Below are 49,521 nucleotides of genomic sequence, written 5' to 3' on the forward strand. Positions count from 1 at the left end.
GGTTGCAGTAATGCCTAACCAACATTCTTGATACCTCGACCGCTTTCCTGCGATCAGAGCGGACAAGTGTAGCTGCATATACTCGCCCGAAGATCGCATGAATTTCGAGAGCCAATTCCCAGAAGCGGGTGTCTTCAACTACGGCATCATAAACTTCAGCCAATTCTTCTTCTTTCGCAACGCTCAGATACCAAACAAAATTTCCTAACTCGTCGCGCAAATCATGAACGTCACCTTGTTCGTTTTGGCGATCAAACATCGCTTCGATCGATTTCAACAAAAGGTCAGTGTTTTTTCTTTTCATCACTAGCTCACGGGTTGGCTACACCGTTCCCATTGTCACCTGACACGCTGCCTAGGTCTACATAGAAATCGACCAACATAGCTGCCACCAAGCTACAAAACTTGGTGGCACGGCACGTCATCCGGTACATCAAGGACTGATCCTGTCGCTACGAGAAGCCGACATTGGCGAAGTTGCAGCGAAAGTCTGGAAAGTCCGCAATGCGGACTTTGGACCAAGACGTATCAAAGTGACTTCCGCGCCCGCAAGGCCGCTGAAATCGTGCCGTCGTCCAGGTAATCCAACTCGCCCCCCACAGGTACACCTTGGGCGAGCGAGGTGACCTTGATCCCACGTCCCTCAAGTTCATCTGCGATGTAATGCGCGGTGGTTTGGCCGTCGATTGTTGCATTCAGCGCGAGGATGACCTCGGTGATGTTTTCATCTTTTAGGCGGGTGGTCAGCTTGGGAATACCAAGGTCTTCCGGGCCAATCGCATCAAGGGCTGATAACGTCCCGCCCAATACATGATAGCGGCCTTTGAAAACCCGTGTGCGTTCCATTGCCCAGAGGTCGGCCACGTCTTCCACCACGCAAATTTCACCGGTGGCGCGTTTTTCAGAAGTGCAGATCTCACAACGTTCCGTGGTCCCAATATTACCGCAACTGATACATTCGCGCGCGGTTTCTGCGACCTGTTGCATTGCCCCGGACAAGGGTGTCAGAAGCAAGGCACGCTTTTTCACCAGATGCAGCACCGCACGCCTGGCAGAACGCGGACCAAGCCCAGGCAGTTTCGCCATAAGCTTGATCAGGTCTTCAATTTCGCGCGGTGCTTCTGACATTACATTCTTGGAATATCCAGGCCCGCAGGCAGGCCAAGGCTTTGCGTCAGCTCTTGCATTTCACGTTCAGAACGTTCTGATGCTTTGGCTTGCGCGTCTTTGATCGCAGCCAGGATCAAATCCTCAACAACTTCTTTTTCATCTGGGTTGAAGATGGACGGATCAATGTCCAAACCCGTCAATTCGCCCTTGGCTGTCGCGGTCGCTTTTACAAGGCCCGCGCCGCTTTCGCCAACCACGGTGAGGGTTGCCAAGCGTTCTTGCAACTCGCCCATCTTGGCTTGCATTTCCTGGGCTTTTTTCATCATTCCGGCCATGTCACCAAGACCACCAAGACCTTTAAGCATCGTATATTCCTTAGATTTCGGCCCGTTTAGGGCATTTGCGCGGTGGTATCGTGCCGCCGCGCATTGGGCAAGGGTCACTCGTCTTCAAACGGATCCCATTCGTCTTCCACTTCGGGCAGGGCTTCTGCCGCGACGGATTGCGCGAGCTCTTTCACAGTGCGGATTTTTGCAATCTTGGCACCTGGAAAGGTCGCGATCACAGCTTGATAAAGGGGGTGTGCCTCGGCTTCAGCTTTCAAAGCGTTGCTGGCGGCATTCTTCACCTCGTCGATGGTTTTGCCACCTCCATCAGACACAATGGAAACCGCCCAACGTGCGCCAGTGAATTGCTGTAACTTTTGCCCCAGAACCTGGGCCAGATCGTTTGGCGCGTCGTCTGTGGGTTGGAATTCAATGCGTCCGGGGCTGTAGCTGACGAGACGCACGAAACGTTCGACGTTCATCTGCAACACAGCATCCCGATGTGATCTGATCAATTCCACCACGTGAGAGAACTCTGGATAACGCGCGAGGGGGCTTTCCGTTTGCGGGGCCAGAGCCGTGACCGACCCGCCGCCACCCGAGGATGTCATCACCTGGGTGCTTGTTGAATGGGCGCTTGTCGTGTGGGCTGTGTTCCCAGCGGTTGATGCGCTGCCGCCCCCTGTAGGGGGTGGGCCGGATGGGGCAGGTGTGTTTTGTAACTTGCGGACAAGATCATCAGGCGTGGGCAGATCGGCGACATGGGTCATGCGGATCACGGCCATCTCGGCGGCCATCATTGCATTGGGCGCAGCTGCAACCTCTTCCAGTGATTTCAAAAGCATCTGCCACATGCGGGTCATGACGCGCATGGGCAGAGCCTCGGCCATGGTTTGACCGCGCATACGTTCGTCAGGGCCGACTGTTGGATCTTCGGCGGCTTCCGGGGTGATCTTGATCACAGAAACCCAATGGGTGATTTCCGCCAAGTCGCGCAGCACGGCCATCGGGTCTGCCCCATCAGCATATTGCGAAGACAGTTCGGTCAATGCGCCTGCTGCATCACCCTTCATGATCAGATCAAACAGATCCAACACACGCCCGCGATCCGCGAGGCCCAGCATGGCACGCACTTGTTCGGCGGTGGTTTCACCGGCTCCATGGGACAGGGCTTGGTCAAGCAAAGACATGGCGTCGCGCGCGGATCCTTCGGCTGCGCGGGTGATCAGTGCAAGCGCGTCATCACTGATTTTCCCGTCTTCTTTTGCCGCGATATCTTGAAGATGTGCGATCATCACCTCTGGTTCAATCCGACGCAGATCGAACCGCTGACAGCGAGACAGCACGGTAACCGGCACTTTGCGAATTTCGGTTGTCGCAAAGATGAATTTCACATGGGCGGGCGGTTCTTCAAGGGTCTTCAGCAGCGCGTTAAACGCACTGTTGGACAGCATGTGAACCTCATCGATGATGTAGATCTTATAACGCGCCGAGGCGGGTGCATAATGCACCGTATCCAACACGTTAGACCGGATGTCGTCAATCTTAGTCTGGCTTGCGCCATCCATTTCAATGACATCAACATGACGCCCTTCCATGATCGACACACAATGTTCACATTGACCGCAGGGCTCGGTTGTAGGCCCGCTGTTTCCGTCCAAGCCAATGCAGTTCATGCCCTTGGCGATGATCCGGGCGGTGGTGGTTTTACCAGTCCCGCGAATCCCTGTCATCATGAAGGCCTGCGCAATGCGGTCGGCTTCAAAGGCGTTTTTCAGGGTGCGCACCATGGCGTCCTGGCCTTTCAGGTCAGCAAAACTTGCCGGGCGGTACTTGCGCGCCAGTACCTGATAGCCGGTGTCTGTGGTCTCGGACATGTGCATTCCCTAGATCAAAATAATCAGCTTGCACAGACTACGTTGCCTGGTGCTTGGCGTCTAGTGACTGCACCCGATTTTATGGACCTATCCCTAGATTGATCATTGCGGGTGTTGGGGGGCCGTTTGTGTTTTTTCGACTTGGGGCGCCAAGATGCGTAGCGTCGCGATCGGATGTCGCAAATGGGATGGACGGACGCATTGCCACGCCCCTATCTGGGGCAATGAAAAACGAACCTACACGCACGCGACCAACGGAAAACATCCTTATGGGTGTGGCTTTGATGTTGGGGTTTTGCTTTACGGCACCCATGCTTGATGTGGCGGCGAAGCTTGCATCTGACAGCATCCCAGTAGGCCAGATTACGACGGCGCGTTTTGTTGTTCAATGTGTGTTGATGGCACCGTTCATTTGGATCATGAAATTGTCGTTGCACGTGCCGCGTGAATATTGGGGGGCATTGGTGTTACGCGCTGCGCTTTTGTTCTTTGCGACATTCTGTTTCATTGCGGCGATCCGTGTGATGCCTCTTGCCGATGCTTTGGCGATTGTTTTTGTCGAACCTTTTATCGTTTTGTTGGTCGGCAAGTTTTACCTTGGCGAAGATGTCGGCCCAAGACGCGTCGGGGCGGCTGTCGTTGGATTTGTCGGTGTTCTATTCGTGATCCAACCAAGCTTTGCGGTGTTTGGGGCGGTGGCGCTGTTCCCTTTGGGAACAGCCGTTGCCTTTGCATTCTACATTCTTGTGACCCGTGGATTGTCGCATAAGATTCATCCCGTCACCTTGCAATTCTATACCGGTTTGATCGCAAGTTTGATTTGTCTGCCTGTGATGATCTTTGGTCAGGGTTCTGGATCTGAACTGTTTGATCCGGTTTGGCCGACGGAGCTTGTTTGGGTCTGGCTGTTGGGCGTTGGGGTGTTTGCGACCATAAGTCATATGATGATGACCTATGCCTTGTCACTGGCCCCTTCAGCGACGCTTGCACCGATGCAATACTTGGAGCTTCCGGTGGCGACTGTGTTTGGGTATATGGTGTTCGGAGACTTCCCAAACGCGTTAAGCCAGATCGGGATTGGGATTATTATCAGCACTGGATTGTATATGATCCACCGTGAAAGAGTGACGGCCAAGCAGCTGGTTTCTGAGCGCGCAGCCCCACCAATTTAAGCTTCCAGGCCAACAAATATAATCTGATGCAGCTCTGGGCGCGGTATACCCATTGGGTTGCGTGGACTTTGTCCACGCCGTGGGGCGCGGCAGATCAGCGACGCTTTTTGTGCTTACCCTTGCGTGAGGCGGCTTCTTCGACCGAGCGACGTTGATCTCGGGTCGTGGCTTTGCCGCGAGAACGCGCGTCGTGCACGGTTTCTGTGTTTACCGCGTCTTCTTGCGCCAGTTTCTGCCAGCGATGCAAGCGGTCTGCGGTGAAATCACCTGCTTTGATCGCAGCCCCAATCGCACAACCGGGTTCCCCAGAATGCGCACAATTGCGAAATTTGCATTGGGTGGACAGGTCTTCCAAATCGGAAAACACGGCACTTAGCCCATCTTGGGCGTCCAGCAATTGCAATTCACGCATGCCCGGGGTGTCGATGATCCAACGCCCGTCTAACGCAGGGTACAGATTGCGGGTGGTGGTTGTGTGCCGCCCTTTCGCGTCGTCCTCACGGATGGCTGCCGTCAGTGGTCCGCCATCTTCGACACCGGTTAAGGCGTTAGTCAGGGTCGATTTTCCGACACCAGACGAGCCGAGCAAAGCGGCGGTTTCACCGATCTTCCAGTGATCCATCAACTGCGCAGCCGCGCTAGGATCTTTGGCATTCAGGGCAATCACAGCAAGGCCTGGCTGTAGTTCCAAGGCTTGTGCGACATAAGGCGCGGGGTCTTCCAAATCGGCCTTGGTCAGAACAACAACCGGCGTACAGCCTGCACCACAGGCCATCACAAGATAGCGTTCCAAACGGGCAGCGTTGAAGTCCGCATTGCAAGATGTAGTGATGAACAGCACGTCTACATTGGCGGCTATCAACTGACTGCGCGCATCATGTCCGGCCGCGCGGCGTGACAGCAGCGTTTTGCGATTTAGGACATGTTCGACGCGGTTATCAGATCGTGCCAAAACCCAATCACCAACAGCCAATTGCGACACGGGCATATCGGGGGGGGTGATCAGATCGACCGCGCCATCCACGCCAAGAGCCAAAACCACATCGCGGCGAACTTCGGATATACGCGCGGGGGTGAGGGTCTGGTCGAGTTCATTGAATTGTTCCGCAAAGAACGAGGACCAGCCGAGGCCAGTAAGAGAAGTAATATTAATCAGAGACATTGGTCTGCCTGTTTTATCAAAAACATGCCGCAACACGCACCGCTAATCGCGGGTCCGGGCGGCTGGTTTGCCGGCAGAAAATCGGTGCTGAAAACTTCAGACACACCCTGCCGGGAGCAAAGGTAATACAATCATCAAGTGCCCTCCTATGCGGGTGAAAATCAGGTGAGAGGCTGGACAACGACCCAAACGGGACTCGTTACGGCTGCTTCCTTCCGGATCTGACCGGGTTGGCGAGGCGTCCGCCCGCGCCAACCTCTCACCGCTGTATTTAGGGGATATGAATTTGAATGGCAAGCCCGCTTTGACATACGCATAAGCCCGCACGATGGCGGGCTTATGGATGATAATTATTGTGTTTGAGTTGGCATGAGGGCCAAGGTTGGCGACTTTATGCGCCGTAACGACCGACCTGATTTTCAATCAATTTGAGAGGTGCGCGTCGTTGTGATTTCGTGATGAGGGAGATCATATCATGTCCATTTGTATTTCGTTTGCTGTGACCAGTGAAACAAACTGAGCGCGAATTGAACATGTACTGAATTTGAAAGTTACGGGGAAATATGGTGATCAAATATCCAATCTACCTATATTTCCGCACTAATTATGAACTTGTCACGCAATATTAGTTCCGATTGTATCTAAATAGAGTTCAATTATCACAGATTGATTCGGATTTTCTTGAATTTGTATCAATTTTGAGCAATTGATGTAATTATAGAAGCCCCTGTTGGCCGATGGTGTGAGTGTATTTGACGTTAATAAACGTCAGGATTGGGAAGTATGGCAGGAAATTTGACTGGGACCTCAAGGGCAAACCCAACTGTGAGCGATATTCGAACGATTTTTCCGAATAATCTACGGAAGTTATGTGAACGTGCTGGGTCTGTGACGGGGATCGCCAATGAGTTGGGCATCAATCGCGCCCAATTCGTACGGTATATGAATGGGGAATCCAGCCCGCGCCCTGAAATACTTGAGAAGATTTGCCGTTATTTCGGTCTAGATGCACGTATTCTGCTGGAGCCGCTGGAGACTCTCAATCAGAACGAACCCAGGATTGAACGGGCCTTCGCTGAATCCAAAATGGATTTGGATGTGTTGATCAAGGACCCCGCAGGCTTGCCTGACGGATTTTACAAATATTGGAAGGTTCCGTTTACCTTCGGAGGGGCGATTTATGTGACATTGTCATATATCAAAACCGTCAATGGGGTTCGGCATATTAAGACAATCGATCACAGATATTTTTATCGCGATAAAGTTGTTGGCAAATATGCCTACCCCCTTAGAAGATGTGATGGTTTTTTGTTCTCGCACCCACATGGGCACAGCTTCCTGTTGACCTATGGTAAAAACAGGACAACGATTTTCGGGTATCTTGAACATTCCCATGGTTTCAACAGTCAGCTGTACGTCGGCTATACCGCGATCAGCAATCCCCAGAAACAGGGTGTGCGTCGGGTCAGTAATATTGTTTTCGAAAAGTTAGATATCAGTTGGTCAGAGGCCCTTGCTTTTGCGCGCAAGGAACCAAATTGGGCCATTGAGGATGTACACCCCAGCATCCGCGAATATCTCGAAAACGCGTGATCTCACCCCCTGCGAAGGATGCCTCGTGTTCAGGCTGCGTTTGGGCGCGTACCTGACGCGGGGGATGGTTGGGGCTGTGTGTGGATGTCAGATGGGGATCTCTGCAGTGGCTTCGATTTCGAGCAGGGCTTCATCTTCGACAAGGCCAGCTACGATGACCATGGTCATGGCGGGGAAGTTGCGTCCCAGCACCTTGCGATAGGTCTCGCCCACTTCACGTTGGCGCGCCAAATATTCCTTTTTGTCAACGACGTACCAGGTTAATCGGGTGATGTCAGACGCTGTTCCTCCGGCGGCCTCAACGACGTCCATGATGTTTTCCAAAGCCTGTTGCATCTGACCAATAAAGTCGTGGCTTTCGAAGGTTTGCTGTGCGGTCCATCCGATCTGTCCACCCACGTACAACGTGCCACTTGGGGTCAGGACCCCGTTTGCATAGCCCTTCGCCGGGGCCCATCCTGCGGGTTGAATAATTTTGTTGGTCATTGAGTGGTCTCCATTTCACGGTGAATACGCTTGCGCAGCGCATCCGGCCAAGGCTCTGATTTGCCCTGACTGTCTACATAAATAAGGGTTGCTTGAGCTGAAAAACGGGGCTCGTCGGCAGATTTTGCAGTCAAGTTAAGAGTAAGGCTGGCAGTGCCAACCTTTTGAACTTCAAGGGTAATCGTCAATTCATCACCCAGCCGCGAAGGTGCGGTGAAGCGTGTCTGGATCTGGCCTGTGGGCACGCCATTCTGAGGGTGAATATCTGCGAAAGAATGGCCAAGGCTTTCATCGAACCAAATTTCCACGGTGTCATTGATCATCTCAAAATATCGGGGATAGAAAACGATGCCAGCTGGGTCACAATGGCGGAATTTGATCTGCTGTTTGCGTATGAATGGCATGGTCAAACCCCAAGATATTTGTCGGTTAAATCGGTGGTCAGATCGGTCATTGATCCCATCCAGGCTGTGCTGCCTTTTTCCAAGATCACCGCACGATCAGCGACCTGCCGCAGTTCCCTGAGGGTTTTGTCGACCACCAAAATGGCCAAGCCGGTTTCAGTCTTAAGTCGATGAATTACAGCCCAGATTTCTTGACGCACAACGGGGGCAAGCCCTTCAGTTGCTTCGTCCAAAATCAGCAGACGCGGGTTTGTCATCAAGGCACGCCCAATGGCCAACATCTGTTGTTCCCCGCCGGAAAGCGTATTCGCCATTTGACTGCGGCGTTCCGTTAGACGTGGAAAAAACGCGCCTATGGTTTTGGTCGTCCAGTGGCCTGGGCGGGCCGTGGCGATTAGGTTTTCCTCGACCGTTAGATTGGGAAAACAACGCCGCCCCTCAGGCACAAGGCCAATTCCCAATTGCGCCGCCTTATGTGAGGGCAACTTGCCAAGGTCTTGGCCTGCAAATTCCAACACCCCGTCACGATGCTTTAACATCCGGCAGATTGTGCTGATGGTTGTGGTTTTACCCATGCCGTTGCGACCCATCAGGGCGAGAACTTCGCCTTCATTGATCGTAAAGTTGACGTCAAAAAGAGCTTGGGAGGCACCATAAAATGCGGTGAGGTTTTCAATCTTTAGCAATGTCATTACGTCTCCCCCTCATCACCCAGATAGGCTTCGCGCACCAAAGGGTTAGATCGAATGTCAGTTGGGGTACCAGAGGCGATGATACGACCGTAAACCAGAACAGATATTCGATCTGCCAGCGCAAAAACGGCATCCATATCATGTTCAACCAATAGGATCGGAGCTTCTTGTTTCAGGTCGCGCAGGAACCCGGTCAAACGTTCCGATCCGCCATGACCAAGACCCGCCATGGGTTCATCCATCAGAAAGGCTTTGGGCTTTTGTGTGAGGGCAACTGCGACTTCCAACTGGCGGCGCTCACCATGGGAAATCTCGCTGACGCGTTCGCCAGAACGATGGGCCAACCCAACTCGTTCTAGGGCAGATCTGGCGATCTCTAGCAGGGGCTTGTCCTTCATCACGGGATGCCAGAAACGCGATACGCGCCCATCAGATCCGAGGGCACCAAAAACAGTGTTTTGCAGCACTGTCATTTCCGGCGCGAGCTGGGAAATTTGAAACGTACGCCCAAGACCGAGGCGGGCCCGCGCGGGAGCCGCGAGGGATGTGATGTCTTGGCCTGCGAAATGAACCGACCCGCTGTCTGGCTTCAATCCACCTGCGATTTGATTGATCAATGTGGATTTTCCGGCCCCGTTCGGTCCGATCAGTGCGTGAATTTCACCCGATTTCAAGGACAGGGAAATATTGTCTGATGCTTTCAGCGCCCCGAAACTTTTTGAAATGGCGCGAACGTCGAGAATATCAGTCATGTGCGGCCTCGCGCTTTGTTAGAAGGCCAATCACTCCGCCGGGCGCAAACAGAACGACCATCAGCAACAGCAGGCCCAGGAAGATCTGCCAGTAATCTGAAACGCCGCCAAGGAAATGTTCCAACATGATATAGATCGCGGCGCCCACAAGCGGGGCAAACAAGCGCCCGGTGCCGCCAAGAATGACAAAAATCATAATCTCGCCCGAGGTGTGCCATGATAGCATCGTGGGGCTGACGAAACGGTTGAGATCAGCCGACACGGCTCCCGCGAGGCCACAGATCATTCCAGAGATTACAAAAGCAATTAGACGAATTTTATAGGGTGTTAACCCAACAGCCTGGGTGCGGGTTTCGTTCTGGCGGGTCGCTTGTAAGGCCATTCCAAAACGAGAATGTTCTAGACGCGAAGATAGAAAAATCACTGCGGTCAATATGGCGAAACACAGCGCAAAGAATTGTATCGGCACAAGCGTATTCAAGCCCGGGAAGTCGTTTCGTACATAGATAGATAACCCGTCTTCGCCGCCATACGCGGGCCAGGAGATTGCGAAGAAATAGATCATTTGCCCAAAAGCCAGGGTGATCATAATGAAATAGGCCCCATTGGTGCGCAGACTAAGGGCACCAATGGCAAGGGCGGCAATGCCTGACATGATAATCGCCAGGACCCAGATCACCGGCATGGATTTTGTGCCCTCAATCAGGAAAGGGGTTTCCATAATGGGCGCATAGCTTTGGGCGTGGCTTGCAAGAATGCCCATCGCATAGCCGCCAATTCCGAAAAACGCGGCGTGTCCAAGTGAAACCATTCCCCCCAGACCCAGCGCGATGTTCAGCCCGACACCGGCAAGGGCAAGCACGCAGATTTTGGTGGCCAGCGTGATTGTATAGATCTCGCCCATTTGCCAGGCAGCCAATGGCACGCCCAGAAACAACAGCCAAATTGCGGTGTTCAGATCTGTCTCTTTGATCATGATGCGCCTCCGAACAGGCCTTGGGGTTTGAAGATCAAAACCCCGGCCATGAGGATGTAGATCAACATGGATGCAAGCGATGATCCTATCGTGGTCGCGCTGGTGTTTTCCATGAAGGTTGCGAAAAACTGTGGCAGCAGGAACCGCCCTAATGTGTCGGTCATTCCGACAAGTATTGCACCGATCAAAGCGCCTTTCACCGATCCAATTCCGCCGATCACGATCACCACAAAAGCAAGGATCAAAACAGGTTCCCCCATGCCGATTTGCACCGATTGGATTGCGCCGACCAATGCGCCTGCCAGGCCTGCCAGGGCAGCCCCCAAGGCGAATACAATCGTATAGAGCCATGCGATATCAACGCCGAGGGCTGCAATCATTTCGCGATCGCTTTCGCCTGCTCGGATGCGGATACCAAGACGGGTCCGCGTGATGAGCAGGTAAAGCCCCAATGCCACCAGCAAACCCACGACAATGATCATCAGGCGGTAGGCCGGATATTGAATGCCAAGGGGCAAAGACACCGGGCCAGACAGCAAGTCCGGTACATCTAGGAACAATGGGAAAGACCCGAAAACCCAACGGGTGCCCTCGGAAAATATCAAGATCAGGGCGAAGGTTGCCAGAACTTGATCCAGGTGATCACGGGCGTATAGGCGACGAATGACAAGGGTTTCCACCAGAACACCTGCTGCGGCGGCCCCAGCAAGAGCCGCTCCCAGACCCAGCAAAAAAGACCCGGTGAAGGCGGCCACTGCAGCGCAGATAAAGCCACCAATCATATACAGTGACCCATGGGCAAGATTGATCAGCCCCATAACGCCAAACACGAGCGTCAGTCCGGCGGACATGAGAAAAAGCATCACCCCGAATTGCAGGCCGTTCAGCACCTGTTCGGCAAAAAGTGCCAGTGGCATGTTAGATTTCCTGTTCGCAGTCGTCATTATGTGGCCGGGCAACTGCGGTCGCCCGGCCTTGTGACTTTAGTTCAGTGAACAATCAGCCGCATAGGCATCGGCGTGGTTCTCTAGGCCCGTGCCAATGATACGGTTGGTGTAGACGTCACCTTCTTTGATGACTTCACGTACATAGATGTCTTGGATCGGGTGATGGTTGGACCCGAATTCAAAGTCACCACGTACAGATGCGAAATCGGCGGCCTCCAGGGCGGCCCGGAACGCATCCTGATCATCCACATCCGCCACATTCATAGCAGAGATAATCAGGTTCGCAGTGTCATAGCCTTGTGAGGCATACAGTGAAGGCAAACGTCCATACTCAGCCTGAAACGCTTCGACAAATGCGGCATTCGCAGCGTTATCGATGTCTTTGTTCCACTGACTGGTGTTCACCACACCAAGGGCCGCATCGCCAACTGCCTGCAAAATCCCCTGATCAAACGAGAAGGCCGGACCAACAACCGGAAGATCCACACCTGAAGCTGCATATTGCTTCAGAAATGCGATCCCCATGCCGCCGGGCAGGAAGAAATAGACACTATCTGCGCCAGAAGCGCGAATTTGTGCGATTTCAGCGGCATAATCCGTTTGGCCAAGCTGGGTGTAGATTTCGCCTGCAAGTTCGCCCTCATACATGCGTTTATACCCTGTCAAAGCATCCTGACCGGCGGGATAGTTTGGCGCGAGAATGAAGGAGTTCGCATATTCGGCGGAATTGGCGTAAGCGCCGGCAGCTTCATGCAGGTTGTCATTCTGCCACGCGACGTTGAAGTAATTCTCATGACAGCCACGACCCGCCAGCGCGGATGGGCCTGCATTGGGTGATAGGTAGAATTTCCCCTGCGCCGTGGCCGACGGCACAACGGCCATGGCAAGATTGGACCAGATGATGCCGGTCAGAATGTCCACGTCTTCGGATTGGATCATTTTATCGGCAAGTTGTACGGCGATGTCTGGTTTGCGTTGATCATCTTCGATCACCACTTCCAGATCGTCACGCCCGGCCATTTGGGTTGCCAACATAAATCCATCACGCACGTCAATTCCAAGACCGGCCCCCCCGCCGGACAATGTTGTGATCATGCCGACTTTCACGTCCGCGGTGGCCTGTGTCGCCATCAGTACGGCGGCGCTGGCCATCAGTGTTTTAAGTGCTTTCATCGTTTCCTCCCTTAGAATTACGCCCTCAGTTTGGGCTTTCATTCGTCTGTTGTCATCCGCTTTCTTTAAGCCTGAAGCGTTGTATTTTGCCTGTTTCTGTTTTGGGTAAGGCTGCAGTGAAGATCACAGAGCGTGGGTATTTGAACGGCGCGATCACCGCCTTCACATGATCCTGCAGTGCTTTGGTCATCGCATCACCTGCAACCGCATGTGCATTCAGCACAACATGGGCCTGAACGATGGATCCACGTGCGTCATCTGGCGCACCGATTACAGCGCATTCTGCCACATCCGGATGGGATAGAAGGGCTGCTTCCACCTCAGGCCCCGCGATATTATAACCGGATGAGATAATCATATCGTCATTGCGCGCGGCGAAATGCAGATAGCCATCTGCATCTTGCACAAAGCTATCGCCGGTTACGTTCCAACCCTTCAGCACATAACCCGACTGGCGGTCATCCGACATATATCGACACCCCGTTGGGCCACGAACCGCAAGCCGTCCAACCTCCCCCGTTGGGACGTCCTGCCCCGCGTCATCAATGACTTTCACCTCATAGCCCGTGACAGGTTTTCCCGTGCAAGCGGGACGATGATCATCAAAGCGGTTTGAGATAAAGATATGCAGCATTTCAGTCGCGCCAATACCGTCCAACATCGGTTTGCCGGTTTTGCGCATCCAGTCGTCATAGACGGGCTTGGGCAGGGTCTCCCCCGCTGAAACGGCGGCGCGCAGGCTGGATAGATCGGCGCCGTCCTCCATCGCGGCCAGCATCGCGCGATACGCGGTAGGGGCGGTGAAACAGACCGTTGCCTTATATTTCTCAATGATCTCAATCATGTTCGGGGGGCTGGCGTTTTCTAGCAATGTGGCTGCTGCGCCAAAGCGCAAAGGGAAAATCGCAAGCCCGCCAAGACCAAAAGTGAAGGCCAAAGGGGGGGACCCGATGAATATGTCAGACGGTTGCACATCCAAAACCTCACGTGCATATCCATCCGCGATGATCAATAAATCGCGGTGAAAATGCATGGTTGCCTTGGGATCACCCGTGGTGCCCGAGGTAAACCCCAGCAAGGCGACGTCGTCTTGGGACGTGGGGCAGGGGGTGAATTGCACCGGTTTTTCCAGCGCCAGCCGGTCAAGTTCGGCGTCATGATTTGAGGTGCCGTCAAAACCCGTAACCGCTTTCAGATAGGTGCTGTCTTTTGCGCAACCCGTCATTTCATCCATCAGGCGCGTGTCACATAGCGCATGGGTGATTTCTGCTTTGTCGACAATCTTCGCCAATTCCGTTGCGCGCAACATGGGCATGGTGTTGACAACCACCGCGCCGACCTTCGTCGCGGCCAGCCAGCAGGCCACCATCGCCGGATTATTGGCAGATCGGATCAAGACGCGATTGCCAGGCTTCACCCCCAAATCATCTTTCAGCGCATGGGCCAAACGGTTGGTCCAATCGGCAAGTTCCTTATAGGTGCGTCGCCGCCCGTTTCCGATCAAGGCAGTATGATCACCAAAGCCGCGTTCGACCATGGCGTCACATAATTCATGCCCGGCGTTCAGCTGATCCGGGTAGTCAAACCCATCCAGAAGGAACTCTGGCCAGTGATCCACGGGCGGCAGATTATCACGCGTGAAACTGTCCACATGCGCGCTTTCGCCTAACTTCGTCATTGCGTTTCCTCCCTTACAGTCTGCCTCCCAACAGCCCGTGTGTGTTCAGTCCTTCAGCGTCTCCCGCGCGATCACGACCCGCTGCACATCGCTTGCACCTTCGTAAATGCGCAAAGCTCTGATTTCGCGGTATAGCTTTTCAACCATCATGCCAGATCGCACACCGTCACCGCCGAACAATTGCACAGCGCTGTCGATCACTTTCTGTGCTTCTTCCGTTGAAAATAGCTTGGCCATTGCGGCTTCTCGCGTGATGCGCGGTGCGCCCATGTCCTTGGTCCAGGCCGCGCGGTAGATCAGTAAGGCGCTGGCGTCGATCTTTAAAGCCATATCCGCAATGTGGCCTTGAACCATCTGTAAATCAGCCAAAGCAGCCCCCTGCACATGGCGGGATTTGACCCGTGCTGTTGCCTCGTCAAGCGCGCGGCGGGCAAAGCCAAGGGCCGCGGCTGCGACGGTTGATCGGAACACATCCAGGACCGACATGGCAATTTTGAAACCCTGCCCTGGTTGTCCAATCATCGCGCTGGCGGGAATGCGGCAATCTGTAAAGCGAAGGGTCGCAAGTGGGTGTGGTGCGATGGTTTCTTGGCGTTCAGTAATTTCAAAACCCGGCAACCCTGCTGGCAGGATAAAGGCGGATAGGCCGCGTGCCCCTGGTGCTTCGCCTGTGCGTGCGAATAGGGTGTAAACATCTGCGATCCCACCGTTTGAGATCCAGGTTTTCTCGCCGTTTAGCACATATTCATCGCCGTCGCGCTGGGCGGTCATTGTGGAATTTGCCACATCAGACCCGGATTGTGGTTCGGTCAATGCAAAGGCGGAAATGGCCATGCCGTTGCGCGTCTTTGGCAACCACTCAGCCTTCTGCGCCTCTGTCCCAAACAGCGAAATCGCGCCTGTACCCAGCCCCTGCATCGCAAAGGAAAAATCTGCCAACCCGTCATGATAAGCCAGTGTTTCGCGGATCAAGCACAGGGTGCGGACATCAAGCTTGGCATTTGCGTCTGTGTGATTAACCGCGGAATGCGCCGCCCAACCGTCACGTCCCAATCGTGCCACAAGATCCTGACACAGTGCATCAGTGTTGGAATGGTCAAGGTCAGACAGCTCCTGCGTCGCCCAAGTCTGTAGATTTGCCGCCAGATCACGATGTCGGTCATCAAAGAATGGCCATGAAAGAAATGTTGTATCCGCCATTGCTTAATCCCCCTCAAATACAGGTTTTTCTTTGGCGACAAAAGCCTCGTAGGCGCGTTTGAAGTCTTCGGTCTGCATGCAGATGGCTTGTGCTTGTGCTTCGGCTTCTATGGCTTGGTCAATCGACATGGACCATTCTTGGTTCAGCATGGTTTTCGTCATCATATGGGCGAAGTTGGGCCCGGCTTTGATGCGATCTGCCATTGTTTTCGCTTCTGTTTCCAATGTGTCGCCTGAGACCAAACGGGAATAGAACCCCCATGCCTCGCCTTCCTGTGCTGACATGGATCGCCCGGTGTAAAGCAGATCTGCCGCGCGGGACTGTCCGATGATCCGGGGTAAGATCGCGCAAGCCCCCATATCACACCCTGCAAGTCCGACACGGGTGAACAGAAAGGCGGTTTTGGCTTCGGGGGTGGCGATGCGCATGTCGGACGCCATGGCGATAATGGCACCCGCGCCGACACAAATTCCATCCACTGCTGCAATCACGGGCTTGCCGCAATGCATGATCGCCTTGACCAGATCGCCGGTCATGCGGGTGAATTGCATCAGTTCTTTCATGTTCATGCGGGTCAGTGGCCCGATGATATCATGCACATCACCGCCCGATGAAAAGTTCCCACCGTTTGAGGCGAAGACCACGACATCCACATCATCAACATAATGCAAATCACGGAACCAATCGCGCAGCTCTGCATAGCTTTCGAAGGTCAGCGGGTTTTTGCGTTCAGGGCGATCCAACTGAACCGTTGCAACACGGTCTGCAATCGACAGTTTGAAATGGGTCACATCTGTGCGCGCGTTAGTCATATGTCTGATCCTCTACCGTCTGTAGTTGTGCGGAGAGGTAATCGGCATCTTCCGCTGCGAAGGCATTTAAAAGTTCGTCAATCCAGGCTTCATGTGCTTCAGCCAGTTTTGCAAAGTGGATTTTGCCGCCTTTGGTCAGGCGTACCTTGGTGGCGCGTCGGTCGCCCTTTACCGCAACTCGTTCCACCATGTCATCTTCGACCAGGCGTTCAATGATGCCCGTGACATTGCCATTTGACACTTTCAGCACGCCGGACAGTTCACTCATCCGTAGGCCTTCTTCATGACGCATCAACGCGGCCATGACGTCAAAGCGCGGCAAGGTAGAGCTGAACTCCACGCGCAAACGTTCGCGCAAGGTTGCTTCAATCCCTCGGCTGGTTTTCAGCAGGCGCAGCCAAAGGCGTAGGCGGGATTTTGAATCGGGTTCAGCGTTTACCATTGTGTCACCTTCATATTTCACCGCCAGAGACAGGCAGTGCCGCACCATTCACGCCGCGTGCACTGTCAGAACACAGCCAAAGCACCAGATCCGCGATTTCCTGGGGCGTGACGAAACGGTCTTGCGGGTTGGGCGCGCGCAGGGCTTTTTCGGCCTTGTCGCGATCCATCCCGGTTTTCTCCATGATGTTGGTGACGGATCGCTCCAACATCGGTGTTTCAATGAAACCTGGGCAAATTGCATTCACGGTGACGCCGGTTTTTGCAAGCTCTAACGCCAGTGCCCGGGTTAGCCCGACCACGCCGTGTTTTGCCGCGACATAGCCTGCGACATAAGGATAGCCTTTTAAGCCAGCTGTTGACGCGATTGAGATCATCCGCCCTTCGCCCGCGTTTTCCATATCCGCCAGGCTGGCTTGGAAACAGTTGAACACGCCGGTCAGGTTTACGTCCAACATGGCCTGAAATTCATCGGCGGTGGTTTTCTTAAACGGCTTGCTTTCGGCAGCACCGGCATTGGCAATGATGATATCAACCGCGCCATTCACGCCACGCGCATCACGAAAGGCGGCGTTCACGGATGCCGGGTCGGTCACATCGCATGTCACATAGCCAATGGCTTTATGTTGTTTGGCGACCTGTTTTAGGGGGGCTTCTGACCGCCCCATCACGGTCACCCGCGCACCCGCATGGGCAAGGGTTTCAGCGATTGCTGCACCGACACCTGTGCCGCCGCCAGTCACCACCGCATGTTTTCCGTTGAGGTCAGCCATTATACTTTTCCCAACATTTCAGCGTTGCGATCCGCCAGCCGCCAAGCCTGTTCACGGCCTGCGTCATAGGGGAGGGGCCAGGTCGCCGAACGATCCCCGATTTCAGCACCATTGTGCAGGGTCCAATAGGGATCAGCCAGATGTGGACGGCCAATAGCCACCAAATCCGCGCGCCCGGCCATCAGGATGGAATTGGCGTGATCAGCCTCGAAAATATTACCCACGGCCATGGTCGCAATGCCTGTGTCATTGCGGATGCGATCTGAGAACGGTGTTTGGAACATGCGGCCATAGACGGGCTTGGCATCCACGGTGGTTTGGCCCGCGGATACGTCAATGATGTCCGCACCTGCGGTGTGGAAAATATCCGCGATGTCGACGGCGTCGCGTGGGGTGACACCCGCATCCCCCACCCAGTCATTCGCAGAAATACGCACGGACATGGGTTTGCCTTCAGGCCAAACAGCGCGCATGGCTTGGAACACTTCAAGCGGGTAACGCATGCGGTTTTCCAAGCTGCCGCCATAGCCATCTGTGCGTTGGTTTGACACCGGCGAAATGAAGGAACTGATCAGATATCCATGTGCGGCATGCAGCTCGATCATGTCGAATCCCGCACGCTGGGCCATCTCGGTGGCGGCGACGAACTGATCGCGGACTTCATCCATTTCGGCTCGGGTGATCTCTCGCGGGGTGGCGTTATTCGCAGTCCAAGCAATGGGCGAGGCCGAAATTAGATCCCAGTTCCCACTTTCCAGCGGCTGATCCATGCCCTCCCAGCCGATGCGGGTTGATCCTTTGCGCCCGGAATGGCCGATCTGACAGCAGATCTTGGCGTCGGTTTCCGCGTGCACGAAATCCGTCAGGCGTTTCCAGCCCGTTTCATGTTCTGGCGCGTAGAGACCTGGGCAACCTGGCGTGATTCTGCCTGTGTTAGAGACACATGTCATCTCAGTGTAGATCAGCGCAGCACCGCCTTTGGCGCGCTCACCATAGTGGATCAAATGCCAATCGGCCGGTGTGCCATCCACAGCCTTATATTGTGCCATGGGTGAGACAACGATGCGGTTTTTCAGATCCATGCCGCGCAATTTATAGGGTGCAAACATCGGGGCGCGCACGGAGGTTTCTGGCCCGCCTGCCTGTGTCTGAAACCACTTCTCGGCACTTTCCAACCAGTCCGCGTCGCGTTCGCGCAGGTTTTCATGACTGATGCGTTGGCTACGTGTCAGTAGGGAATAATTGAACTGCACAGGGTCCAGATCAAGGTAGCGTTCCACTTGTTCAAACCATTCAAGCGAATTGCGCGCAGCGGATTGCAGGCGCAGCACATCAAGGCGACGCTCGCTTTGGTAGCGGGTGAAAGCGCCCTCAAGCGTGTCTTCGGTGTGAATGAACTCTGCCAAGGCAATAGCAGAATCAAACGCCAAACGAGACCCGGATCCGATTGAGAAATGCGCCGTGGCAGAGGCATCGCCCAGCAACACGACATTCTCATGATGCCATTTTTCGCAAAGCACACGCGGGAAATTCATCCAAACGGCTGATCCGCGCAGGTGATCGGCGTTGGACATCAGCTTATGTCCGTCTAGGTGATCTTTGAAGATCTCTTCACATTTCTCGATGATCTGTTCTTTGGACATGGCTTCAAAGCCGAATTTGTCCCAGGTTTCCTGCTGGCATTCTACGATGACTGTCGCGGTCTCATCGTCGAATTGATAAGCGTGCACCCAGACCCATCCATGTTTGGTTTTCTCGAATATAAAGGTAAAGGCGTCGTCGAATTTCTGATGGGTGCCCAGCCAGATGAATTTGCATTCGCGCACATCAATTTCGGGTTTGAAATGTTCCGCGTGGGCTTCGCGCACTTTGGAACCAAGACCGTCACAACCAACCACAACGTCATATTCGGCCTGGTAGTCTTGCACAGGTTTCGCTTCGGTCTCAAACATCAGGTTCACACCCAAATCACGGGCGCGATTTTGCAGAATCAAAAGCATCCGCATCCGGCCAACCCCGGCGAAGCCATGCCCGCCGGAAACGGTGCGCACGCCGTCATGCACAACTGCAATGTCATCCCACCACGAAAAGCTGTCGCGGATCATTTGCGCTGAAATAGGGTCGTTTTCCGAAAGGTTTCCCATCGCGTCATCGGACAGAACAACACCCCATCCGAATGTGTCATCGGCTTTGTTGCGCTCGATCACGGTGACCTGCGTCTCAGGTTGGCGTAGTTTCATAGAGATAGCAAAGTAAAGCCCCGCAGGACCTCCGCCCAGACATGCGATTTTCATATTTTCCCTCCCAGTCGGGCAGGTGTCCTAGCGCCTGTCCTGTGTTGAACTGTGCCACAGGTGAAATTTATTTCAAGTATAAAATATTTAAGGTGCAAATATTCAAGCGACGCGATTGTGATTTCTATGTGTGATAAGGCGGCAAATCACGTTGACAGCTTGTGTTACGGGGCCTAAAAGCCCTCTGTTCCCGGGCCGAATCTGTTTCGGGGATTCTTGGTGTTGGTGGCCCTCGCAAGGGGATGCCTGTCACCCGGTTTTCCGGGAGAAGGACAACGCCCTTCAACAAACCGCAGCGCAATCGCCATCGGGTGATCAGCGGGCATAGAAGGAGAACAGCCGTGACTAAACGTACTGCTGCCAAATACAAATTAGACCGTCGCATGGGCGAAAACATCTGGGGCCGTCCTAAGTCTCCCGTAAATCGTCGTGAATATGGCCCCGGCCAGCACGGTCAGCGCCGTAAAGGCAAACTTTCCGATTTCGGTATCCAGCTGCGCGCAAAGCAAAAGCTTAAAGGTTACTACGGCGACCTGACTGAGAAACAGTTCCGTCGCATTTATGGCGAAGCTGAGCGTGTTAAAGGCGATACAGGTGAAAACCTCATTGGTCTGCTCGAACGCCGTCTTGACGCTGTTGTTTACCGCGCGAAATTCGTTGCAACTGTTTTTGCTGCACGTCAATTCGTAAACCACGGCCACGTGACTGTGAACGGCAAGAAAGTGAACATTCCTTCTTACCGTGTTAAAGAAGGCGACGTGATCGCTGTTCGTGAGAAATCACGTCAGATCGCAGTTATTCTTGAAGCAACACAATTGGCTGAGCGCGATGTTCCTGATTACATCGAAGCTGACCACGCGAAATTGACTTCAACTTTTGTTCGCACTCCTGGTCTTGGCGATGTGCCATACCCAGTGATGATGGAACCAAACTTGGTTGTGGAATTCTACGCGAAAAACTAATTTTCGCCGAACCACTGAGGATTTTAAAGGTCGCCTTTCAGGCGGCCTTTTTTATTTGCTTGAACACTGGCGTCATGGCACCCTGAATAAACATCAGGGAGGATGTCATGAAGAAGTTGTCAGTGTGTGTAGGGATAATCAGTATGTTCATGGGGGCGGCGCAAGCCGAGGTCGCCGAAATAAACGGCAGTAATTTGTCATACACGGTCATAGGTGAAGGGCCTGCAGTGATGGTATTGCATGGTGGGCTGGGATTGGATCACACCTATCTGCGCCCATATTTTGATCAGCTTTCTGACGCACACACTGTTGTGTATTACGACCACCTTGGAAACGGAAAATCGGATCATCCCGAAGATTTTGCGGAACTGACCATGGATCGCTTGGTGTCTGATGCGGATGCGCTGCGCGAACATCTGGGGCTTGATGGTGTGGTGATGATTGGTCATTCCTATGGCGGATTTATTGCCCAAGCCTATGCGGCGCAACACCAGGATCACTTAAAGGGCTTGGCTTTGATCGACACGGCGCCGGCGCTGGATTACCACCCGCAGCTTGCCGGTACAGATCAGCAAATGGCCGCCCTTGGTGCATTGTTTTCCGGGCCAATGCCAGACAATGAAACATTTCGGGCGACTTGGGGGCAGGTGATCCAGATGTATTTCAAGAACTACGACTCTGAGCTGGGCGATGTTCTAGATGCCAACACGACCTATTCCTATGAAGCTTGGAATGCGGCGGGTCGAATGCTTGCCACATTCAACATGCTTGAGGCTTTGCCAAACCTTGAGGTGCCGGTTTGGGCTGTTGCCGGGGCTGCCGATGGTATCACGCCGCCAGCGGAAGGCGCTTTGCGTATCGCTGAACTTGTGCCGAATGCGACCTCATCGATCTATCATGACTCCGCGCATTATCCGTTTATCGAGCAGGAAGATGCATTTTTCGTAGAATTGCGAATTTGGATGGATGGGCTCTGACCCTGACTTTTGATGTGTCAAAATAAATACAATCAGGGCGTTGCGGCGCCCTTTTTCGTGAACAACCGGACTGTGACGCATTTGGCGATGGTCTTGTATTCGTCCAGCGGTTAAAACGGCGGCCAAATGTGCAAGCAAGGATGGGCTTTCCCGATGACAAACATCCGGCCAAAAGAAAGTGTGAAGAACATCGCACCTTACAAGGGCGGCGAGGCAAAAGTTGCTGGCGTCCGTGATGTGATCAAGCTTTCATCAAATGAAAACCCTTATGGGCCTTCAGAAAACGCGACCGAGGCGTGGCGCAAAGCTGGGTTCGAACTACATCGCTACCCTCCGTCGGATCATAAGACTTTGACACGTGCCTTAGCCGCGCAAGTCGGCCTTGAGGAAGAAGGAATCATCTGTGGCAATGGCTCAGATGAGATCATTTCTCTGCTGTGCCAAGCCTATGTTGGTGAGGGCGACGAAGTCATCCACACAGAACACGGTTTTGCAATGTATCGCATTTCCACCCTAGCCGCAGGCGGAACGCCGATTGAGGTGCGCGAACGAGAGCGCCTGACCGATGTCGAGGCGATCCTCGAGGCATGTAACGAGCGTACGAAATTGGTCTTCATTGCGAATCCGAATAACCCCACTGGCACGATGATTGGTGGCAACGAGATCTCGCGTCTTGCGGCTGGTTTGCCGGATCAATGCCTGTTGGTATTGGACGGAGCATATGCCGACTATGTTGAGCATTTTGATGGTGGTGCCGGACTTGTGGAAAGTCGGGATAACGTGGTGATGACGCGGACGTTTTCCAAACTTTATGGTCTGGGTGGTTTGCGCGTCGGTTGGGGTTATGCCCCTAAACCTGTCATCGATACATTGATGAAGATCCGCCCGCCCTTTAACCTCAGTCGTGTGCAATTGGAAACGGCTGAAGCCGCACTGCGAGATCAAGATCACATCACGAAATGTCGGTCTGAAAATGCACGCCTGCGGGCTTGGTTGGCTGAGGCATTGGCTGAACATGGGGTGTTGTCTGACACATCTTGTGCCAATTTCATTTTGGCGCGTTTCGCAAGCGAAGCTGAGGCGAACGCCTGCGACGCTGAATTGCGCAAAGAGGGTCTGATCGTGCGCAAAGTCGGCGGGTATAATCTGCCGAACTGTTTGCGGATCACTATTGGTGATGAAGGATCATGTCGGCGCGTCGCCCATGTGATTGGCCTTTTCAAAGAAGGGGATGCATCGGATCCCACAGTGAAAGCGGATGTGTCTGCATGAGCCAAATTTATGATCGTGTTGCATTAATCGGTCTTGGCCTGATTGCGTCTTCCATGTTTTGGGGGATGAAGCGTGCTGGACTGGCAGGCGAAGTCACCGGCTATGCGCGTTCTGAAACCACCCGTGATCGCGCGCGCGAAATTGGTCTGTGTGACGTGATCTGTGATACGATGGCTGAGGCCGTGAAGGACGCAGATTTGGTTGTGCTTTGTGTGCCAGTTGGTGCAATGGGTGTTGTTGCTTCAGAGATCGCCCCCCATCTGAAGGCAGGTGTTGTGGTTACCGATGTTGGCTCGGTCAAAGCCGCTGTTATTCGCGATGTCATGCCACATTTACCCGACACAGCATGTTTCATTCCTGGGCACCCGCTGGCCGGGACAGAACATTCCGGTCCTGATGCCGGATTTGCAGAACTTTACGACAATCGCTGGTGTTTGTTGATTTCGGATTGTTGCGACAACCCGGATGAAATTGCCCGCCTGACCCGATTTTGGGAAGGCTTGGGGGCCAATGTCGAACAGATGGACGCCGAACACCACGACCTTGTGTTGGGTGTCACCAGCCACGCACCGCATTTGATTGCCTATACGATGGTCGGGGTTGCAGATGATCTCCGGCGTGTGACTGACAGCGAAGTCATCAAATATTCTGCGGCGGGCTTTCGCGATTTCACCCGGATTGCGGCCTCTGATCCGACCATGTGGCGCGATGTCTTTCTGAACAACAAGGAAGCAACTCTTGAAATTTTGGGACGTTTCACTGAGGAACTTTTTGCGCTGCAACGGGCGATCCGCACCGGAGATGGCGAGCATCTGCACGATTATTTTACCCGCACCCGCGCCATACGTCGTGGAATTATTGAGGCGGGTCAAGACACGGATGCACCTGATTTTGGCCGTGGGGCCAAGCCGGCGACACCTGCTGGAGATTGATGAACATGTTGAAATACCTGTCAAAGGTTACCCCCTTGGCTTTACTGTTGTCGATGCAGCATGTGATGGCCAACGCACCAGAACGTTCTGTAATCCCGCAATTGCGCCCGGAATCTATTGGGGCGGCATCCCTTGGGGCGGCAGCCAATGTACCACGCGTGGTAACGGTTCCAGTATTCTATAACCCAACAACGCGCCCAACATTGCGTCCACAGGCAGGGCAGGTTGTTGCATCCGGGGCAACGGCAGTGGCCTCTGGGGTGATTTTGTTGCCTGCGACAGTTCCGGGTGTGCAGCGTTCGGTGATTCCGACCCTGCGCCCACAAGGACTTGCGCAACGGCGCGTAGCGCAAGCGTCTACAACCGCGAGTGCCGCGACAGCCCCGGCAAGTGAGACGCGGGCACAACGACGCCAACGCGAGCGCGATGAGCGACGGGCTGAACGTCAGCGCAGTAATCAGCCGCGTAGTGGTTCTGTCTGCGGTGATCGCTCTATTCGGGGTGAAGAGGTTTCTGCAATTGCTGGCACGATGCGTGGGTGCGGCGTATCTAATCCTGTTCGCATCACTGAGGTGGATGGGGTGGCCCTTACCCAAGCCGCGACCATCAATTGTGACACTGCGCGTGCTTTGAAAACTTGGATAAACGACGGTGTTCGGCCGGCAGTTGGCCGTCTTGGCGGGGGGGTTGCAAGCATCCGCGTGATTGCCAGTTATTCCTGCCGCACGCGCAACAATCGCGCTGGCGCGAAGGTAAGCGAACATGGCAAGGGCAATGCTCTGGATATCGCTGCGATCAATCTAAAAAATGGTGCCGATATTACTGTTTTGACCGGTTGGCGCACCAGCCCGCAACGTGAACTTCTGCGTCAAATGCACCGTTCTGCATGCGGTCCTTTTGGCACGGTTTTGGGGCCAGAAGCTGATCGCTATCATCAAGATCACTTCCATTTTGATGTTGCCCGACATCGCAGCGGGTCTTATTGCCGCTGATTGCATCTGGATTGGTGGTTATTTGGGAAAGATCACGGGAGACCGGCCAATTGGAAATGGTCCAAACCAGATTTGGCCGTCTTGGAAGACCAGCGGCGCGGTCAAGGTGTCGGGGTTCCCGTCCGCCAATGTAAGCGCCGCCAAAAGCCCTTCCCAGCCTGGTTGTGCGATGCCCGCATCTACGAGAACTTGAAAAGCTTGCTTCCAGCTGCGCGCGGTGAGAACCAGTTGCCCAGTGGCTTGACCTGCAACTCCGGGCTCTAAGCGGCCTTCAAGTTGAAGCGTAATATTGCCCCATTGAAGCGCCGCGCTTTTGATTCCAATCGCCAGAAGTTCGGGCAAGTTTTCACGATCTAAAGGCGCGGAAAATTCAAGTGTTGCGTCACTGGTGATCGCGGACAAACGTGGGGGAAGGGCCTGATCAGGATTGAAATGTGCCATTAACTCGCGCGGTGGCTGCACCTGTTTTAGATCAACCAACAGATTATGTGCATTTGGGATGCTTGGGTTGACCCGTGTGGCAACAAAAGTCTCTGCCACTGCTAGCAGTTGCTCGGCACCAAGGCCGTTTATACGCAGATCCTTCGCCACCAGTTGGCTGCGGTCAAGCGGCAGGCTGGTATTTGGTTTAAACACGACGCTGGCCTGCATTTCGCTGGTCAGAATATCAGCTTGAAAATCGCCAACGCGCAGGGATTGTTCCTGTGGCCAGGTCGCGATGAGGTGCCAAGGTTTGTAGCTAAGGGCTGCGGTGACGAACAGCGGGGCGGTCCATTCGATGTTTTGACTTGGGATCTTTAGGTCGAGGTCGCGCATCACCGTGTCAAAACGGTTCGGAAAACCTTGAACGCCAAACTCGGAATATCGCAGATCAATGCCTTGATCCTGTGCCTCGTCAATTGCGGTCTTCAGTTGGTTTTCCAGGGTGGTAGACCCCACAATCCAATATCCGGCCCAGCCGATGAAGATAAACAGTATAAAGATAATCAGCCCGCGCATGGTTGCTCTTCCCCTTTGGCGTTTCCTAGTGTTTACAGGGCAGAATGAAAAAGGGCCAGCTGTGAAGTATTACGCGTGGTTGGCCGCTAGAAATGGGCGTGAAATGGTTGATATTGATATTTCCGGTGGGTTTTGGGTGTTCGGCTATGGATCGCTTTTGTGGAACCCTGGGTTTCCGGTCGCGACGCAAAAACAAGCGCGTCTAACGGGTTGGCATCGGTCTTTTTGCATGCGTTCGATCCATCATCGTGGCACCGAAGAACAACCCGGATTGGTGTTGGCGCTGGATCGTCAAGAGGGGGCCTATTGTGATGGCGTTGCCTTTTACGTGGCCCCGGAACACGCTGAAAAAACGTTGGCGGAACTGCGCGAACGGGAATTGGTCTCGTCAGCCTATCTTGAGACCATTCAACAGCTGAAAACTGCGGAAGGGCCGCTTGACGCCGTTGCCTATGTTATCGACACTGTGCATGACCAATACTGTGGTGGTTTGGCGCTTGAAGAACAGGCGCAGATCATGGCCACGGCGGTTGGTGGACGCGGGCCAAACACAGAATATCTATGGAACACCGCAGCCCATTTGGAAGAAACCGGTTTGCGGGACGCGGATTTGTCTTGGCTTGCGGACCGTGTAAAGGTGTTAACAGCGGGTCAGTAAGGCCTCGCGCTTTGTAACGATTTTCAGTCCCCTTGAAATTTAACTGGCCAAAGGGGCCTGATCGCTTATCCTGTGGTCAAAGAACAACAAAGTCAGGATGAGGCCGCAATGGCGGATACACAGCAGTACGAGGCAAGGCCGAGCTTCTCACATCCGGTGAGTCAAATTTTAACAATGCTTGCGGTGATCGGACTTGTGGGTTTCGGTCTGTATGTTGCCTTTCCGCGCATTGGTCCGGTGTTTTTAGCCAACCCATGGTTGAATGGATTCATCGTATTTGTCTTTATAATAGGTGTCCTTGCATGTTTTTGGCAGGTCATCCAACTGTTCTATGCAGTGCGTTGGATCGAAGGATTTGCGGCGGATCCCGATGGGAACACAACGCAAGCGCCAAAGCTTTTGGTGCCTTTGGCGACTTTGCTGCGTGGTCGCAGCGGTCAAGGCGTTACGATGCAAATCAACTCGGCATCGGCCAGTTCTATCCAAGATTCGGTCGCGACACGTATTGATGAAGCTCGTGATATCACCCGTTATATTGTTAACCTTTTGATCTTTCTTGGATTGCTGGGGACATTTTACGGTCTGGCGACAACGATCCCGGCCTTGGTCGATACGATCAGCTCACTTGCCCCAGCAGAAGGGGAAGAGGCCCTTGGCGTTGATGTTTTTACCCGCCTGATGAGCGGCCTTGAAGAACAGCTTGGCGGTATGGGCACGGCTTTTGCATCGTCTCTGTTGGGGCTTGCTGGGTCGCTTGTTGTGGGGCTGCTTGAACTGTTCGCAGGCCATGGTCAGAACCGATTTTACGGCAACTTAGAAGAGTGGCTTTCAACAATTACACGGCTGGGATTTGCGTCAGGTGACGGCGAAGGCGGGGGTGATAGCAATCATCTGGCCTTCGCGCTTGAACGCATGGCCGTGCAAATGGAAAATGTGCAAGAGATCTATACAAAGGCTGATGTGTCTCGCGCGATGTTGGAAGAGAAAATCGGCGCCCTCGTGGATGTGATGTCACATGGCAAAGCGCCCAATGACGCCCAAGCGCAGAACGTTTTGTTGACCCGGATTGCTGAAGGGCAGGAACGCTTGTTGCAACATGTCAGCGATCAAAGCGAGACCAGTGGCCAGCACGCCGACGCTGAAAACCGTATGCGCTTGCGGTCCATTGATGTCCAGCTTTTACGGATCCTCGAAGAGATGTCCGCTGGACGTCAGGAAAGCATTGCGGATCTGAAAGCTGAACTTGCACAGGTTGCAGAAGGGCTTCAGGCACTTGCCGCCCCGATGTCACGGGTCAATGCACAACGCAGATCTGAGACGTAACCATGGCGCTTTCGCGACGCACAGGACAGAAATTTCAAGCTTCGATCTGGCCGGGGTTCGTCGATGCGATGACGGCATTGCTGCTGGTTTTGATGTTTGTACTGACGATTTTTATGATCGTGCAATTTGTTTTGCGCGAAACGATCACTGGGCAAGACAAAGAACTTGATCAATTGACCAGTCAGGTGATGGAATTGGCGGATGCGCTTGGTTTGGAAGAAAACCGTGCCCGTGAATTGTCCGAGAACCTGTCACAGGCTGAGGCGCAAGGGCGTCAACAGCAGGCCTTGATCGCCAGTTTGCGTGGGCAAAATACCAGCCAAGAAGCCGCCTTAACAGCCGCTAGGAATCGGATCACCGGGTTCGAAGCGCAGGTCGCGTCTTTGTTGAGGGAGCGCAATGCAGCTCTGGCCAACAGTGATGCTTTGGTGGCGCGTTTGGACGATTTACAGCGCAGGCAAGATCGGCTGTTTTCCGAAAGTGAAGCTGCGCGACTTGCGCTTGCGCAGGCGCGTGAAGAAACGGATGCGGCAGCCGAAGCCGCGCGTCTTGCCGCTGCACAACGCGAAGCGCTAGAGGCGATGACGGCAGAGTTACAGGAACGCGCGAATGTTGCAGAGGCTGAACTTAGCGATGCCGAAACCGCGCGCCTTGCGGAAAGCATTGCCGCCGAAGCCCTGCGCGAACGTCTTCAGAATGCGGATACAGAACTGACTGCGATGACTTTGGCGTTGGAAGCAGAACGCCAAGAGGCCGAAGACACGCTGACCTTGCTTGCGGCCGCACGACTTGCACAGGAAGCGGCTGCCGGCGCTTTATCTGATGCGGAACGTGATGCAATTTTACTGGCGCAGGCGCAGGAAGAATTGCGCGGTGCACAAGCGGCATCAGCGGAAAGCCAGCGCGCGTTTGAACTGCTGAACAGGCAGGTTGCCGAATTGCGCGGTCAACTGGGTGCCTTGCAAAACCTCTTGGACGAAGCGGCCGCACGTGACTCCGCCGCGAATGTGCAACTTGAAGCGCTTGGGTCGCAGTTGAACTCTGCACTTGCCCAAGTTGCATCAGAAGAACGGCGGCGACGTGAACTGGAAGAAGCCGAGCGCCGTCGTCTTGAGGGTGAAAATGCCGACTTGGCACAATATCGTTCGGAGTTCTTCGGTAAGCTGCGCGATGTTTTGGGAAATCAAGAAGGTGTTCGCATCGTGGGGGACCGCTTTGTGTTTAGCTCAGAAGTTCTGTTTCGCAGTGGATCGGTTGATCTGCTGACGGCTGGACAAGGTGAGGTCGCCAAGATTGCCGCCATCTTATCCGAGGTCGCGGGGGATATTCCGCCCGAGATCGACTGGGTCATTCGTGTTGATGGCCACACGGATGATGTGCCCCAATCAAGCGGTGGCCGCTATCGTGACAATTGGGAGCTCTCCCAAGGGCGTGCGTTATCAGTCGTTCGTTACATGATTGAGGATCTGGGCATTCCTGCGCAGCGCCTGATCGCTGCTGGGTTTGGGGAACACCATCCCATCAATCCCGAAAATTCATCAGAAGCCCGTGCGCAGAATCGCCGGATTGAACTGAAATTTACTGAGAAATAGGCACCCGCTATCTAGGAGAATTGTAATGCCACATAGTTTCGATTGGGTGGATGCATTTACCAGCCAAACCTTTGGTGGAAACGGTTGCGTCGTTGTGCATGACGCCGCTGATATTTCTATCGATGATCGACTGGCAATTGTGCGGGAAACATCTCTTTCGGAATGTGCCTTTATGGTTGATTCTGCCGTCGCGGATTTCGGTGCGCGCTATTATCTTGCGGATAAAGAAATCCTGATGGCGGGTCATCCGACGATCGCGACTGTCGCGTCGTTGATTGATAGAGGGGTGATCGATATCTCGGCAGGTCACGCGAAATTCACCCTTGAGGTTGGGGCGGGCGTTTTGCCGATTGAAGTCGAAATTGTTGATGACAAGGCATTGATTACAATGACGCAACCTGCACCTGAGTTCGGCCGCGAGATTGACGTTGCGATGATCGCGGAAATGTATGGATTGTCGCGGGAAGATATTTTGGGCGCGCCCCAAATCGTGTCGACAGGCACTCCGTTCTGTATCGTGGTGTTGAAAGATAAGGATACATTGCGCAGGGCCTCCCTCAATGTAGAAATGTGGAATGCCCTCAACCCCGTCGGTACAACGCGTTCGGAATTGATAGAACCTTTCTTGGTGACGCTTGGCGGAGAAACGCCTGATGGTGATACGTTCTCACGTTTGTTGCTGCCTGCCCCCATGCCGCCGGAAGATCCTTTTACTGGATCAGCAACCGGTTGTATGGCGGCGTATCTCTGGCATCACAACTTACTTGAAGGTTCCGAATTCATTGCCCAGCAAGGCCATTGGATGGGTCGCCCTGGAGAAGCACGCGTTGAGGTGCTGGGGCCACGCGATGCGCCAACCAGTGTGAAGGTTGGCGGTATGGGGAAAGTTGTGATGTGGGGGATACTCGAGCTGTGAAGCGCGTTCGTTTTCTTTCAAAGAAAACGGGACGGAAAATTGCGAATTTTCCGAGCTGGGATGTGGCCCCGAAATGATACCGGGGCCACGCAGAGCTTAGATAAGGCCCATGCTTTCAAGTTTTAGAAGGACCTGGTGCGCACAGTTGTCGACGTCAACGTTTTCAGTTTCAACAGATAGCTCAGGATCAGCGGGTACGTCATATGGATCAGAGATCCCAGTGAACTCTTTGATTTTTCCTTCGCGTGCCAGTTTATACAGGCCTTTGCGATCACGGCGCTCACATTCTTCAATGCTGGTCGCAACATGGACTTCAACGAAGGCACCAAAGGCTTCAACATCTTCGCGCACAGCGCGACGGGTGGTTGCATAAGGGGCGATGGGTGCACAGATCGCGATGCCCGCATTTTTGGTGATTTCTGAGGCGACATATCCGATGCGGCGGATGTTCAGGTCGCGGTGCTCCTTGGAGAACCCCAGTTCGGAAGACAGGTTCTTACGAACAATATCACCATCAAGCAAGGTCACTGGGCGTCCGCCCATTTCCATCAATTTAGTCATCAACGCATTGGCAATGGTGGATTTTCCTGAACCGGAGAAGCCTGTGAAAAATACGGTGAAACCCTGCTGGCTGCGTGGTGGATAACGGCGACGCAACTCACTGACCACTTCAGGGAAAGAGAACCATTCTGGAATATCAAGACCTTCGCGCAGACGGCGACGCAGTTCTGTGCCTGAAATGTTCAGGATGGTGACGTCGTCTTTGTCCAGGATCTCATCGGCTGGTTCGTATTGTGCGCGTTCCTGCACATAAACCATATGCTTGAAATCAACCATTTCGATGCCGATTTCGTCTTGGTGCTCACGGAACAGGTCCTGTGCGTCATAGGGGCCGTAGAAATCTTCGCCCGCACTGTTTTTGCCAGGGCCTGCGTGGTCGCGACCAACGATGAAGTGGGTGCATCCGTGGTTTTTACGGATCAGGCCGTGCCAAACGGCTTCACGTGGACCAGCCATGCGCATCGCAAGGTTCAGCAAGGACATGTTGGTTGTCGCGGCTGGGTATTTGTCCTGAACAGCCTCGTAGCAGCGCACGCGTGTGAAGTGATCAACATCGCCTGGTTTGGTCATGCCGACAACGGGGTGAATCAACAGGTTGGCTTGGACTTCGCGGGCGGCACGGAAAGTTAGTTCCTGGTGTGCGCGGTGCAGTGGGTTGCGTGTTTGGAACGCAACGATTTTGCGCCAGCCCATTTTGCGGAACCATGCGCGTAGTTCATTTGGCGTGTCGCGGCGGGCGCGGAAGTCATAGTGGATTGGCTGTTGGATACCTGTGATCGGACCGCCCAGATAAATCTTGCCAGCTTGGTTGTGCAGATAGTTCACCGCAGGGTGCGCGTCATCATCTGCGCCAAAAACCATCTCAGCTTCGCGGGCTTTGTTTGGTTCCCATTTGTCGGTGACGGTCATGGTCGCAAGGATCACGCCTTCTTGGTCACGAAGCGCGATGTCTTGGCCAACTTCAACCGTGGCGGCAAAACCTTCAGACACATCAAGATTCACAGGCATGGGCCAAAGGGCGCCGTCTGCCATACGCATATTTTCGACAACACCGTTATAGTCTTCTTCGGTCAAGAAGCCTTTCAGCGGGTTGAATCCACCGTTCATCAACAGTTCCAGGTCACAAATCTGACGGGGTGTCAGGTCGTGACTGGTTAGGTCGCCAGCTTCGGTTTTCAGCTTTTGCGCGCTGTCATAAGAAACGTAAAGCTCCGGAATTGGGGCAAGATTGTTATTCATAATACTGGTCCTGTTTTTAAAGGGTACAAGCCCGCTGGTCGTGCCGGTTAGCTCTGCGTGCAGAGCTTCGTAATCGGCCAGCTTGCGGGCAAGAAAGCTGTCGGTGAGGCGACGCATTTCTGCGCCACCCCGAGATGTCAGAGAATAGGCGAAACGCTGGCGTTTATCGGGGCCAGAACGCTTAGAGATGGTGATTAACCCGCGATCCACTGTTTCGCGCAAAAGCGCATTTAGCCGACCAAGGGAAATACCAATCGCCGCAGCCGTCGCACGCTGTGACGCCTCTGCAGCAGCATCCAGCTGACGCAGAAGCAGGAAGGTTTGATCTTCCTCTGATATGGTATTTTTGATCGCAGGGGATGCCATAACGCTCGACTCAATGTGTGTTCATGCGTGAACACATAGGGCGTGCGACGCTTTCTGCAAACCCTTTTGGTAAATTTCGAACGATTTTTGTGGCGTTTAGGGAACAATGCCAGCGGCTGTGTCGGACAAAAAAAGGGTAAGCCGTAGCTTACCCCAATCATTATTCTCAGAAGATGCAAAAACGGATTATTCCGTTCCATCACCAAGTTCGGCAAGAAAACGTTCCGCCTCAAGTGCTGCCATGCAGCCCATGCCGGCAGATGTTACAGCTTGGCGATATTTATGATCCGTCAGATCGCCGGCAGCGAAAATACCTGGGATGGATGTCGCAGTGCTGTCCGGTGCGGTTTTGACATAGCCGCCCATATGGGTTTCCAGCGTGTCTTTCACCAACTCGTTTGCGGGGGCATGACCGATGGCCACAAACACGCCTTTGCATGGGATTTCGGTGATCTCACCAGTCTCCACATGTTTTGCGCGCACGGCCGTGACGCCCAGCGGGTTTTCGTCACCAACAACTTCGACAAGTTCATGGAACCAAAGTGGGGTGATTTTTTCGTTCTTCATCAGGCGATCCTCTAAGATCTTTTCAGAACGCAGTTCATCGCGACGGTGGATCAAGGTCACTTTTGAGGCGAAGTTCGTTAGGAACAAAGCCTCTTCCACAGCGGTATTGCCCCCGCCGATGACAACAATTTCTTGGCCGCGATAGAAGAACCCGTCACAGGTCGCACAGGCAGAAACACCGAAGCCTTTGAACTTTTCTTCCGACTCAAGACCCAGCCATTTTGCGCGGGCACCGGTCGCCAAAATCACTGCATCCGCCGTGTAAACCGTGCCGCTGTCGCTTTGGGCCGTAAACGGACGTTTCGTCATATCAAGGCTGGTGATCAGATCTGAAATGATCTCGGTTCCCATTGCGCGTGAATGGGTTTCCATATTGATCATCAGGTCAGGGCCCTGGATTTCACTGTGACCTGGCCAGTTTTCAACATCCGTGGTTGTGGTCAGCTGACCACCGGGTTCCATGCCTTGAACAAGGATCGGTTCCAGCATGGCGCGGCTGGCGTAAACGCCCGCAGTATAGCCCGCAGGGCCTGAGCCGATGATAAGTACTTTGGTGTGCCGCGTATCCGCCATGGGGGTCTCCGAAAAATTGTGTTTCAACGGATATAGGGGCTGTCAGCGTTGCAGGGAAGCCCAGCTGCGCTTTGGTCACGAAAAATCTACAATCAGTGGGTGAAGCGAGAAAAAGTAAAAGTTTCCCTGCGTAATGTTGAAATATTATTGCGCGCTGGGCGGCACTCGCGTACGATCCGCGAAAATTACCGGCCGTTGTGCATGGTAAGAACACCCGCGCGGCGGGATTTGTAAACAACCTAAAACGCAGGCGGACCGTATGGCTGGCTCTAAACTTGATGAAATCGACCGTAAGATTCTGGCTGAATTGCAGGCGGACGGTCGTATGACCAATGTGGAACTGGCCAAACGTGTGGGCATTTCGGCGCCACCTTGTTTGCGCCGTGTGCGTACTTTGGAAGACGCCGGATATATCCGGGGTTACCACGCTGATGTAAGTGCGCGTGATTTGGGGTTTGAAGTCCAAGTTTTTGCGATGGTTGGTTTGGTCAGTCAGGCCGAAGTTGACCTCAGCGTTTTTGAAGGCAAGTGTCGCGAATGGCCGCTTGTGCGTGAATGCCATATGTTGAACGGCGAGGTGGATTTCCTGTTGAAATGCGTGGCACCTGATTTGTCGACTTTCCAAAGCTTCCTGACAGAACAGCTGACCTCAGCTGATAACGTCGCCAGCGTGAAAACATCCTTGGTGATCCGATGTGCAAAAGATGTGCCAGGTGTGCCGTTTGAAATCCTCGAGGAACGCGTGCGTCAACTCGAAAGTGGACTTTAAGACCGGGACTGCTTGTATTTCACCTTGCCCGAAATACTTCTGGTGAACCTCACTGGGGCGGGCGTTGCCGCCCTTGTTGCCTACAGCGTACAGATTTAGATGCGGATGCTGGCAATCAGGCGTCCGTAATCCCCTTCATTGTTGTGACAGGCGCGCCGCCACGAATAAAAACGTGTTGGATCGCTATAGGTGCAATGCCCGACCCAGCGTGCTTGCTTTACACCGGCGGAACGAAGGGTGTGCAGGCCAAAGCCGGGCAGATCAAATTGATACTTTCCCTCAAGACCATTGGCAAAAAAACGGCTGTTGCCTGGGTCTTCTTGGATGAAATCCTCGGCGAATTCTTCCCCAACTTCATAGGCGCGTTGGCTGATACACGGGCCGATCACCGCTGAAATATTTTCGCGCGTGGCCCCTAAGGTTTCCATTGCGTCGATGGTCGCCTGAAGCACACCACCAAGCGCACCCTTTGACCCGGCATGCGCCGCACCAATGACCTTGGCGTCAGGGTCCGCAAACAACACGGGCTGGCAATCCGCTGACAAGGCGCTGATCGCAAGGCCTGGGGTCGCGGTGACCATCGCATCTGCCTGTGGCAGTGGTTTGTCCAAAGGGCCCGTGACATGCAAAACATCTGCGGAATGAATTTGATGCACAGACAGTAGGTTTTCAGGCGCAAGAAGAAGCGCATCTGCGACACGCGCTCGATTGATGGTTACGCAATTTGCTTGATCGTCAGATCCAAAGCCACAATTCAGCCCGTGATAGATCCCCGATGACGCCCCGCCAAGTCGCGTGAAAAAGCCGTGCCGAAACGGCAAAAGTGAATCATCCGTAAGAATTTCAAGGCCCATAACATCTTCTCCGATAGCGATCGTTAAACCGAATTTGCCCCGGGCGGATTGAAACCGGGCGGGGGGGGCGTGCCCTTGGCGAACAGTGCCAATGCTTTGAACAGGGTCCCCATTTCTTCGGGGTGGGTCAAGCGCCGATGTGCTGAAATATGCGCATCCAAGGTTTCCCCGGTCATATTCGCAGCCAAAGCTTGCGCGCGTCCCGTGATGCCAAGGCGTTCCAGAAGTACCCCTTGATGTGTCAGGCCAGAGGCATGGATGCCTGCGGTTTCGGCCTCCTCCGTTAGAGGTTCAAAATCCACATGGGCCGTCAAATCGGCGTCGCCGGGTTGCAGAAGTGGGTCGATGAACTGATGGGATTTTAACGCTTGAAAGGTGTCCCCAGTGGAATGCCAGCTGCCGTAATCCACCAGCAAAGCCAAACCACCATCCCGCGCGATGCGTTGGGATATCTCTGTGGCTGTGGCGCGCGCGGCGGCGTTTATTTCGACGAGATCGCCATATTTGGTGTCGTGTAAACGATGGGCCAGCGCTGGGATCTGGGTGCTTTCTCCTGCGCCGAAAATCAAAGTGTCTGGGGTCTCGGGCAGGCCAACACGACGTTCGCGCCAACCCGTGCCATCGCGCAAAAATTGACGGATGGGCAGAGCGTCCAGAAATTCATTTGCAACCAGAAGCAATGTTCCATGCGGAAGGTCGGAAATGGCGTCACACCAGGTGACATCATAATCCGCCAGTGTTTCCTTTTGAACGCCGCGCAGCGTAGCTGAGGCTTCAATCAGGTACAGATTCGCAGCCGCATGGAAGCCCGGAACAGACCGTGTTGCGCGCATGATATCGGCCATCAATGTGCCACGGCCGGGGCCGGGTTCAGCCAAAATGAAAGACTTAGGCGCGTCGCGATCAAGCCAAGCTTGCGCAAGGCAGAGGCCCAGAAGTTCACCGAACATCTGAGAAATTTCTGGCGCGGTGGTGAAATCACCGTCTGCCCCAAAAGGGTCGCGGGTGGCGTAATAACCATGCGTGGGGTGCAGCAAACATTCCTGCATGTATTCCGCGATACTCAGCGGGCCAGTGGTTTGAATGCGTTCAATCAGATGAGGCAACAACGCAGACATCAGATGGGTTTCCGTTTTAACGCCACAACCAAGACGATCAGGCCGAAGATGACCATGGGCAGCGACAGAAGCTGCCCCATTGATAGGCCTGTTTCGCCAAATTGCACAATCAGGCCCAATGGGTTGCTTGGGGTGATGAATTGCGCGTCCGCCTGGCGGAAGATTTCAACGAACATACGCGCAGCGCCATATCCGATGAAGAAAACACCGGTCACAAGCCCTTTGCGTTTCAAAGCGCCAAAGCCAAAAGCCATGATCAGAACCAGCGTGCCAAGCAACAACCCTTCAAGCCCTGCTTCATACAGCTGACTTGGGAAACGTGCGCAGATGCCGTCCGGATGATACATATCTGCGGGGCAATTTTGCGCGCCATACCCCGGGAAGGCCACGCCCCAAGGTGATAGGGTTGCGCGCCCCCAAAGTTCGGCGTTGATGAAATTCGCGATGCGCCCCAACAGCAGGCCTGGCGCTGTGGCAATCGCCAGCATGTCGGCGGTTTTCCAGAGGTCGAATTTATATTTGCGACAATATAGAATGACAGCCACCAGAACCCCTGCAAGCCCGCCATGAAAGGCCATGCCGCCTTCCCAAAGTTTCAGGGCTGACAGCGGATCAGCAAGATAATCGCCCGGTTTATAGAACAATACATATCCAAGCCGCCCGCCCAGAACCACACCAAGCACGATCCATGTCACAAGATCCTCAATGTTCTCACGCTGCATGGCAGGACCATCTTTATCCCAAAGTGTCACGCGTTTCACGGCCTGTACGGCAATGAACCAGCCAATAATGATGCCCATAATATAGGCCATTGCATACCATTTCGGTGCGATGGTGATGCCTAAGATCACAACTGAGAAAATATCGGGGCTGACATCGGGGAAAGAAATGTAATGTTCCATAACGGTTTCCTGCCTGTGGGCGCGGGGGGTGTCAACCATCCGCGGCCCAGAAGGCGGATATCAGCGGTTGAGGGTGATCACATTTTACCTGCGACGCTTCCTCTCTTGTGCTTTTGAGGTGGCGCGCCCATATAGACAGGAACAATCGCCTTCAGACATTCGAGGTCACTATGCAAAGCCGTAACAAAGTTCTTGATGATATTTCACAACTGATGACCAACGCTATGGGTGTTGCGCAGGGTGCAAAAACCGAGGCGGAAACCGCAATGAAAAGCGTGATGGATCGCTGGATGGCTGACCGTGAATTTGTCAGCCGCGAAGAATTCGACGCTGTGCGTGCGATGGCACAGAAGGCGCGTGAAGAAAACGAAGCTTTGAAAGCCCGCATCGAGGCGCTTGAAGCAAAGTAATCACCGGGGTGAGGCGCTGCGCGTAAGCGCCCATCCGTGTATTGGGGTTTCGGCGAATGGTTCCGCCGAAACCCTTGAGTTTATTTCAAGCCTATATCTATGTTGTTGGGAAAGCCCCAAGGTTTTGACGCAGCCGTCGCACCATTAAGCACAGAAGTTGTCATTGAAATGGCCTAGGTTAACTCTGATGCGTTTGAAAGATTGCGCGCAGGGTATTGCAGGCCGTCACCTAAATTTGCGTGCCGAGTTGATGCAAGCCGTCTCTCACTATAGGTTCTGCATAGGTAGCTCGGCGGACATCGCTGCAGCACTGAAATTTGAGGACTGCAAATGTACAATAAGATCATCGTCGCACTATCTCTTGAACATGGCATTAGCGATCTGGCATTATCCGCAGCGCGCGTTTTGGTTTCGGAAGGCGGGGCCATCACTGCTGTGCACGCGTATGAACCGCCGAACACCCAAGTCATGGCTTATCTCGAAGAGGACGCTGACGAGAAGGTGTTTCAAAAGGCGAAGGCGAATTTGGCCGAGCGGGTGAAGGATGAGGCCGAGATTACATCCGTCTTGTTGCGTGGTCCGTCTGCAGGCCGCACGATCACCGAATATGCGAAAACCCATGGTGCGGATTGTATCGTTGTGGCGTCCCATAAACCGGGGATCAAAGATTTCTTCTTGGGGTCAACTGCTGCGCGTGTCGTTCGTCATGCGCATTGTACGGTTCACGTTTTGCGTGTTTGACCTTTAGCCTGTGAAAATGGCGGCCGGTAAGGGAATATCTTTTCGGCCGCTGTGACTGGGCAGCCCTACTGGTTGGCTGCATTTCCAGAGACCATTCTTAACAAAAGCTTAACAAATCCGTCCAATCTGTGGACAACCTACCGTATCCAGGGGGTAATTGGGCGAGAAACACCATTCCTTGGGGATAACATTACATTTTGCCTTTACAGATCTAAATACCCGCGCCACCATATATCGTGTAGGGACCTGGTTGGTCCCCATTTTATAGTAGCGCCATCAAAAAGAGGCGCGACGGAACTCATGCGGGACGAGCTGCCACTCCCCTGCGCAAGCACAAGAGGCCCGGGCATGTCATTATCTGAACATTACCTTGTGGGTGAACCTCATCCCATCGACATCGTTGAAACGCTTGCGGAGCATCACGAATGGGATTTTGACCGGGTTGGAGACGACCAGATTTCGATGGTGGTCGAAGGACAATGGCGCAGCTATTCCATCACATTGGCTTGGTCGCATCAGGATGAAACTTTGCGTTTGATCTCTAGCTTCGAGATGGAGCCCCCCCATGGTCGTATGTCGGAACTTTACGAGGTTTTGAATCATGTGAATGACATGATTTGGGCCGGCGCTTTCACTTGGTGGGACGCGCAGCAGATGATGGTCTATCGTTATGGTCTTGTGCTGACGGGCGGTCAAAGCGCCAGTGTCGATCAGATCAATGCGATGATTGACGCGGCGGTTTTGACGGCGGAACGCTTCTATCCAGCGTTCCAATTGGTGGCTTGGGCGGATCACACGCCGGAAAAAGCGATCAAATGCGCCATTGCAGAGGCTTGGGGGCGCGCATAAGCTTTCCTCAACACGGGCATGAATCGCCCGCATGAGGGGGATTTGCAATGTTCGATACAATCAAAACACGCGGCTTGGTCTTGTTGGGCTGTGGCAAGATGGGATCTGCCATGCTGGAAGGCTGGCTGAAACAGGGTTTGCCTGCCGCATCTGTTTGGGTGAAAGACCCGCGCCCGTCAGATTGGGTCAACGCACAAGGCGTGCGATTGAATGAAAACCTGCCGGAAAATCCAGCATTGGTATTGGTCGCGGTCAAACCCCAGATGATGGAAGAGGCCTTGCCTGTTCTGAAAACCTACGGGAACGGCGACACAATCTTTCTATCCGTCGCCGCTGGCACCACAATTGGTCATTATGAAGACACTTTGGGCGCGCAAACACCAGTGATCCGATCCATCCCCAATACCCCCGCCGCGATTGGGCGCGGGATCACGGGTTTGATTGGGAACGCTCATGTTGGTGAAGGGGCCATGCAATTGGCGGAAACCCTGCTGTCAGCGATTGGGCAAACCGTACGTTTGGACAATGAAGGACAAATGGATGCGGTCACGGCGATGTCTGGATCTGGCCCTGCTTATGTGTTCCACTTGATCGAAGCCATGGCAGCGGCGGGTGTCACCCAAGGTCTGTCGCCTGAATTGTCCATGACGCTGGCAAAAGCCACGGTGGGCGGCGCCGGGCAGTTGGCGGAGGATTCAAGCGAAACCCCGACGCAACTGCGGATCAATGTGACTTCACCCAATGGCACAACCCAAGCGGCCTTGGAGGTGCTCATGGATGAAACTAAGGGGTTCCCGACCTTAATGCGCGACGCGGTTGATGCAGCCACGCGCCGGTCCAAGGAATTGGGCGCATGAGTGACATTACATATGATGATTTCGCTAAGATCGACATTCGCGTTGGCAAGGTGATCCGGGCTGAACCCTATCCAGAAGCGCGCAAACCAGCGATTAAGCTGTGGGTCGATTTCGGCCCTGAGATTGGCGAGAAGAAAAGCTCGGCTCAGATCACGGCGCATTACACGCCAGCAGATCTGGTCGGCAAGCAGGTCATGGCGGTTGTGAACTTTCCCCCGCGCCAGATCGGAAAATTCATGTCGGAATGCCTGATTGTTGGGTTCAGTGATGCGCAGGGCGGCATCGTGTTGACCACGCCGGACCAAGATGTGCCGATCGGTGGAAAGCTGCATTGATGAAAAAGATCTTGATCTCGCGGCGCTTGCCCGACCCGGTTCTTGAGGCGGCCAATGCTCGTTTCGACGTGACCTTGCGCGATGATACATCCCCTATGACACCCGTCGAGATGGTCAAAGCGCTTGGGGAATTTGACGGAATCTTGCCCACACTTGGCGATATGTTCACGTCAGATGTTTTTGCCAGCGCCCCCAATCCCCGGGCAAAGATTCTTGCGAACTTTGGTGTGGGCTATAACCATATTGATCTCGTTGCGGCAAAAGAGGCGGGTTTGGTCGTGACCAATACGCCTGGTGCTGTGACCGATGCCACGGCTGATATTGCGCTCACCCTGATGTTGATGTCTGCGCGCCGTGCTGCCGAAGGCGAACGGTTGGTGCGATCCGGCACGTGGCAAGGGTGGCATCCAACGCAGATGTTGGGTCTGCATATGTCTGGCAAGATTTTGGGCGTGATCGGCATGGGGCGCATCGGCAAGGCAATCGCCAAACGCGCGCATTTTGGCTTTGGCATGGATGTGATCTTTTACAACCGCTCACATGTGGCCGATACCGAGGTTCCCGCTGGCCAGTTGGACCGTGTTTCCGATGTTATGGCTGCGGCAGATATTGTTGTCGTGGCTGTGCCCGGAAGTCCCGCGACCCATCACCTTATTGACGCACAGGCGTTGGGCATGATGCAACCGCATGCTCATTTGATTAATATTTCACGCGGCGACGTGGTGGATGAGGCGGCATTGATCAGCGCTCTCAAATCCAATCAGATCGGCGGCGCTGGGCTGGATGTCTATGAGCATGAGCCCCAAGTGCCCGACGCATTGCGCGCGCTGGATAATGTCACGCTGTTGCCTCATCTGGGAACCGCCGCTTTGGAGGTCCGCACGGATATGGGGCATATGGCGGTTGGCAATCTTGTCGATTTCTTTGATGGTAAGCCTTCAAGAAATGAAATCTAAGCTATTGTGAAATCAGGAATAATCAGATGGCACATAAGAATAAAGTCATGCGTTCGATTAATCTTGATGGAGAATATATCTGCGTTGATGTGTTTCAGCGCCCTGACGGAACCGTTGGTTTCGACGAGTTCCGTCGTGATCCGGAAGATGCCCGGGGCTGGTACAGCATAGGTCATTTTGGTGATCAGGTGTTTGCGGATGTGGATGCGGCCTTTAGGGCCGCGACGCAATCCGTGCATTGGCTTGCAGATAAATGTAGTGTCTTGAAGACCTGATGCGCTGCGTTCGGGGGTTAAGTGTTTTCCACGGCTTCACGCCAGTGACGGCGACACACGGAAACATAGGTTTCATTGCCGCCGATCTGCACTTGGGCGCCATCCATTAAGGGGTGGCCGTTTTCATCCATCCGCAGCACCATGCTGGCTTTCTTGCCGCAATGACAGATCGTACGCACTTCGCGCATTTCGTCGGCTAGGGCCAGCAGAGCTGCGGACCCTGGGAATAACTCGCCCCGAAAATCGACGCGAAGCCCGTAACACATCACGGGGACCTTCAAGTCATCGACCGCGCGGGCCAGTTCCCAAACTTGATCTTTCGTCATGAATTGTGATTCGTCGATGAAGATGCAGGCGCAAGGCCCCTGATCCAGGCGCGCTTTGATCTTCGCATACATATCCTCCCCGGGGGTGAATGTATCTGCATCTGCGCCGATTCCGATTCGCGATGCGATTCTTGCGGTGCCAGCACGGTCATCAAATCCATAGGTCAGCAAATAGGATTGCATGCCACGTTCAATATAGTTGTGGGATGCCTGCAGTAAAACGGTCGATTTACCGGCGTTCATGGTCGAGTAATGAAAGTATAATTTAGCCATGCGGAAGGTTATCCCCGGCTGAATGCTTGGGTGCAACCATATTTCAGCTGAATGTTATTCTGCCCTTTGGGGATGGGTAGGGATACGCCGCCAATGAAGACAAGGATGCGAGCGTCACTTCGAAATAAAAGCGACGCTCGCTGCTGTTGGAATCCGAGTAGCACGAAAATATGCTTGGGGATGAATGAATTCCAACACCGTCTTTTCCTAAAAAGGACCACCGTACTGGTTACAGCAAGCTGGTTCCGCTCCCGCAAGCGAAAGCACGGCAATCCCTACCCATTAACCGACGCTGGGGACGTCGGATACTTGTTACTATCAGGAACCTTCCTGACGCTTTATGAATGACAAATGCGCGGCTTCGTATTAATGGGAAAGAACAAAAGGATTTCCCCCCCCCCTGCGATCCGGCGGGCGAAACGATATCATGAGGGACATAAGATGAGCGGCATGGGCAGTTATCTAAAGAAGCACACGGAAGCTTTGGTTAAGGATGTGGGCATTGAAGCTGCGTGCAGCTTGACCGGAAAGTCGAAGGCGACTCTTGGCCGTTACTATTCTGACAGTGATGAGCATTCCGACCGCTTCATGCCGATTGATGCCGTCGCTTCTTTGGAAGAAGCATCGCGCTATCCACATGTCACAGGTGCATTGGCTGAACTGCGTGGCATTACCATGTCATATGATCAGGATCGCAAGAACTCTCCTGAAGGTGGGGTGAATTCGGATGTGGTTGCTTTGGCCCAGCGATTTGCGATGTTGATGAGCGAGTACAACCAGTCCATCGAAGACGGGATTATCACCGTGAACGAAGCAAAGCGGTTGTTGCGCGAGACATTGGCACTGCAACATGTGTTGATGGATATGAAATTGCACCTCGAAGAAGAAGGCCGCAACTAAACATGTCTCTAAGGCTTGTGATTGAGTCTTGTAAATAAAATCGATTAGGCCCGCGTCTGTATTGCAGGACGGGCCTTTTGCTTTTTCATTTTTTATGTGACTGGTCCTTGGCGTCGGGTATGCATGTGAATGCACCTTGTCATATCCATCAGTTTCGCCATCCTGCGTATATGATGAAACAAAATACCAAAATCACCCGTGCAGATCTCATTCCCAGTGGGGATTTACCCAGAGGCACGGAACTGTTGCGGATGGGGCAAAAACTGGCTGGTGATTGGAATGTCGGCATCAGCGGTTTCAGTCGAGAAACTGGTTTCAGCAATGAAATCGATTATAAACGTCATATGATCGGCTCTGGTCGTATGATGCAGCATGCGCATTTGGGCTTCCGGGACCTTTCCCGGACAGTCGATGCAATCCGCCAAGTTTACGACACCTGCGCAAGCCGAGGCGCACAGATTGACCGGTTTGGCATGTGTTTGGACTGGTCGATGGGCTATCCGCGAGATCACCGCGCATCGAAACCCCGCGGGACGGGGATATTGCTTGAAGGTGTCGCAGATTTTGCCGCCCTAACCGAAGCCAGCTCGGCTGCGATGCATTTTGGGGATTTCATGCTGGGGTTCCCGGCCGCTTTGGAAAATACCTGCGCGGCGCTTGCAGCAGGGGCCACGACAATTGGCAATCTCGGTCAGTATTTTACTTTTCGCTTGCCTGGCTATGACGATGACGTTGAGACCACGCAAAATACGGTCAAAGCGCTGGGATTGATCGCCGCGCAATCGACGCCAGTTTTGGTGCACTCAAATCTTGATGATGGATATGCGGCGGTGTTTGAAGATCTGTCCAGTGCGCTGGGCCAGGCTTTGCTTGAAAAATACATCGTGACTGACCTCATCGGGGCGCCTTATGCGGTGTGTTATGGGCATCATTTCACGGAACCTTTGACACGCATCGCATTTCAGCGCGCGCTTGCGGCGATCAGTGACGGGGTTCCTGGTTCACAGGTGTATGGTGCGACGGTGCTTTACAAAGGGAACCATGCAGAAAATTATGCTGGGCTTTCATCCTATTTGCTGTCGGATATTGTTGCGCAGAAACTTCTGCCAACCGGGCATGCCCTGAACCCTGTGCCTGTCAGCGAAAATGAACGCATTCCTGATGTAGCCGAGATCTGTGATGCGCAATGTCACTTAAGCAGGTTGTCGGAATTGGCCGATGGTTATGTGCCCCTGTTTGATCTGTCTCAGATCGACCAGACATGTAAAATCCTTCTCAAGGAAGGGCAGGGCTTTGCGGATCGTGTGTTGGTTGGGTTGGACGCGATTGGAATTGACATAAAAGACCCCTTTGAGATGTTGCTGGCTCTGCGCCGATTGGGTGGGCGTGCGCTGGAACATCAATTTGGTGCTGGCGCGTTGCGTCAAGATGCGCCGGGCCGCCGCAAGCCGATCATAGTGCGACCACTTTCCGGGAATTGGAAGAAGATGCCGAGGCCTTTATTCAATCAGATGCCGGGCAGGATCTCATTGCGGTTGCGACGACGCCAACCTGTATCCTCACCGCGACGACGGATGTGCATGAGCATGGAAAAATGTTGTTGGATATGGTGTTCACGGCTGCGGGGTTTGGCGTTGAAGATGGTGGTGTATCTAGTGACCCTGATCACATCGTTGCGATGGCCAAAGACAAGGCCATCGATGTCATAGCATTGAGCACCTATAACGGCGTGGCTTTGCGCTATTCAAAGACGCTGCTGCAAAAGCTCTCCGAGGCAGATTTGGCTATCCCGGTTCTGATTGGTGGCCGTTTGAATGAGATTCCTGAAGGCAGCAACACAAGCTTGCCCGTGGATGTTTCTGCCGAACTGGTTGAGCTGGGGGTTTTGGTATGCCCTGACCTAGAAACAGCCGCGCAATCTCTGCGTCTTGTTCTGGTTTCCGATATTCGTATTTCATAACACAATGCGTCCCGATCTTGGCTGCGCAACAATTGCGCACCATTTCGGGAACTAGAAGCGTGGCGCATAATTTACAGATCTGACATATAATTTATACGCATTGGTTACAGTTCCGATGCATGTCCGGGATGTATTTCTTTATTGGAGCTTTCCATGTCTGCACATCTAACTTGCTTGACGTCAGTCCTCGCACTGAGCGCAGCTATTGCTGTCCCTGCCGCGGCTGAGATGAACTTTAATCGTGTTGCAAGTTTTGCGACCCCAGCCAACATGGCACTGGGTGAAGACCGCACGCGTGAAACCTCGCCCGAGATTATCGCGGCCACCGATGATGGTATGACATTGGTATACACCGATAGCCCTTTGGGTGTGTTGGGGATGATCGACATCACCGACCCACATGCGCCGAAGCCGCTGGGAAACATTGAGCTTGGTGGAGAACCCACATCGGTTGCGTTGTTTGATCGGCATGCGTTTGTTGGGGTAAATACTTCTGAAAGTTACACCGCGCCTTCGGGGCATTTGGCGATTATCAATCTGGATACGAAGGCCGAAGTCGCACGCTGTGATATCGGCGGCCAACCTGATTCAGTTGCGGTGCAGAAGGATGGTTCTTTGTTGTCCATCGCAATCGAAAATGAACGCGATGAAGACCTTGGCGACGGAGAGCTTCCCCAGATGCCTGCTGGATCACTGGTGCAGTTTGATGTGAAAGACGCGTTGGTCGATTGTGATGCAATGCGTGTGGTTGACCTAACCGGGCTGGCACAGATTGGCGGCAGTGACCCCGAGCCTGAATTCGTAGGGATCAACGGCAAAGGTGAAACTGTGGTAACGCTGCAGGAAAATAATCACCTGGCAATCATAGATCGCGACGGCAATGTGGCCTCACATTTCTCAGCTGGGTCCGTCGACCTTGAACAGGTCAATGCATCACGGGATGGTCGCCTGACATTTGACGCGACGCTTGAAAATGTTCTGCGTGAACCGGATGCAGTTAAATGGCTTGATGATGATCACTTTATCACCGCCAACGAAGGTGACATGAACGGCGGATCGCGCGGTTGGACTGTATTCAACACTTCTGGTGAAGTGGTCTATGAAAGCGGCATTTCCTTTGAAAATGCCGTGGCACAGATCGGGCATTACCCTGAGAAGCGCGCGGGCAAAAAAGGTGTGGAACCCGAAAGTGTAGAAACTGGCACGTTTGAGGGGACGCCAATGGCGTTCATCGGGGCAGAGCGTGCTTCGGTTGTTGGCGTTTATGACATGACTGACGTGGCCAATCCACAACTGCAGCAACTCCTGCCATCAGGCATTGCGCCGGAAGGCATTGTCGCGATCCCAGGGCGTAACCTTTTGGTGACTGCAAATGAGAAGGATTTCATTGAGGACCGGGGCGTGCGCGCCCATGTGATGATCTATGAATACACAGAAGCCCCCGCAGCCTACCCACAACTGACATCCGCAGGCATGGATGAAATTGTTGGGTGGGGCGCGCTTTCTGGCCTCGTGGCAGATGCGAATGATGCTGGTATTATGTATGCAGTCAATGACAGCTTCTACAAATTTCAGCCGACGATCTTTACCATTGATGCGAACCAGACCCCGGCGCGCATTACCAATGCTTTGCCGGTAACGCGTGCGGGCTACCCGGCGCAAAAACTGGACATGGAAGGTATCGCTTTGGATGGAAATGGCGGCTTTTGGATTGCCTCTGAAGGGCGCACGGATCGCACGATACCCCATGCGATATATCACGTCGGATCTGATGGTGAGATTGACCGCGAAATCGGGTTGCCAGATGCATTGATGTCGGTGGAACGTCGTTTCGGTTTTGAAGGCATAACGCAGATCGGTGATACGCTTTGGATGGCGGTGCAGCGGGAATGGCGCGATGATCCGGAAAACCACGTGAAGCTTGTCGCCTACAATCTTGAAACCGAGGAATGGGGCGCAGTTCTATACGAAAAAGCGGATCCGGCGCGCGGCTGGACCGGTCTTTCAGAGATCACGGCGCATGGCGATTATGTCTATGTGATTGAGCGAGACAATCAAATTGGTTCGAATGCGGCTGTGAAGAACATCTACCGTATTCCAATGTCGGATATGCAACCTGTTGCATTGGGCGGCGATCTCCCTGTGGTCCAAAAAGAGTTGGTCCGCGATCTTATGCCAGACCTTCAAAGCTTGAATGGCTATGTCCAAGATAAGGTTGAAGGCCTTGCGATTGATGTCACAGGGACGGCCTATATTGTGACGGACAATGATGGTGTTGACGATCATTCCGGCGAGACATTGTTCCTAAACCTCGGGAATATCAGTCACTGACCACCAAGCGATCAAAATCGAAAAAGGCGCGGATCACACCGCGCCTTTTTTGCACTTGGAAAGCGGGCGTATTGCATATGTGCGGAGGTCTTTCACCCCGCAAGGAATTTTCTGGGAGATATGGCTTGTTCAGACCTGTCCGTTGCGTGACCTTCTTGGGCGATACTTTCGCGTATAGGGGACGGATGTTCAAAGCCATTGATTATACGGTCTGCTGAAAACTAGGACACGTACTATGCAAGGATGAACGCATTTGGTAAACTCGCTGAAGTGAACTGAAGAGTAGCTGATAAATTCGAGGCAGTTCAGTTTGTTGCTTGGGCGTGGAGCTCGTCCAGCAATATTGAAAAGGTTGAATGGTATGTATGGTTTGATGGCTTTGGTGGGCGTGGTCGTAGGTGGCTGGGCCGTGAGTGAGATTTTTGATTCTGATTCCAGCTCTAGCCCCGATTCTGGTGCGGATGCATCAGGTGGAGGAGGGGAGGCCCCTTCTGCTGGCGCAGGTGCTGAGAATATCCTTAGTGGAGACAGTGACGGCAACATCCTCGAGGGTGGTACGGGTGTTGATCGCATTGCTGGCGCTGAAGGCGACGATACTCTGAATGGCAATGCTGGAAACGACAAGCTAATTGGCGATTCCGGAGACGACACGATCTCCGGAGGTGAAGGCGACGACCGTGTATTTGGCGGGGAAGGCGCAGATGACCTTTCTGGCGATGCTGGCGGTGATCTCCTTGTGGGAGGCGATGGCGTAGACACTATGTCTGGCGGCGATGGTGCCGATAGAATGTTCGGTGATGCGGGTGATGATGTAATGCATGGTGATGCCGATGGGGATAAAATCTTCGGTGGCGATGGTGTGGACTTTTTGTATGGCGACGAGGGCGATGACCTTCTGAACGGTGGGGCGGGCAACGACTTTCTTGCTGGTGGCGACGGTATTGACACGCTTTTAGGTTCTGCCGGAGAGGATGTGTTGTTTGGTGGTGAAGGCGCCGACATTATGAAGGGCGGGACTCGCGATGATTCCCTCTTTGGGCTTGAGGGTCCAAGCCTTGGCGTTTCCGATGACCGTGAGTTAACGCTCAGTGGCCTTCTAGATGGTGAGGTCAATGCTGCGGGTGATGTGATGGAGGGGGGTGCTGGTGAGGACGTTTTTGCTATTGGTAATGGTGATATTGCAACCGGTGGAGCTGACGGAGACACATTTGCCTTGGGAACTTGGCTAGATGGTAGCCAAATGGCGACTATTTCTGATTTCAACGAGGCGGAAGGTGATGCCATATCACTTCTGCATGATGGGACGCTCACCTTAGCCGACGTATCCGTCGCAGACGATGGCGCGGATGCAGTGATTAGTATTAAAGGCGTTGTTGTGACCACCGTGACTGGTGCTGCTGGCTTAACATCCGCAGGTGTGACGCTCCAAGAATATACTCCTGAAGTGTGATGTGACACTTACATAAGGAAGATGAGTGAAGCAAAGTTAATACGCGATCACCTTCGAAGAAACGCACCCATACTGGGTGCGTTTTTTTGATTCTGGGTATGCGGAACGGGAGGGAGTGAATTATTCCGGGGCTTTTCCTGGGAGCCGCGCTTCTTTTGAGCGCGGTTTTTTGATTCTGAGAGTGTGTTTGAGATGTGTATTTTTGTGTTTTCGAGTCGGGTTTTGTTTTTTGGCGACTCGTTTCGACTCGTTTCCTGCTCGTATTGGTTGGATTCTGAGTGTTTGGGGTTTGATGGTGTGCGAGTCGTGGGTTGTTTGCGGTGAGTCTGTTGGAAAATCTGTTGTTCGTGGTTTCTGGAGTGTTAGAAAGTTGCGTTTGGGCTGAGGTATTCATTTGTTAAGTTGCTTTTGATGTAT

49 protein-coding genes and 1 other RNA gene are annotated in these 49,521 nt (G+C 53.6%); 24 read left to right on the forward strand and 26 right to left on the reverse strand.

Annotated elements, in window-relative coordinates:
- The 4 genes from RJ38_RS00475 to RJ38_RS00490 all read right to left on the reverse strand — a co-directional run.
- Positions 1-304: hypothetical protein (locus tag RJ38_RS00475; RefSeq protein ID WP_039016958.1), on the reverse strand; the 304-nt coding region annotated here is incomplete at its 3' end.
- Between the two features lie 224 nt (positions 305-528).
- Entirely contained in the window at positions 529-1,128 is a 600-nt protein-coding gene (recR, locus tag RJ38_RS00480) for a recombination mediator RecR (protein WP_039016959.1), read from the reverse strand.
- Positions 1,128-1,475 carry a YbaB/EbfC family nucleoid-associated protein gene (locus RJ38_RS00485; protein WP_039016960.1) on the reverse strand — a complete coding sequence of 116 codons (348 nt, stop codon included), beginning with the start codon at positions 1,473-1,475 and terminating at the stop codon, positions 1,128-1,130. The genes recR and RJ38_RS00485 overlap by 1 nt, the downstream gene beginning before the upstream one ends.
- Positions 1,476-1,549: 74 nt before the next feature.
- Positions 1,550-3,313, reverse strand: a complete 1,764-nt coding sequence (locus RJ38_RS00490) for a DNA polymerase III subunit gamma/tau (protein WP_039016961.1) — start codon at positions 3,311-3,313, stop codon at positions 1,550-1,552.
- 224 nt (positions 3,314-3,537) lie between these two features.
- Between RJ38_RS00490 and RJ38_RS00495 the strand changes: the two genes are divergently transcribed.
- Positions 3,538-4,485, forward strand: a complete 948-nt coding sequence (locus tag RJ38_RS00495; RefSeq protein WP_039017001.1) for a DMT family transporter — start codon at positions 3,538-3,540, stop codon at positions 4,483-4,485.
- Positions 4,486-4,579: 94 nt separating this feature from the next.
- On the opposite strand, the gene rsgA is transcribed toward RJ38_RS00495, so the two are convergent.
- Positions 4,580-5,647, reverse strand: coding sequence for a ribosome small subunit-dependent GTPase A (rsgA, locus tag RJ38_RS00500; protein WP_039016962.1), 1,068 nt, complete (start codon positions 5,645-5,647; stop codon positions 4,580-4,582).
- Between the two features lie 163 nt (positions 5,648-5,810).
- An RNA gene (ffs, locus tag RJ38_RS18365) (signal recognition particle sRNA small type) lies at positions 5,811-5,909 on the reverse strand.
- Positions 5,910-6,472: 563 nt separating this feature from the next.
- Between ffs and RJ38_RS00505 the strand changes: the two genes are divergently transcribed.
- Positions 6,473-7,240, forward strand: a complete 768-nt coding sequence (locus RJ38_RS00505; RefSeq protein WP_039016963.1) for a helix-turn-helix domain-containing protein — start codon at positions 6,473-6,475, stop codon at positions 7,238-7,240.
- Positions 7,241-7,327: 87 nt separating this feature from the next.
- Here the strand turns inward: RJ38_RS00505 and RJ38_RS00510 are convergent, their stop codons facing one another.
- From RJ38_RS00510 to RJ38_RS00570, 13 genes are all read right to left on the reverse strand, one after another.
- Positions 7,328-7,726, reverse strand: coding sequence for a RidA family protein (locus tag RJ38_RS00510; RefSeq protein ID WP_039016964.1), 399 nt, complete (start codon positions 7,724-7,726; stop codon positions 7,328-7,330).
- The gene (locus RJ38_RS00515) at positions 7,723-8,130 is read right to left on the reverse strand and encodes an acyl-CoA thioesterase (protein WP_039016965.1); all 408 of its coding nucleotides are present in this window, start codon (positions 8,128-8,130) and stop codon (positions 7,723-7,725) included. Before RJ38_RS00515 ends, RJ38_RS00510 begins: the two co-directional genes overlap by 4 nt.
- Positions 8,131-8,132: 2 nt before the next feature.
- Positions 8,133-8,822 carry an ABC transporter ATP-binding protein gene (locus tag RJ38_RS00520; RefSeq protein WP_039016966.1) on the reverse strand — a complete coding sequence of 230 codons (690 nt, stop codon included), beginning with the start codon at positions 8,820-8,822 and terminating at the stop codon, positions 8,133-8,135.
- Positions 8,822-9,574 (reverse strand): ABC transporter ATP-binding protein, encoded by a 753-nt coding sequence (locus tag RJ38_RS00525; RefSeq protein WP_039016967.1) that lies wholly within the window; start codon positions 9,572-9,574, stop codon positions 8,822-8,824. Before RJ38_RS00525 ends, RJ38_RS00520 begins: the two co-directional genes overlap by 1 nt.
- Positions 9,567-10,550, reverse strand: coding sequence for a branched-chain amino acid ABC transporter permease (locus tag RJ38_RS00530; protein ID WP_039016968.1), 984 nt, complete (start codon positions 10,548-10,550; stop codon positions 9,567-9,569). The genes RJ38_RS00525 and RJ38_RS00530 overlap by 8 nt, the downstream gene beginning before the upstream one ends.
- Positions 10,547-11,467: a branched-chain amino acid ABC transporter permease gene (locus tag RJ38_RS00535; protein WP_039016969.1), complete on the reverse strand. Its 921-nt coding sequence runs from the start codon at positions 11,465-11,467 to the stop codon at positions 10,547-10,549. Before RJ38_RS00535 ends, RJ38_RS00530 begins: the two co-directional genes overlap by 4 nt.
- A 66-nt stretch (positions 11,468-11,533) precedes the next feature.
- Complete coding sequence (locus RJ38_RS00540) at positions 11,534-12,670, reverse strand: ABC transporter substrate-binding protein (protein WP_039016970.1); 1,137 nt, start codon at positions 12,668-12,670, stop codon at positions 11,534-11,536.
- Positions 12,671-12,722: 52 nt separating this feature from the next.
- A complete protein-coding gene (locus RJ38_RS00545; protein ID WP_039016971.1) occupies positions 12,723-14,348 on the reverse strand; it encodes an AMP-binding protein in 1,626 nt (541 codons plus the stop codon).
- A gap of 45 nt (positions 14,349-14,393) precedes the next feature.
- Positions 14,394-15,548 carry an acyl-CoA dehydrogenase family protein gene (locus RJ38_RS00550; RefSeq protein ID WP_039016972.1) on the reverse strand — a complete coding sequence of 385 codons (1,155 nt, stop codon included), beginning with the start codon at positions 15,546-15,548 and terminating at the stop codon, positions 14,394-14,396.
- A gap of 3 nt (positions 15,549-15,551) precedes the next feature.
- On the reverse strand, positions 15,552-16,361 hold the full coding sequence (locus RJ38_RS00555; RefSeq protein WP_039016973.1) for an enoyl-CoA hydratase family protein: 810 nt from the start codon (positions 16,359-16,361) through the stop codon (positions 15,552-15,554).
- Positions 16,354-16,803 carry a MarR family winged helix-turn-helix transcriptional regulator gene (locus RJ38_RS00560; protein ID WP_039016974.1) on the reverse strand — a complete coding sequence of 150 codons (450 nt, stop codon included), beginning with the start codon at positions 16,801-16,803 and terminating at the stop codon, positions 16,354-16,356. The genes RJ38_RS00555 and RJ38_RS00560 overlap by 8 nt, the downstream gene beginning before the upstream one ends.
- Before the next feature lie 10 nt (positions 16,804-16,813).
- Complete coding sequence (locus tag RJ38_RS00565; protein WP_039016975.1) at positions 16,814-17,575, reverse strand: SDR family NAD(P)-dependent oxidoreductase; 762 nt, start codon at positions 17,573-17,575, stop codon at positions 16,814-16,816.
- Complete coding sequence (locus RJ38_RS00570) at positions 17,575-19,869, reverse strand: bifunctional salicylyl-CoA 5-hydroxylase/oxidoreductase (RefSeq protein ID WP_039016976.1); 2,295 nt, start codon at positions 19,867-19,869, stop codon at positions 17,575-17,577. The genes RJ38_RS00565 and RJ38_RS00570 overlap by 1 nt, the downstream gene beginning before the upstream one ends.
- A gap of 341 nt (positions 19,870-20,210) precedes the next feature.
- Here RJ38_RS00570 and rpsD point away from each other — a divergent pair, with 341 nt between their 5' ends.
- From rpsD to RJ38_RS19150, 5 genes are all read left to right on the forward strand, one after another.
- Positions 20,211-20,831 carry a 30S ribosomal protein S4 gene (gene rpsD / locus RJ38_RS00575; protein WP_039016977.1) on the forward strand — a complete coding sequence of 207 codons (621 nt, stop codon included), beginning with the start codon at positions 20,211-20,213 and terminating at the stop codon, positions 20,829-20,831.
- A 107-nt stretch (positions 20,832-20,938) separates the two neighbouring features.
- Positions 20,939-21,808 (forward strand): alpha/beta fold hydrolase, encoded by an 870-nt coding sequence (locus RJ38_RS00580; protein WP_082005580.1) that lies wholly within the window; start codon positions 20,939-20,941, stop codon positions 21,806-21,808.
- 153 nt (positions 21,809-21,961) lie between these two features.
- Positions 21,962-23,080, forward strand: a complete 1,119-nt coding sequence (gene hisC, locus RJ38_RS00585) for a histidinol-phosphate transaminase (protein WP_039016979.1) — start codon at positions 21,962-21,964, stop codon at positions 23,078-23,080.
- Complete coding sequence (locus RJ38_RS00590) at positions 23,077-24,012, forward strand: prephenate/arogenate dehydrogenase family protein (protein WP_039016980.1); 936 nt, start codon at positions 23,077-23,079, stop codon at positions 24,010-24,012. The genes hisC and RJ38_RS00590 overlap by 4 nt, the downstream gene beginning before the upstream one ends.
- Positions 24,012-25,004 (forward strand): extensin-like domain-containing protein, encoded by a 993-nt coding sequence (locus tag RJ38_RS19150; protein WP_238321612.1) that lies wholly within the window; start codon positions 24,012-24,014, stop codon positions 25,002-25,004. The genes RJ38_RS00590 and RJ38_RS19150 overlap by 1 nt, the downstream gene beginning before the upstream one ends.
- 18 nt (positions 25,005-25,022) lie before the next feature.
- Here the strand turns inward: RJ38_RS19150 and RJ38_RS00600 are convergent, their stop codons facing one another.
- On the reverse strand, positions 25,023-26,003 hold the full coding sequence (locus RJ38_RS00600; RefSeq protein WP_039016981.1) for a DUF2125 domain-containing protein: 981 nt from the start codon (positions 26,001-26,003) through the stop codon (positions 25,023-25,025).
- Between the two features lie 103 nt (positions 26,004-26,106).
- On the opposite strand from RJ38_RS00600, the gene RJ38_RS00605 reads away from it, so the two are divergent.
- The 4 genes from RJ38_RS00605 to RJ38_RS00620 all read left to right on the forward strand — a co-directional run bounded on the left by RJ38_RS00605 (position 26,107) and on the right by RJ38_RS00620 (position 30,492).
- Entirely contained in the window at positions 26,107-26,661 is a 555-nt protein-coding gene (locus RJ38_RS00605) for a gamma-glutamylcyclotransferase (RefSeq protein WP_039017003.1), read from the forward strand.
- A 108-nt stretch (positions 26,662-26,769) separates the two neighbouring features.
- On the forward strand, positions 26,770-27,984 hold the full coding sequence (locus tag RJ38_RS00610) for a hypothetical protein (RefSeq protein ID WP_039017004.1): 1,215 nt from the start codon (positions 26,770-26,772) through the stop codon (positions 27,982-27,984).
- Positions 27,985-27,986: 2 nt separating this feature from the next.
- Positions 27,987-29,576, forward strand: coding sequence for a peptidoglycan -binding protein (locus RJ38_RS00615; protein WP_039016982.1), 1,590 nt, complete (start codon positions 27,987-27,989; stop codon positions 29,574-29,576).
- A 25-nt stretch (positions 29,577-29,601) separates the two neighbouring features.
- Positions 29,602-30,492, forward strand: coding sequence for a PhzF family phenazine biosynthesis protein (locus RJ38_RS00620; protein WP_039016983.1), 891 nt, complete (start codon positions 29,602-29,604; stop codon positions 30,490-30,492).
- Positions 30,493-30,588: 96 nt separating this feature from the next.
- On the opposite strand, the gene RJ38_RS00625 is transcribed toward RJ38_RS00620, so the two are convergent.
- Positions 30,589-32,658 (reverse strand): bifunctional sulfate adenylyltransferase/adenylylsulfate kinase, encoded by a 2,070-nt coding sequence (locus RJ38_RS00625; RefSeq protein ID WP_039016984.1) that lies wholly within the window; start codon positions 32,656-32,658, stop codon positions 30,589-30,591.
- A 186-nt stretch (positions 32,659-32,844) separates the two neighbouring features.
- On the reverse strand, positions 32,845-33,798 hold the full coding sequence (trxB, locus tag RJ38_RS00630; protein WP_039016985.1) for a thioredoxin-disulfide reductase: 954 nt from the start codon (positions 33,796-33,798) through the stop codon (positions 32,845-32,847).
- A 259-nt stretch (positions 33,799-34,057) separates the two neighbouring features.
- Between trxB and RJ38_RS00635 the strand changes: the two genes are divergently transcribed.
- Positions 34,058-34,567: an Lrp/AsnC family transcriptional regulator gene (locus tag RJ38_RS00635; protein WP_039016986.1), complete on the forward strand. Its 510-nt coding sequence runs from the start codon at positions 34,058-34,060 to the stop codon at positions 34,565-34,567.
- A 95-nt stretch (positions 34,568-34,662) separates the two neighbouring features.
- Here the strand turns inward: RJ38_RS00635 and pgeF are convergent, their stop codons facing one another.
- Genes pgeF through lgt form a run of 3 tightly spaced genes read right to left on the reverse strand, consistent with a single transcriptional unit; the run spans position 34,663 to position 37,441 of the window.
- Positions 34,663-35,421 (reverse strand): peptidoglycan editing factor PgeF, encoded by a 759-nt coding sequence (gene pgeF, locus RJ38_RS00640; protein ID WP_039016987.1) that lies wholly within the window; start codon positions 35,419-35,421, stop codon positions 34,663-34,665.
- Positions 35,422-35,444: 23 nt separating this feature from the next.
- Positions 35,445-36,539 carry a class I SAM-dependent methyltransferase gene (locus RJ38_RS00645; RefSeq protein ID WP_039016988.1) on the reverse strand — a complete coding sequence of 365 codons (1,095 nt, stop codon included), beginning with the start codon at positions 36,537-36,539 and terminating at the stop codon, positions 35,445-35,447.
- A complete protein-coding gene (gene lgt / locus RJ38_RS00650) occupies positions 36,539-37,441 on the reverse strand; it encodes a prolipoprotein diacylglyceryl transferase (RefSeq protein ID WP_039016989.1) in 903 nt (300 codons plus the stop codon). The genes RJ38_RS00645 and lgt overlap by 1 nt, the downstream gene beginning before the upstream one ends.
- 170 nt (positions 37,442-37,611) lie before the next feature.
- On the opposite strand from lgt, the gene RJ38_RS00655 reads away from it, so the two are divergent.
- The 7 genes from RJ38_RS00655 to RJ38_RS00685 all read left to right on the forward strand — a co-directional run bounded on the left by RJ38_RS00655 (position 37,612) and on the right by RJ38_RS00685 (position 41,864).
- Positions 37,612-37,851: an accessory factor UbiK family protein gene (locus tag RJ38_RS00655; protein WP_039016990.1), complete on the forward strand. Its 240-nt coding sequence runs from the start codon at positions 37,612-37,614 to the stop codon at positions 37,849-37,851.
- Positions 37,852-38,181: 330 nt separating this feature from the next.
- On the forward strand, positions 38,182-38,592 hold the full coding sequence (locus tag RJ38_RS00660; protein WP_039016991.1) for a universal stress protein: 411 nt from the start codon (positions 38,182-38,184) through the stop codon (positions 38,590-38,592).
- 348 nt (positions 38,593-38,940) lie between these two features.
- Positions 38,941-39,441 carry a type III secretion system chaperone family protein gene (locus tag RJ38_RS00665; protein WP_039016992.1) on the forward strand — a complete coding sequence of 167 codons (501 nt, stop codon included), beginning with the start codon at positions 38,941-38,943 and terminating at the stop codon, positions 39,439-39,441.
- 47 nt (positions 39,442-39,488) lie between these two features.
- Entirely contained in the window at positions 39,489-40,298 is an 810-nt protein-coding gene (gene proC, locus RJ38_RS00670; RefSeq protein WP_039016993.1) for a pyrroline-5-carboxylate reductase, read from the forward strand.
- Complete coding sequence (locus tag RJ38_RS00675) at positions 40,295-40,633, forward strand: tRNA-binding protein (RefSeq protein WP_039016994.1); 339 nt, start codon at positions 40,295-40,297, stop codon at positions 40,631-40,633. The genes proC and RJ38_RS00675 overlap by 4 nt, the downstream gene beginning before the upstream one ends.
- Complete coding sequence (locus tag RJ38_RS00680; RefSeq protein WP_039016995.1) at positions 40,633-41,589, forward strand: 2-hydroxyacid dehydrogenase; 957 nt, start codon at positions 40,633-40,635, stop codon at positions 41,587-41,589. The genes RJ38_RS00675 and RJ38_RS00680 overlap by 1 nt, the downstream gene beginning before the upstream one ends.
- Before the next feature lie 26 nt (positions 41,590-41,615).
- Entirely contained in the window at positions 41,616-41,864 is a 249-nt protein-coding gene (locus tag RJ38_RS00685) for a hypothetical protein (RefSeq protein ID WP_039016996.1), read from the forward strand.
- A 17-nt stretch (positions 41,865-41,881) separates the two neighbouring features.
- Here the strand turns inward: RJ38_RS00685 and RJ38_RS00690 are convergent, their stop codons facing one another.
- Positions 41,882-42,463, reverse strand: coding sequence for a thymidine kinase (locus tag RJ38_RS00690; RefSeq protein ID WP_039016997.1), 582 nt, complete (start codon positions 42,461-42,463; stop codon positions 41,882-41,884).
- Between the two features lie 441 nt (positions 42,464-42,904).
- On the opposite strand from RJ38_RS00690, the gene RJ38_RS00695 reads away from it, so the two are divergent.
- The 5 genes from RJ38_RS00695 (at position 42,905) to RJ38_RS17895 (ending at position 49,104) form a co-directional block, all read left to right on the forward strand.
- On the forward strand, positions 42,905-43,363 hold the full coding sequence (locus tag RJ38_RS00695; protein WP_039016998.1) for a hypothetical protein: 459 nt from the start codon (positions 42,905-42,907) through the stop codon (positions 43,361-43,363).
- Between the two features lie 173 nt (positions 43,364-43,536).
- Positions 43,537-45,072 carry a hypothetical protein gene (locus tag RJ38_RS18695; protein WP_156121681.1) on the forward strand — a complete coding sequence of 512 codons (1,536 nt, stop codon included), beginning with the start codon at positions 43,537-43,539 and terminating at the stop codon, positions 45,070-45,072.
- A complete protein-coding gene (locus tag RJ38_RS17890; RefSeq protein WP_238321613.1) occupies positions 44,970-45,323 on the forward strand; it encodes a cobalamin-dependent protein in 354 nt (117 codons plus the stop codon). Before RJ38_RS18695 ends, RJ38_RS17890 begins: the two co-directional genes overlap by 103 nt.
- A gap of 153 nt (positions 45,324-45,476) precedes the next feature.
- The gene (locus RJ38_RS00705; RefSeq protein ID WP_039016999.1) at positions 45,477-47,654 is read left to right on the forward strand and encodes an esterase-like activity of phytase family protein; all 2,178 of its coding nucleotides are present in this window, start codon (positions 45,477-45,479) and stop codon (positions 47,652-47,654) included.
- A gap of 361 nt (positions 47,655-48,015) precedes the next feature.
- The gene (locus RJ38_RS17895) at positions 48,016-49,104 is read left to right on the forward strand and encodes a calcium-binding protein (RefSeq protein WP_052245103.1); all 1,089 of its coding nucleotides are present in this window, start codon (positions 48,016-48,018) and stop codon (positions 49,102-49,104) included.
- Positions 49,105-49,521 lie beyond the last annotated feature (417 nt).

Origin of the sequence: Halocynthiibacter namhaensis, from assembly GCF_000812685.1 — a bacterium.
GTDB lineage: Bacteria > Pseudomonadota > Alphaproteobacteria > Rhodobacterales > Rhodobacteraceae > Halocynthiibacter > Halocynthiibacter namhaensis.

Excerpts from the sequence above, each read along its gene's own strand:
- recR (WP_039016959.1), bottom strand. The coding sequence starts at position 1,128 with ATGTCAGAAGCACCGCGCGAAATTGAAGACCTGATCAAGCTTATGGCG.
- RJ38_RS00485 (WP_039016960.1), bottom strand. The coding sequence starts at position 1,475 with ATGCTTAAAGGTCTTGGTGGTCTTGGTGACATGGCCGGAATGATGAAA.
- RJ38_RS00490 (WP_039016961.1), bottom strand. The coding sequence starts at position 3,313 with ATGTCCGAGACCACAGACACCGGCTATCAGGTACTGGCGCGCAAGTAC.
- RJ38_RS00495 (WP_039017001.1), top strand. The coding sequence starts at position 3,538 with ATGAAAAACGAACCTACACGCACGCGACCAACGGAAAACATCCTTATG.
- rsgA (WP_039016962.1), bottom strand. The coding sequence starts at position 5,647 with ATGTCTCTGATTAATATTACTTCTCTTACTGGCCTCGGCTGGTCCTCG.
- RJ38_RS00510 (WP_039016964.1), bottom strand. The coding sequence starts at position 7,726 with ATGACCAACAAAATTATTCAACCCGCAGGATGGGCCCCGGCGAAGGGC.
- RJ38_RS00515 (WP_039016965.1), bottom strand. The coding sequence starts at position 8,130 with ATGCCATTCATACGCAAACAGCAGATCAAATTCCGCCATTGTGACCCA.
- RJ38_RS00520 (WP_039016966.1), bottom strand. The coding sequence starts at position 8,822 with ATGACATTGCTAAAGATTGAAAACCTCACCGCATTTTATGGTGCCTCC.
- RJ38_RS00525 (WP_039016967.1), bottom strand. The coding sequence starts at position 9,574 with ATGACTGATATTCTCGACGTTCGCGCCATTTCAAAAAGTTTCGGGGCG.
- RJ38_RS00530 (WP_039016968.1), bottom strand. The coding sequence starts at position 10,550 with ATGATCAAAGAGACAGATCTGAACACCGCAATTTGGCTGTTGTTTCTG.
- RJ38_RS00535 (WP_039016969.1), bottom strand. The coding sequence starts at position 11,467 with ATGCCACTGGCACTTTTTGCCGAACAGGTGCTGAACGGCCTGCAATTC.
- RJ38_RS00540 (WP_039016970.1), bottom strand. The coding sequence starts at position 12,670 with ATGAAAGCACTTAAAACACTGATGGCCAGCGCCGCCGTACTGATGGCG.
- RJ38_RS00545 (WP_039016971.1), bottom strand. The coding sequence starts at position 14,348 with ATGACGAAGTTAGGCGAAAGCGCGCATGTGGACAGTTTCACGCGTGAT.
- RJ38_RS00550 (WP_039016972.1), bottom strand. The coding sequence starts at position 15,548 with ATGGCGGATACAACATTTCTTTCATGGCCATTCTTTGATGACCGACAT.
- RJ38_RS00555 (WP_039016973.1), bottom strand. The coding sequence starts at position 16,361 with ATGACTAACGCGCGCACAGATGTGACCCATTTCAAACTGTCGATTGCA.
- RJ38_RS00560 (WP_039016974.1), bottom strand. The coding sequence starts at position 16,803 with ATGGTAAACGCTGAACCCGATTCAAAATCCCGCCTACGCCTTTGGCTG.
- RJ38_RS00565 (WP_039016975.1), bottom strand. The coding sequence starts at position 17,575 with ATGGCTGACCTCAACGGAAAACATGCGGTGGTGACTGGCGGCGGCACA.
- RJ38_RS00570 (WP_039016976.1), bottom strand. The coding sequence starts at position 19,869 with ATGAAAATCGCATGTCTGGGCGGAGGTCCTGCGGGGCTTTACTTTGCT.
- RJ38_RS00580 (WP_082005580.1), top strand. The coding sequence starts at position 20,939 with ATGAAGAAGTTGTCAGTGTGTGTAGGGATAATCAGTATGTTCATGGGG.
- hisC (WP_039016979.1), top strand. The coding sequence starts at position 21,962 with ATGACAAACATCCGGCCAAAAGAAAGTGTGAAGAACATCGCACCTTAC.
- RJ38_RS00590 (WP_039016980.1), top strand. The coding sequence starts at position 23,077 with ATGAGCCAAATTTATGATCGTGTTGCATTAATCGGTCTTGGCCTGATT.
- RJ38_RS19150 (WP_238321612.1), top strand. The coding sequence starts at position 24,012 with ATGAACATGTTGAAATACCTGTCAAAGGTTACCCCCTTGGCTTTACTG.
- RJ38_RS00600 (WP_039016981.1), bottom strand. The coding sequence starts at position 26,003 with ATGCGCGGGCTGATTATCTTTATACTGTTTATCTTCATCGGCTGGGCC.
- RJ38_RS00605 (WP_039017003.1), top strand. The coding sequence starts at position 26,107 with ATGGTTGATATTGATATTTCCGGTGGGTTTTGGGTGTTCGGCTATGGA.
- RJ38_RS00610 (WP_039017004.1), top strand. The coding sequence starts at position 26,770 with ATGGCGGATACACAGCAGTACGAGGCAAGGCCGAGCTTCTCACATCCG.
- RJ38_RS00615 (WP_039016982.1), top strand. The coding sequence starts at position 27,987 with ATGGCGCTTTCGCGACGCACAGGACAGAAATTTCAAGCTTCGATCTGG.
- RJ38_RS00620 (WP_039016983.1), top strand. The coding sequence starts at position 29,602 with ATGCCACATAGTTTCGATTGGGTGGATGCATTTACCAGCCAAACCTTT.
- RJ38_RS00625 (WP_039016984.1), bottom strand. The coding sequence starts at position 32,658 with ATGGCATCCCCTGCGATCAAAAATACCATATCAGAGGAAGATCAAACC.
- trxB (WP_039016985.1), bottom strand. The coding sequence starts at position 33,798 with ATGGCGGATACGCGGCACACCAAAGTACTTATCATCGGCTCAGGCCCT.
- RJ38_RS00635 (WP_039016986.1), top strand. The coding sequence starts at position 34,058 with ATGGCTGGCTCTAAACTTGATGAAATCGACCGTAAGATTCTGGCTGAA.
- pgeF (WP_039016987.1), bottom strand. The coding sequence starts at position 35,421 with ATGGGCCTTGAAATTCTTACGGATGATTCACTTTTGCCGTTTCGGCAC.
- RJ38_RS00645 (WP_039016988.1), bottom strand. The coding sequence starts at position 36,539 with ATGTCTGCGTTGTTGCCTCATCTGATTGAACGCATTCAAACCACTGGC.
- lgt (WP_039016989.1), bottom strand. The coding sequence starts at position 37,441 with ATGGAACATTACATTTCTTTCCCCGATGTCAGCCCCGATATTTTCTCA.
- RJ38_RS00655 (WP_039016990.1), top strand. The coding sequence starts at position 37,612 with ATGCAAAGCCGTAACAAAGTTCTTGATGATATTTCACAACTGATGACC.
- RJ38_RS00660 (WP_039016991.1), top strand. The coding sequence starts at position 38,182 with ATGTACAATAAGATCATCGTCGCACTATCTCTTGAACATGGCATTAGC.
- RJ38_RS00665 (WP_039016992.1), top strand. The coding sequence starts at position 38,941 with ATGTCATTATCTGAACATTACCTTGTGGGTGAACCTCATCCCATCGAC.
- proC (WP_039016993.1), top strand. The coding sequence starts at position 39,489 with ATGTTCGATACAATCAAAACACGCGGCTTGGTCTTGTTGGGCTGTGGC.
- RJ38_RS00675 (WP_039016994.1), top strand. The coding sequence starts at position 40,295 with ATGAGTGACATTACATATGATGATTTCGCTAAGATCGACATTCGCGTT.
- RJ38_RS00680 (WP_039016995.1), top strand. The coding sequence starts at position 40,633 with ATGAAAAAGATCTTGATCTCGCGGCGCTTGCCCGACCCGGTTCTTGAG.
- RJ38_RS00685 (WP_039016996.1), top strand. The coding sequence starts at position 41,616 with ATGGCACATAAGAATAAAGTCATGCGTTCGATTAATCTTGATGGAGAA.
- RJ38_RS00690 (WP_039016997.1), bottom strand. The coding sequence starts at position 42,463 with ATGGCTAAATTATACTTTCATTACTCGACCATGAACGCCGGTAAATCG.
- RJ38_RS00695 (WP_039016998.1), top strand. The coding sequence starts at position 42,905 with ATGAGCGGCATGGGCAGTTATCTAAAGAAGCACACGGAAGCTTTGGTT.
- RJ38_RS18695 (WP_156121681.1), top strand. The coding sequence starts at position 43,537 with ATGAAACAAAATACCAAAATCACCCGTGCAGATCTCATTCCCAGTGGG.
- RJ38_RS17890 (WP_238321613.1), top strand. The coding sequence starts at position 44,970 with ATGGTGTTCACGGCTGCGGGGTTTGGCGTTGAAGATGGTGGTGTATCT.
- RJ38_RS00705 (WP_039016999.1), top strand. The coding sequence starts at position 45,477 with ATGTCTGCACATCTAACTTGCTTGACGTCAGTCCTCGCACTGAGCGCA.
- RJ38_RS17895 (WP_052245103.1), top strand. The coding sequence starts at position 48,016 with ATGTATGGTTTGATGGCTTTGGTGGGCGTGGTCGTAGGTGGCTGGGCC.